Genomic DNA, 57,671 nt, shown 5'->3' on the forward strand with positions numbered 1-57,671 from the left:
AAAATTTTAGTTCTCTATATTTGTAATACAGCAAAGAGATTTAGAACACAATATAGACAATAAAAAAACACAGAATGATTAAGAAAAGTATACTTATATATTGCGGATTGTTTCTTGGACTTTCCACAATGACGATAGCTCAAGAGAGTCCAACGTGGCAAAAATACGTAAAACAAAAGTCCTTAAAGCAAGAGACTGAGCTACCGGATTTTAGCTACGCTGGATACCATAGAGGAGAAAAGGCTATACAGGATGCAGACTACAAGGTGTTTGATGTGACCAAATATGGAGCCAAACCTGATGATAAGCGTTCTGATCGAAAAGCGGTACAGAAGGCAATACGTGCGGCAGAGAAGAATGGTTCTGGTATCATCTTCTTTCCTCCAGGAGAATATAGGCTACAAGAGAAAAAAGACCCTACAACTCCGATAAAAATTAGAGGAAACAAGATCGTATTAAGAGGTAGTGGATCTCATGAAGGGGGAACAAAAATATACTTTGCAAAAGACCTTCCACCATTAGATCCAAATAAACTATGGACATGTCCTTATTTTATTGAGTTCTCGGCAAGAGGAAAAGATACCTATATTTCAAATATTGCAAACGATCTTAAAAGAGGAGACAAAACAGTCGAGCTTGCAAGAACAGAAGGCCTAAAGAAAGACCAATGGGTGTTTATCAATCTTAGCAATAAAGACCCTGAGCTTATTAAGCATGAGATGTGTGGTTGTAAAGTAGATAAAAAGTGGAAATCGATCACAGAGAAGAAAGGTATCTATATTAAAGAGTACCACCAGATCAAAGAGATCAACGGAAACAAAGTCACTTTCTATGAGCCAGTAATGCATCGAGTAGAAGCCAAACATAACTGGAAACTGTATACTTTTGCTTGTAGTTCTGAAGTGGGTGTTGAAGATATTGCTTTCGTAGGTAATTGGCACGAAAATTTCGTTCACCATAAAAATGCTTTCCACGATGGTGGATATTCAGGGGTGAAACTTGGTAGAACTGTGAATAGCTATATGAGAAGATGTTCTTTTAAAGACTTTAACCGTATTGCTCATGTTTCAGGGTCGGCAAACATCTCTGTAGTAAACTGTGTAATTACTGGAACACCTGGACATAGCTCGATAGGCTCCAGCGCCTCTTCACGTGTTTTCTTAGGTAAGATTGATGACCAATCTTCTCAATGGCATGCACCAGGTGTTGCAGGACCAGCAATAGGTACTGTAATCTGGAGAGTTCGTTATACAGACAAGACAAGCTTCGAGTCGCATGCATCGCAACCAAGAGCAACGCTATTTGATTGCGTAGAAGGAGGATTCTTCTTAGGACGTGCAGGTGGCGCAAGACAAAACCTTCCAAACCATATGGAAGATCTTATCTTGTGGAACTTCAAAGAGACAGATACCGCAGACAAAGACTTTGAGTTTTGGTCTTCAAAGACATGGTTCTGGAAACTCCTTCCTCCAACAATCGTTGGATTCCATGGTGCAGGGACTACTTTTAAAAGTTCTCAAGTGAAGATCGATGAATCTCATGGTACTCCTGTAAAACCAGAATCTCTATATGAATCGCAACTGAAACTTCGTTTGGGTGAGCTTCCTGAGTGGTTGGTAGAACTAAAGAAGATTGAATTTCAATAAACTATAGATCTATTCTATAGCCGACAGATATGATGGTTGATTAAATGGGATACATTTAAATCAACCATCTTTTTTTTGATCAAATTGACGCATCATGGTAAAATTGATTCACCACGAAGACGCTGAGACACCAAGATTATTGCCACTGATTGAACAGATTGGAAAGGATGAACACAGATTTTTGTTGGTTGAAGAAACGAATGAAATAATACCACGAAGCCCTTCGATATTTAGGTTACTGAGCTTGTCGAAGTACAGGGCCGTATCGAATACAGTCACCTGACTGAAACAACAGTTCCTAGGTGTTGAAGCAACATTTTGATGATAAAACAAGGATGTAACAACAAATCAATGTAGGAACAGATTGATGCGTCAACTCCTGGGAGATAGGAAGCTCCTGCTCAATGTCATTAAGTTAAGTAATATGTTGATTATCAATGACTTGGTTTGTCATTATGATAAATATTTCGTATATTACACTCATAATCAACAACATAGACATGGTAAAAAAAACACCTGAGTTCATATTGAAAAAGATAATGCAATATATATATTCGAATGAATTACAGAATCAATATAGAATGAACGACAAAGATTTTACAAGAAATAGAAAATTAAAATTCCCGAAAATACTTCTCTTTTTAATGAATAGAATTACCAAGACACTATCTATTGAAATTGATAATATCATTGGTGTATTTAACAAAGACAAAAAACTTAAAACAGATGATCATTTTACCAAGAGTGCATTTGTTCAAAGCAGAAAAAAGATTGATTACAAGGTGTTTGATGTTTTATCAAAGAAACTTACTGATGAATTTTATACTGATAATACTTATAAGAAATGGCATAAGTTTAGAGTCCTTGCAGTAGATGGATCGCTTCTAACTCTACCCAATACCAAAGAGTTAATGGAAGTCTTTGGATCTAATCAACCACATACAAAAGAACCTATTATTCAGGGAAGAGTTTCTTTATTATATGATGTATTAAATGGATTTGTTATTGATTCAACACTTCAGCCACTTTCTAGAACAGAACGAGATTTAGCGATTGATCATATAAAGCATGCAACTCCTGGTGATCTTATTTTATATGACAGAGGCTATCCTTCTTTTGATATGATGTATCAACATAAGAAAAGGGATATTGACTTTCTTTTTCGAGTTCAAACGAACTTTAATAAAGAAACAAAAGAGTTTTTGAATAGTACGGATAAAACAAAGTTGATTGAATTATCTCCAAGTATAACATGTTTAAAAGAAAAAGGTTACACTGGTGATGAAACTATCATTGTACGCATGAATAAAGTTGTGTTGCCAAATGGCACTGTTGAAATTCTTATAAGTTCTCTTCTTGATAAAGATGAGTATAGAAATAACATATTTAAAGACCTGTATTTCAAGAGATGGAATGTGGAGATTTTTTATAATGAATTGAAGAATAAACTGAAGGTTGGAAACTTTTCAGGGAACTCAGAACAAGTGATATTACAAGATTTTTATTCCACCATTTTTGTTAGCAATATCCAAACCTTATTAATCGAAGAGATTAATGATGAATTAAAAGAACAGAAAGGGACTAAAAAATACAATTACAAAGTAAACAATAATGTATCCTATGGAATCTTGAAGAATAGAATCATTGAGATATTCTTTACAGAACAAGAAATGTCCAAAACGATATTTCAGATTAAAGAACTATTAAAAAAACACACAATTCCTATACGACCGAATAGAAAAAATGAGCGAGACACTAGAAAATTTGATAACAGAAAACGTCCAAAAACACTTACGAATCAAAGAGATGCAATATAATTAAAGCTTAACTTAATGACATTGAGCTCCTGCTTCCGTTAGTTACATCAGTATATTGAATAAGATATATATTGCACGAGGTCACGTGCAATCACGAAGCAGGAGCTTCGAGGTTCCCAGGTGCTGTGGCAACATTTCGACGAAACAACAATGATGTAACAACATATTGATGCTTCAACTCCTGGGAGATAGGAAGCTCCTGCTTCCGTTAGTTACATCAGTATATTGAATAAGATATATATTGCACGAGGTCACGTGCAATCACGAAGCGGGAGCTTTGAGATTCCTAGGTGTTGTGGCAACAATCGTGAACGTCAACCAATACGAACACTAGGGTAAAACATTGGACAGACATATCATGGCAAACACTTGGAACTGTCCAAAATATACGACAAAGACACCAAGATTATTGCCACAGATTGGAAGGGATTAACACATATTTTTTTTAATACGAATTGCATCTACTGTAGAGACAACGGCACGACCTTGTATCATATCACACAATAATGTGCCCAATATTGCGATGTCAGAACCATACAACATATTGACACACCATGGTAAACACATGTGTTTGCCCTCATTGGGCACGATAGAATGAATTGTAATGGAATAAGAAGAGTACCATATAACGAGGATGTTACACCCTGTTAATCTACAAAAAGAACGACCACCTCCGAGAAAGGTAAAATAAATATAGATGGAAATCGAACTATTATTAAAGAAGAAGAAAGGCTATAACCTCACTTTAGGAAGCAATGGCATTAAGCATACTTGATCGAGATAGATACCTCTCACACTGAACCTTACGATCGTAGCCCAACATAATCCCTAACATAAAATCCTCTTCAGCACTCAACTCATTCAAGGGTCTTATACAGATCTTTTTCACAATCTCCACACACTCTTTGGCTCCAAAAAAGATATTGCATTTGGTCGCTGTCACGTGTTGTATATAAAAATCAATCTCCCCTTTCTGTAAACGTGCCACTGCCTGTGAAACCATCGAAGTAGACATCGTGTGTAAAACTAAATTTCTAAGCCCCTTCTTATACTCATATACATGATGAACAAATACCTTCATAACGAAATATTTAATAATGAATAGAAGAAGCCATAAAAGAAGATTCTTCAATGGCTTCAACCTGCAAATTCTACTTCAATAACGACAAAAAACTTTCTACCCAAGCAGAGATACGACCCTCTGTTTGATCCTCTTCATTATCTTGATCTAATGGCAATCCAACAAATTTACCATCGACCACTGCTTCCGATTCATCATAAGAGTAACCATCCGCTGCAACACTACCAACAACAGTCGCACCACTATCTTTGATAGCATCATATATCTTTCCCATACCGTCTACAAAAGTATCGGCATAACTATCAGAATCTCCAAGTCCATAAAATGCAACCACTTTTCCTTCGAAAGAGGCCGATGCAATATCATCTAGTTTTTCTTCCCAATCATCCTGAAGATCCCCAGCGCCCCATGTAGAAGTTCCAAGAATTAGATTATCGTAAGAGTCCACATCAGAAGGATCAAAATCACCAACACTTAATACAGTTGCTCCTTCAATTTTTTCAGCAATCAGATCCGCAACACTCTCTGTGTTGCCAGTAGTAGATCCATAAATAATTGCAGTTTTTCCCATGATACTATAGTTTATAGAATTACATAATATAGATCAAAGCACAAGGCTTATCAACTAATTTCAATCCAAAACTAAGGTCTTTAAACGAGGTAATCAATCACTATTTATAGGGATATTATTTGTACTCGATCAAAACAACAACAATACAACCCTGTAGATCAAAACAATAACAATCCCTATTTTAAACACAAAAAAGGAGTTATCCTTCATAAAAAGGGATAACTCCTAAACATATTTATATAAAAAACCAGAAAATAATCTTAGAAATTGTAGTATAAACCGATATGAAGTCTATAATAAGTTCCTGAGTCATAATCTCCAGACTCAAAAGCCATATCAGCAGTTCCTCTAACTTGAGCACCCATATAATCATTTACCTTATACATCAGCCCGATCTCAGGAGCAATTGCAAACTGCCAATACTTATTATCTTCAGAGATACCACCAACACGAGTCTCCATATTATTATAGATCGTACCAATACCAATTCCCACGAAAGGCTTTAGTTTCCCATCCATATTCATATAATAGTGCCCATTAACAAAGATCGGCACACTATAGAGATAGTGATATGTGTGACCATGCAGCGTAGCATCATTCATATAAGTATCCTTGACCCCTTTATCTTCATAGAAACTTTGGAAACCAGTAGTGAAACCAACAGAAAAATTGTCCGACAGCAGATGTCTAAAGTCCATAGAGAAGCCTCTATAACTTGTAGGGTCTACAAAATCGGAGATATTCTTAGAAGGGAATGCAATAGTATAATCAATAAAAAACAGATTCCCAGTATCTTCATTCAAACTATAGGCTTGTGTGTCCGCATAGGTTTGTGCCTGAACCACCCCAATAAAAGAGAAGAGGGACACAACTAGTATAAGAGTTAACTTTTTCATACTTTCATTTTTTTTTATTATATCCCTTAATTGATATCCCCTTTAAGGTAAGGAGACTGATAAAAAGCTTGATCCACATTCTTTTGGATTCGCTGATTTACTTGACTTCCTTCCAGTAGTCCATTAATTGCACCGACCCAAATAACAGGGATCTGTTTCTTGTTTTGGTCAGTTTTTGAAGGATCGGTCATCTCAATAAATACTGTACCTGTGTCATATGTAGTGTAATAGACAGGATATCCAAACCATGGATAATAACCTGGGCCCCATCCCCAATCAGGATAGAAAGGATACCAATCCCAGTAATCCCACCAATCATCATACCAATACTGTTGAACCCAAGTAGCAGTGATTGCTGAGACAGTAACAAACACATCTGGTTCTACAGTACCCAAATCTTCATAAGGCACTTCAGTCCATCCGAGAGCATCTAGGTTACTCTTAACACTTTCCAAGAGAGTCTGATCATAGTTATGATTGACCACTCCGTAATCATCTTTTGAGAGAATAAAAACCACCGAATCTGGCATATGATATGTTTTCACTTTCGAGAAATCCTCTTTGTTGTCATAATTCGTATAGACAACATCATAATCACTGATGGTTTCCGGTCCTCGATCATCACAACTTGCAAAAAGAAGTAGCCCGAAGAGAACTATGAAAGAATAGATACAAATACGTCGTTTCATCATTAATAATTTTTAACCTGTTACAAGACATAGTATGCTTTAAGAGAAACGATAGAATAGACTCTCATGTTTTTCTCATTCATCAAAGTTATTTTCGTTTACTCATTGAACACCTTATCAAACAATATGATTTGCTGCATTGTTCATATGGAAACGATAAATTATTATAACGATGAAACAATCAGCGATAAAAAAACACCCTATAGAGGTTACCTTATACCGCAATGCCACTATGAGAATCAAACATTTTGGTATTCATATCTTAACAGACCCTATGCTTTCAGATAAAGCAACTTTTATGTCTTTTGTGACCCCAGAACAAAACCTGAACCCTACTGTAGATCTTCCGATGCCATTAGATAGGATTATTGAAGGGATAGATATGGTATTGATATCACATCTCCATCCAGATCATTTTGATGCAAAGGCGATGGAGGTATTGCCCAAAACACTCCCAATCGTTTGTAGCAAGGACGATAGTAATGCCATCAAAGAGATGGGATTTATTGAAGTGATAGGCATAGAAGATTCGACCACATGGAGAGGGATTAGATTTACCAAGACAGGAGGAAAACATGGAGTCGACGAGCTAAAGGACCAACTAGGTGAGGTCGTAGGATTTGTTTTGGAAGCACCAGGATATGAAACACTCTATTGGGTAGGCGACTGTATCCTAGACAACCAAATTCGAAAGAATATACACAAATACAATCCTAAAATCATCATTACTCACTCTGGAGGGGCCATATATTTGGGAGAACATCAGATATTAATGAATGGAGACGATACGATAGAGATCGCCAAACAAGTTCCTGATGCCAAAATAATCGCAGTACATCTAGATGCCTTAGACCACTGTTTAGAGAGTCGAACTACGTTAAAGACTAAGGTGAAAGAGCAGGAGGTGAAAAATATATACATACCATTAGATGGACAAAAGCTCACTCTATAAAAAGAAAATAGGGGAATCCTTAAATGGACTCCCCTATTTTGTATATCTAGTTTACCTTCTATTTCGAAGACAACACTTCCACCAACTGTTCAGGAGTGATCTGCTTCTGCTCTCCACTCTCCATGTTTTTCAATGTAACCATTCCTGCTTCCATCTCGCTCTCACCAACCAAGACCACAAATGGGATGCCTTTCGCATTGGCATAAGTCATCTGCTTCTTCATCTTAGCACTAGTACCAAAAATCTCACTAGAAATACCCGCTTTACGAAGCTTCGAGAGAATTGGTAAACAATAGTTCTCTTCCGCCTTACCGAAGTTCACAAAGAAAACTTGAGTTGTAGTGATACTCTCTTTAGGGAAAAGATCCAATGACTCCATCACATCATAGATACGGTCAGCACCAAAAGAGATACCTACCCCTGATACATCTTTCAATCCGAAGATACCAGTAAGGTCATCATAACGACCACCACCTGTAATAGATCCCATAACAGCATCTTTGGCTTTCACTTCGAAAATTGCGCCAGTATAGTAGTTCAGTCCTCTTGCAAGAGTCAAGTCAAGCTCAACCTCTACATCTAAATCAAAATGAGTAAGATAACTAAAGATCTCACGAAGTTCCTCAACTCCTTTCATACCCACTTCCGAAGCAGCAATCACCATCTCTATTTGCGATAACTTCTCCTCATTAGAACCAGAAAGCATTAAAATAGGCTGCAGCTTCTCTACTGCCTCTTCTGCGATCCCCTTCTCTACAAGCTCCTTGTTAACATTCTCAAGACCAATCTTATCTAGCTTATCAATGGCAACAGTAATATCGATTATACGGTCCGCCGCACCAATAGTTTCTGCGATACCAGCAAGCACCTTTCGGTTGTTTAATTTGATAACAGTATTAATCCCAAGACGGTGATATACCTCATCCACAATCTGGATCAACTCCACCTCATTCATTAAAGAGTCACTACCAACCACATCCACATCGCATTGATAGAACTCGCGGTAACGTCCTCTTTGAGGTCTATCCGCACGCCAAACCGGTTGAATTTGAAATCTCTTAAAAGGGAAACTAATCTCATTACGATGTTGCACCACATAACGAGCAAAAGGAACAGTAAGGTCATAACGTAATCCCTTCTCACTAACCTTATTGGTCAACTTAGGGATATGGCGTTGCGAGAAATCCTCATCAGAGACCTTCTTAGTAAAGTCACCAGAGTTCAATACCTTAAACAACAACTTATCTCCCTCTTCGCCATATTTTCCCATCAAAGTGGAAAGATTCTCCATCGCAGGAGTCTCAATAGGTTGAAATCCGTAAAGTTTAAATACCGAACGAATGGTATCAAAAATATAATTTCTCTTGGACATCTGTTCTGGTCCAAAATCTCTTGTTCCTTTTGGAATGGATGGTTTTTGTGCCATTATATATTTATAGAGTTTATTTCATAACTAAAATGATCGCTTCCATGCCGATAATAAAACGCGATTTCATGCTACAAAATTAATCAATTATCCCGTATTATTGGAGAAGAAACAAACTCTTTCCTACGCGAAAGAGCACAAAAAGGTGACATTATACATAAAAAAAAGTGTTTCATAACCATATATTACAAAATAATGGAAAGAACCGATAAATATATTATGTTGGATTTGATATCTTTAGGAAGAAAGAAAATTGCAAAAGAGTTGAATTAATTCCTATTTTATGAACAAAACGATTTCGTAATATATAGGAAAGCATTTTCTTTGTGTCCGTTTGGAAAAAACATGCAAATCAATCAACGTCACAAAGTATTTAATTTATGAAAAGAACATTTCTATTGTTTGCCATCTTACTGCCTATGATTGGGTGGGGGCAAGAAAAACAAACCAAGCCTAAGGTGGCTATCCACGGTTTTATTAGGACAGATTTTATTGGAGATTCAAGACAGTCGGTAACAGCATTAGAGGGGATGTATTCTGTTTTACCAAAAAAACCAGAGCTTGATGCCAACGGGGAGGATATCAATGCGCAAGGATCAGCAAGAGAGTTAAGTCTATTTTCAAGACTTAGTTTTAAGATTACAGGACCAGATGTATTCAATGCAAAGACAAGTGGCCTATTTGAATTTGATGCCATTGGAAGTACAGGTCCTGCAGGAACCAATAACATTCTACGTTTCCGTCACGCATACGTAAAGTTAGACTGGACCAAGAGCTCTCTTCTTGTAGGACGTTCATGGCACCCACTTTTTGTAACCTCTACTTTTCCAGTGGTACTAAACCTGAATACTGGTATTCCTTACCAACCATTTAGTAGAGCACCACAGATTCGTTTCACACAAAACTTAACAGACCACCTTAAGCTACAAGCTACAGCGGTCTATCAAAGCCAATACTCAAGTGTAGGTCCTGATGGAAAGAGTCCAAAATACCAACAGAATGCAGCCATTCCAAACATGAACTTCTTGCTTAAGACAGAAAGCAAAAACTTCAAGGCTGGTCTTGCATATGACCTTTTGGTGCTTCAACCTAACCTATATACAGAATTTAATGGTAACAAATATAAGTCGACAGATCTTATCTACTCCAATAGATTTATGGCTTATGCCGATCTTACCTCAGGAAACTTCGAGATCAAAGCCAAAGCACTATATGGACAAAACATGAGCGACCAGACATTAGGAGGAGGATATGCAGTCTCTTCTGTAGACGAAAACACTGGTAAAATAACCTATACTCAAAGTTATAATGCCAATGGATTCGTAGAGATGTTCTACAACTTCACGCCAAAACTGAAGATGGCACTATTCGGAGGTTATATGAAAAACCTTGAATACGATGACAACATTCTTCAAGGAGAACACCAAGGTGTATATGCAAAATACCAAGATGTGGACTATAGTTATAGAATCTCTCCAGCAGTATACTATCGTGTCAAGAACCTACAGTTGGCTACAGAGTATGAATACACCGTAGCAGCTTATGGAACCTTCGACTATGCAAACAAAGGAAAAGTGCAAAACAGTTCTACTGTAGCAAACAACCGTGTCACACTATCGATGGCATATTTCTTCTAACAAGAAGATCATAATGATTATACTTAAAAAGGCGAAGATTTATGATCCTCGCCTTTTTTTATACCACGAACCATCATTGTGGTATTAATTTGTTAATGCATCAATAGCTACAAACCCATGCGTTTGCCATGAGGTGTCCATCCTTGTTGTTTGATCATCAGATTACGTCAATGATTGTTACTTCAACACCTAGGAGCCGCGAAGCTCCCGCTTCGATATGTTGATACATCATTGTTGATACAACGCAATATTGCTGCATCGAAATGTTGCTTCAACACCTGGGAGCCGCGAAGCTCCCGCTTCGTGATTGCACGAGACTTCGTGCAATATTCACAACGACATTATTTTCCAATATGATGCCCCATCAAACGGAAGCAGGAGCTTCCTAACTCCCAGGTGTTGTCGCTTCGATATGTTGATACAACGAATATTGATACATCATTGTTGATACGACGCAATATTGCTTAAACGAATGTTGCTTCAACACCTGGGAGCCGCGAAGCTCCCGCTTCGTGATTGCACGAGACCTCGTGCAATACTCGTAATATCAGCAATATCCATTAGGTTGAAGTAACCGACGGAAGCAGGAGCTTCCTACCTCCCAGGTGTTGTCACTTCGATATGATCACAATACTAGCCCCCACAGCATCTAATTTATCCACAAACAAAAAAAGATGACTCACGACTGAAGCCATCTTTTAATACTATTTATCTAATAAAAGCAAAATAAATCTACTCGACAAATAAAACGAAACTCTACGTTAAGCCTCAATCACCGATTCAGAATCATTCACTTTTTGTGTTGCAGTAACAATAGGATTACTATCCAAAGCACAATATTGAGAATGGTTCGATTTAAACTCAGGAACCAACAGTTTCATACGAGCTACCAAAGCCATATTAGACTCTAGCTCCAATTGACTAATCATCTCTTTCACTTCATGAGACACATAATCATAAGACACCTCACGAACATCCGCAATCATAATCTTATCATGGTATGTAGGAGTCGTATTCTCCTCATTAGCCAAAAGCTCTTCATAAAGTTTCTCCCCATCACGCAAACCAGTCACTTTGATCTGAATATCTACATCTGGTTCAAAACCACTCAAACGAATCATTTTACGAGCCATACTATAGATCTTCACAGGTTTACCCATATCGAAAAGGAATATCTCTCCACCTTTACCCATAAATCCAGCCTCTAAAACCAACTGACAAGCCTCAGGAATCGTCATAAAATAACGAGTAATATCTTTATGTGTTACCGTCACAGGCCCCCCTGCAGCAATCTGCTTCTTAAACAGAGGTACGACAGAACCATTAGACCCCAGCACATTACCAAAACGTGTAGTGATAAACGACGTTTGATGATCTCCCCTCTTAGCCAAAGCTTGAACATACATCTCACAAATACGTTTCGAAGCACCCATCACATTCGTTGGATTCACTGCTTTATCAGTGGATACCATCACAAACTTCTCCACCTTATGGGTTACCGCCAACTCTGAAAGCACACGACAACCACCGATATTTACACGGATCGCCTCATATGGATTCTCCTCCATGAGAGGGACATGCTTATAAGCTGCTGCATTAAATAACACTTGTGGTTTATTTTCGACGAATATAGCCTTCATTCGAAAAGCATTAGAAACGTCAGCCACAATACAAACCAAATCCAAATCGCTTTTCAGCTGCTTTAGCTCCTGCTGCACATCATACAATGCACTCTCTGCTTGATCAATCAGAACAAGACGTTTCACATCAAAACGAGTCAACTGACGCACAATTTCAGATCCAATAGAACCCGCAGCACCAGTAACCATCACTGTTTTACCAGAAATACCCTCCCCGATTTGATCCATATCCATCTTAATAGAGTTTCTAGATAGAAGGTCTTTAATCTCAATATTTTTAATCTGATTCGGTTTGAAAGTACCATCAATCCACGTCTCCGTCTCTGGAGCGATCTTCACTTGCAGGTTATAGTGCATCATCGCAGAAGAGATCTGTTGCTTCATCTCACGAGAAAGGTTTTTGGAGTTGATTGCCAAGACCACCTCAGTAACACCAAGTTTATTGAGTCTCTCTGCTTGCTCAATGCCACCCAAAACAGGGACATTCTGAACACTTTTATTTTTCAGCGTCAAGTTATCATCCAAGAAACCGATAATCCTATAGTGAGGTTTATATGATCGTTTTAAAACTTCCAAGGTCGTTTGCCCAAATTTACCTGCACCATAAATTACCACATTAGAAACATTTTTCTTAGGGCGCATATCTAAGGCATAAAAAAAGAACAATTTAATAGCCAAACGCCACATAAAAAGAACCAGAAAAGTCAATGTAGCATGCATAAACAGGTGGGTGTTTGTCCACATATAGTGAGACATAGCACCTTTACTAATGAAGTTCACCACTCCTAAAAAGAGACAAGCACAGATAGTAGAGATAAAAACCATCGTGATATCACGGAAAGTACTCTGTCGAACCACTCCACGATAAGGCTTTAGAAGATAGAACATTCCACCATAAGCAGCCATTACGACTGATATTAAGACCAACAAGGAAGAGATAGGCATATTTGTCTTCATTCGCCAAACAAGCAAGAAATGAACAAACAAGAAGGACAAAAGCACCAAAATAAGATCGATCCCAAATATAAGTAATCGGGATACAAAGCGATCTCGCATCAATAAATGCAATTTCTTTTTCATAATCAAGTAGAGGTTAAACAACTTAAAGTTCCCCCATTATTAAGCATTGACAAATGACATAAAGATGTCATCAAAGGGAATATTTTAAAATTAGTAAAATTATCGTAATTATACAACACGGGTCTTTTAAATTATGTCGCAAGTAACAAACAAAAATAAAACAATTAACATAACACGACAACAAATAAGCCTTATTTAACACTTTTCGTACAACTACAGTACAATAATTGCATGAGAAGAAGCCATAGACTAATTTTCGTCAGCTTCGTCGAGAGCCTTTTGTGCCTCTTTATATTCACGTTTAAGTTGACGAGCTTCTTTTCTTTTTTCTCTTTTCACCACTCTTTTTTGCCTTCTTTTCTCGCGCAAACCCTCCCTATCAATCTTTGCATCCAAAGCAAAAGCTTCCAACTCTTGCAATGACTGTTTGGCTTGAAACGACCAACGCAACTGCTGGTAGTTTCCTGTTCCATAATTGGAAGTGATACGATAGTTATAGATCTGTTCATGGAGCCACTCCAACTCCTCGTCCCAGATCTCCTGTTTGTCACCAAAAAGAAGTTTCCATCGAGAATGTTCTCTATAGCGCTTTCTTACTTTACGAGCAGCCACCTCATAATAATTAAATACGGTTTGTTCATATTTCAGAGCCAAACCAATATCCTTCCCTCGACGTTGAATCCAAGACTGGGAAGGATCCATCGTCGCAGCAATATAAGCGTTTAAATTTCTTTTAAACAAAATCGCCCATAAGGTCGTATGATCCTCCACCTGATAATCCCCTTTCGAGATAAATGCAGCCTCTGTCTTAGCAGGAGGAGCACGAAAATCACGAATATTTACATATCGATAAGCATCCCATAAAAGAAGCTCAGGAGGAGCCTCTTCCGACGATTGTGCAAAAACAAAAGAGAAGCCCATCTGCATAAACACCACAAAAGAAAATAAAAAAGTCCGTAAAGACATAAAAAATCAATTCAATAAAACATCATTAGAAACACAGAGACCAACATAGCCTCTAACATCGAAACAATAAACGCAAAAGGATAAAGGATAGTATAAAAAAACAAAATAAGTTTCATATACGATTTATGGAATGTTGCTACAATCTGTTGTATGGCAACTACAAACCCATATGTTTGCCCATATTGTGTCAACCCAAAAAATCTGTATTGATCCTTCAAATCTGTCCAATCTGTGGCAATAATCTTCAAGCGACAAAAACGTTACAACAATCCATGGGATACGTTTTATCAATCAGGTCCCTGAGCCCTGTCGAGGGGCTTCGTGGTATTTTCCCCATCGTTTCTTGAACAAAAAAATCTGTGCCCATCCTTTTAATCTGTGGTCCTTATTGGTTCCTGAGCCTGTCAAAGGGCTTCGCACCTTCGCGACTTAGTGGTAATTTCCCCATCATTTCTTCAATAAAAAAATCTGTGCCCATCATTTTAATCTATGGACCTAATCTTTGTGCCTCCCCGTCTTTGTTTTGTTTTCCATGATACATCAACAACAAAAATCTGTGTCCACCCTTTAATCTGTAGACCTAACCTTTGTGTCTTCCCGTCTTCGTGGTATTTGCCCATCATTTCTTCAACAAAAAAATCTGTCCAAATCCTTTCCAATCCGTTCAATCTGTGGCAATAATCTTCTAGCCTTAGCGTCTTCGTGGTATTTGCCCATCATTTCTTCAACAAAAAAATCTGTCCAAATCCTTTCCAATCCGTTCAATCTGTGGCAATAATCTTCTAGCCTTAGCGTCTTCGTGGTTCCATCCCTTCGTATCTTTGCTACATCATGAAGCCTTTCCTTCACCAACACAATCAATGACATACAAAAAAAAGTTTATCCAACCCCACAAAGGACCAGACAAACTTTTTCCACCAAGCAAACATTCTCATTATAGAAAATTATTCACATCGACAACATCAGTCTAAATTATATTGAACAGTCAGTAAAGCGCCTTTACTATCTCCAACCACTTCACCATGATCCAGACCAAGATCTACACTAAAAACAAAATTAGAATTCATCGAGTAAATCATACGAATACCATAACTCTGTTGCGACTTAGGATAATTAGGATCATTTGCAGAAACATCAGGATTGTCATAATTCCATCCCCAATGTTGCCAATATGCAAAACGAGTCTCCCAAATCAAATTAGACATCAAATGACCTTGCAATCCTAGATAGTATCCCTCCATACGATTAGATGCAAAACCATTTCCACTCTCTCGTGGAACCATAAAGGGAGTCCCGATAGTACGACCATAATAGGTCCAACCAGAGTTATATACTCCATGATTAAAATAGTTATCACGACCTCCGATCTCTTTTTCTTGGTTAAAAACATCCCCAGACTGGTCTTTGGTAGTAAAAAACTCAAATAATGCTCGATCCAACCATGCTTTTTTCTTTCGATGCCAAGTAAGTCCCCAAGTACCATCAGGGAAATTCTTAAAATCTTTTCCAGAACCATCTTCAAAAAGATGCAGATAATATCCCTCCACCTCAAAATCACTATTTTGGTAATTGATACGGAACACATGTTGACCAATATGATTTCCAACCACATTCATCTGATCCGTCATCAATCCGTCACTGCTAGCAGCTCTTCCCATCACGCCATTGAGATAATCCTTAAAGGTTGGTGTCATATCTCCATACTTGGGATTTGCTGAGGTGCCACCCCACATCATATAATCATCCAATCCCACCTCAAGGGAGAGCCCCCATGGAGTCATGACCTTACCATGCAACTTCTTTTGGTGCAGATTTACCCCATCCACAATACGGTCATCATTCAGAAGTCCTTCACCATACTCTGCATACCATGAAAACCACTCCTTCAACCATCCAAAAGGAAGGGAGATATAACCACGGGTAGAACCCATAATCTTAGGATAAGGTCGGGCATTATTACTCATTAACATATCGCCATTAGTAGGTGATAAGCCTCCATATCTAGTCATTGGAGCTTCAGCCCCAATCGAAAGACGCATAAAAAGGTAATCGGCAGAAACAAAATATTGATCCAAAGCAAATTTAGCACCACTATCTTGATACGACATCGCTGTCGAAATCAAACCATGCACTGCAAAAGTACTATCCTGAGAAAAGTGATAATAAGAGCCATCCAAGAAAAGATAGGGAGTCACCGCAGCATCATTTTCCAAAATCGTACCACGCTTACCACTATACAAAAAAAACGGACCTTCTCCATCCCCTTGCACCATCACGGAGCTAGCAGCAGAAAAATCCCATTGTGCCATTGCTGTCAAATGACAAGCCATAGCAACACATAAAACTAAAAAATATCTTCTAAACAAAACCTTCATACCCCTTTAAATCATTTCTAAACCACATACAACCTACTAAAACTAATTAGGTCCCTGTACTTCGACAAACGGTTATTGAGCCCTTCGATAAACTCAGGAACCACTTGTCGAAATGCAGCAACCTAAATATCGAAGGGCTTCGTGGTACCATTTATCTTCGTACCTTCATCAAAATCTGTGCCGATCCCTTAAAATCCGTCTAATCTGTGGCAAAAATCTTCATCCACCAAATCGTTGCTACAACACCTGTGAACCGCGAAGCTCCCGCTTCGTGATTGCACGAGACCTCGTGCAATACATACGTTATTCAAAATGTTGTATGGTAGCTGCAAACCCATGTGTTTGCCATATTATATCAATAAAAAAAATCTGTGCCGATCCCTTCAAATCTGTCCAATCTGTGGCAAAAATCTTAGTGCCTCATCCCCTTCGTCACTTCAATCCAAACTTTGTGCATTAGTGACTTCGCGGTTCAATCCCTTCATCAATCCAATAAAAAAAATCTGTGCTGATCCCTTCAAATCTGTCCAATCTGTGGCTCTAATTGGTTCCTGAGCCTTTCGAAGGGCTTCGTCACTTCAACCCAAACTTAGTGTCTTAGCGTCTTCGTGGTTCAATTCCTTTGTATCTTCAATCTTCTAAAACCTGATCTACAACACCCTGCAGCCTAGCCACAAACTCCTCTACTCCATCATCCCCTTCAGCAGGCGACCAAGGTGCAAAATCATTCGGATCCAAAGGCTCATAGGGACCATGCTTCACTTCAAAGATTACAGTATCCTCTTCTAGCACAAGTAACCCATGCCACTGACCAGCAGGAATATCCACCCCATACTTACCATTCAAAGGGTCCACCACCTTCATATCGGTCATATCTCCTTCATCATCGAAAAAGAAAACGGCCATCTTACCCCTTAACAAAATAAACACCTCATCCTTTTCAGGGGTAAGGTGTCTATGAGGGCGCAGGTAAGTACCTGGTTGCAAAGCATTCAACATACGTTGAAGTTTGGCATCCGAAGAATCATGAAAATTATAATTCATTCGTTTTCGTGGAGACGCCTTCGCCTCCACACAAACTTTATCTAATAATGTTTTATCTATCCACTCCATAATAAATTCATTCTAACAAACACCACAATTCAACAGACATTAGATGTACTATTATGCAAATCTATTTTCAATCAGTGTCAATATTCTTCAAGCGACATTAAACGTTGCAACGACACCTGAGAATCGTTGTTTCAATCAGGTCCCTGCACTTCGACAAGTGGTTCCTGAGTTTATCGAAGGGCTCAGCAACCTAAATGTCGAAGGACATCGTGATTGCACGAGACATCGTGATTGCACGAGACCTCGTGCAATACATCCCATATTCAATACGTTGTCTGGTAGCTGTGAACCTATCTGTTTTGCCCATGATGTGTCAATCAAAAAAAATCTGTGTTGATCCTTTAAATCCGTACAATCTGTGGCTATACTCCTTAGCATCATCGTGGTTTCACTCACTTCGTCACTTCAATCCAAAAAGATCGGTGCCAATCTGTGGTAATAAACCTTCGTATCTCATCACCTTAGCTCTTCAACCTAAACTTCGTGGTACCAACTCCTTCGTACAATCAATCAAAAAGATCTGTGCCAATCTCTTCAAATCTGTCCAATCTGTGGCAATAAATCTACGTGTCTCATCACCTTCGCTTCTTCAATCAAAACTTCGTACCTTCGCGACTTTGTGGTAGCATTCCTTCGCACCTTCAGATACCTTTAAACAAACACCGCTTTCACCACCTCAGCAATCCGTTCTCTCTCTTCATCACTCATATTAGAACCAGAAGGCAAACACAACCCAATCTCAAACAACCTTTCAGAAGTACCATCCCCATAAAAAGAACAATCCGCAAAAACAGGCTGCATATGCATAGGCTTCCATAAAGGGCGACACTCAATATTCTCCTTCTCCATTGCCAATCTTAAAGTCTCTCTTGTCACCCCGTGACACTTCTCTGGATGAATAGTCACACAGCTGAGCCAATGGTTAGAAAAATAGGATTCATCAGGTTCAGTAAACACAGTTACCCCTTCTATTCCATCAAATAGATTCAGATAGAAATCATGATTTGCTCTTCTCAATGCAATATGATCATCCAACACCAACATCTGACCACGACCAATACCTGCCACGATATTACTCATACGGTAATTATATCCAATATGGGTGTGTTGATAATGCGGCGCAGCTTCGCGAGCTTGGGTAGAAAGGAAACGACACTTCGAGATCATCTCAGCATCATCCGAGACCAAAGCACCACCACCAGAAGTCGTAATAATCTTATTTCCATTAAAAGAGTAAACTCCTAGTTTCCCAAAAGTTCCCAACGCTTTACCATTTAGTTTACTTCCTAATGCCTCTGCTGCATCCTCTATAACAGGAATATCATATCGATTGGCAACCTCAAGGATCTCCACGATTTTAGCAGGCATGCCATAAAGGTGAACCACCATAATCGCTTTAGGTCTCTTTCCATTTGCAATACGATCCTTAATAGCTACTTCCAATAGTTCAGGAGACATATTCCATGTATCTATTTCACTATCCACCAAAATAGGAGTAGCTCCAAGATACGTAATAGGGTTTACTGTAGCCGAGAAAGTAAAAGAGGAAGCAATCACCTCATCTCCTTGGCCTACCCCTAGCAATATCATCGCTAAATGTAGGGCAGCAGTACCAGCACTCAGTGCTGCAGCAGACTTTATATGGTTATAATTCTGAAGGTCCTCTTCAAAACCATTTACATTAGGACCAAGAGGTGCAATCCAATTCTTATCAAAGGCATCTTGCACAAATGCCTGCTCTTTTCCTCCCATATGGGGTGAAGAGAGCCATATTTTAGTTTTCATTCGTAATGATTATTTCAATTTCTTCAAAACTATCGACCCATATTTGAGGTTTGTATTCATCACTTACATCAACGTTTTGTGAATGAATATTGTTGCCATCGTCTCTAATACCAATAGTATTCCAACCGAGTCGATTAGGGGTAACAAAATCCTTTCGAATATTATCGCCAACATAAGTAAAGTGATCTTCTGATGTGAATGAACTCTGTACAGAAAGGAAATTATCTTTGTCAGGTTTGCTTGTACCAAGTTCTTCAGAGATAATTAGTTTATCAATGAAAGAGTTAATGCCCAATGCTTTGATTTTATTCCGTTGGGTTTTGGATCTTCCATCTGTAATAATCGCAATCTTGCCTCCGATCTCTTTAATCTTGGCAAAAGAAGACAAAACACCTCTTTTCAATTCTATATCAGGATGATGAAAGCGATACAAAGATAAGAACTGTTCTTTTGTAATCACACATGGGTATTTTGTATCAAGCAGACCCAATACATCTTCGTTTCGCTTATAACACTGAATCATCTCTTGATAAACTTTGTCATTTTTAAACTCTTTAAAATGATTAGATATAACTCTAAAACCAGAACAAAGGAAATCATACTCTGAAAACAACGTATCGTCTAAATCAAAAACCCAAACCGCCATCTTTAACTAATATTTCATCATCATACCGAAGCATTAATAAATTATCCTCCCATTCATCGTAATAGGGAGAGGACAATGATTTGCCGTTTAAATATTCATCTATAATCCATTTAGGATAATTGGCACCGGCGGCATAAGAAAGAGGATATCCTCCACCAAAACGAGGATTAATCTCAATACCAACCACATCATTATTTTTCTCATTATAGAATAACTGTAAAGTAATACAGCCAATCATACCAGGAACTAAAGACATTCTTTCTTTTACATAATCGACAAGAAAGTTTCTTCTAGTAACCCCCTTATTTATTTCACCACTTCTTACTTCAATTCGTTCTCTAGGAACGACACATTTTAGATGAGAATCTTTCGTAAAATACAAATCTAGAGTAAATTCTTTGTATCGTTTCGGATCTATATATTCAAGAAACATTAATTTCTCATTTTCAATCAGACTTTGAGTTAAATCATTTGGTTTCTCGATGAAATATAAATCTTTACTACAACTACCATCAATTGGTTTAATAAAAAGAGGAAATTCAGGAACATCATGAGCAAATTCTTTTGCAAAAGAGATTCCTAAATGAGAAAAGAGTTGGTGAGTCTTTCTTTTATCTCTACATTGACGAATAATATCCACAGATGAAACGATTACATCCACACCAATAGCTTTGAATCGTTCTCTATTATCAGCTAAAATATTCAGCTCTGTATCTATGGTTGGTATCACTATGGATACATTATTATCCTTACATATTTTAAGCAAACTTGCTACGAACTTATCTGAAGTAACTCTAGGAACTTCAAATGACCTATCTGCAACTTGGCAAGCAGAAGAGAACTTTGGATTCATATCTGTAGCGATTACAGCACCACCCAAAGCTTTCATTTCATTCATAAATGCTCGAACAAGAGAAACTCTTCTACCTGCGGAGGATATTAGTATATTCATTTAATTTAATATTTTTTTGTAAAGGTCTAAAGTTTCACGAACCATACGCTCTTTCGTAAAATAATCCAATGCTTTAATCTTTCCCTTCTTAGCAATACTAGTTCTTAAATCTGCATCTAAAATAACCTTCTTTAGAATATTAGAAAGTGCTAAACTGTCTTCATTTTCAAATAATAAACCATCAACACCATCAATTATTTGATCATAAGCTCCCTCTGTATTTGAACGAATAGTACAACATTCAGACATCATAGCTTCAATAGCAACAAGACCAAAAGCCTCCATTCTTGAAGGCATAACACAGATATCAAATGCATCATACAAAATTTTGGGGTCTCTATAAGGAACAAATGTTATATTCTTCTTTAAGTCATTTGCATTGATCTGATCTGTTAACCAAGTTATATCTTCACCATGAATCGTAGACCCCAGAAAAACCACATGAATTCTTGTTTTACATTCATTTGGTAAAAAAGAAATTGCCTGAACTAATATATCGTGACCTTTTCTTGGTTCAATAGTCCCGACGAGTCCTATTAAAATTTTATCTAAAGGAATGCTAAATTTTGATAAAACATTTTCAATCTCATGTGAAGTTGATCTAACACCAAATTTTTCATCAACACCATGTAATATCATTTTAGTATTTTCTAAACAATAATCAAGTTCAGTCAATGCATATTTTTGTGTTTCACGACTAATAGTTATTATACTATTAGCTTGTGGCAAACGAAAGCAGGGTTTCAAAATTGGAATATGCAAAGTTGTTACAAACTTAATTCTAAGGAGTTTAGGAATAAATGACATATAGGGACTGCATGCATGTACCATATCAGGTTTTACTTTTAATAAAAAAAGAGAAATCTGAAGAAAAGAATAGAAATCAATAAATATCTTTAACCATCGTAATCTTGTGATCTTTGATGAATTAACAAAATAATAAATTGGTATTCCTAAATCTTTAAACTTATTTACCAAGTTGTCAATCTCCTTATTTTCATTATACATTGAACCAGAAGTAATAAGAACCACTTGTTCCCCTTCTTTGATTAATCCTCTTGCAAGATCTAAAGTATTAGTTGAAACACCTGATTGACTAATATGACTTAATAGTAAAGCTATTTTCATAAGAATATTATTTAGAATAAAATTTTAGTTTCCGTTAAAAACTTCCATCGTTTTAGATGTCTCTGAACTTATATCTTCCCTATAAAACACTTTCTTTATTGTCAAAAAAAATATCTTCAGATCTATGCTAAAACAACAATGATCAACATACTCCACATCCAATTTAAATTTTTCATTCCAACCAATAGCATTTCGACCATTTACTTGAGCCCAACCAGAAATTCCAGGTTTTACATTATGTCTTCTTGCCTGTTCTTCATTATATAAAGGAAGATACTCCATCAACAAAGGACGAGGACCAATAAAACTCATGTCCCCTTTTAAAACATTTATTAGCTGAGGCAATTCGTCAATACTCAATTTTCGAACAACATGACCTATTTTAGTTAATCGTTCAGCATCAGAAAGCAAATCACCATTAGCCCCTTTCTTATCATTCATTGTCTTAAACTTAATGATAAAAAATGGTTTGCCATGCAGCCCAGGTCTTTTTTGAAGAAAAAATGGTTTGCCATTATTGGCAAAAAACAATGCAATCGTAGCAAATAACAATATTGGACTAGCCAATATCAACCCGATTAATGCCAAAATAAAATCAAAAATTGGCTTAACATTTTTTTGATACATAGAATTATATTAATTATAAATCACTATCATGTTAGCAAATAACAAACGATAATAGCTGAAAAATTAAAAGTATAAAGACTGAATTTGCCTAATTATTTATCTCAAATTGTTCTTCATACATCTTTCGCATTTCACTTCTTACAAAAGTTTGTTCAAATCTTGTTATGATCATTCTTCGCGAATTTGAAGCTAAGTAACTCCTCAAGTTTAAATCATTTATTAATTTATCACAAGCATTAGATAATGCATCAACAGATTTTGCAGGAACAATAACACCATTTTCATTATGAACTATTATTTCATTACATCCATTTATATCAGTGACAATTGAAGGTAAACCCATAGAACCCGCTTGTAATACAGCGTTTGGAAAACCTTCTCGGTAACTTGGTAAAACAAAAATATCACTAATAGCAAGAAAAGGTCTAATATCTTTCTGCCAACCAACCTCAATGATATTAGGACTATTATTAATAGTACTTATCGTAGAAGAAGAAATAGGATCCTCTAATTCTCTAGGCCCCACGAGTAATAATTTAATATTCAAATGTTTCTTAGACAATAGAACAAAAGACTCAACTAACTCGTTAACACCTTTATCACCAACCAAACGTCCAACAAAAACGAGAACGATATCATCATTAGAAATTTTATATCTACATTTCAAACTATTTTTTAAGTCATCCGAAAAAATACAATTTGAAAAAAACTCTGTATCAATACCAGAAACATTACCATTCCCAACTACGCGAAGCTCTTTACTCGTAATATTTGAATTTAACAAATCATTTTTCACTCCATTACCTTCTGGAATTATTTTTGTTGCACACATACAAGTAATTCGATCCATTAAAACAAGAATGCGCCTTTTAAACCCAGTCTGAGTAGGAAAAATCAATCCAGTAAATGTATGAATTCTGATTGGAACTCTAGCAAATTTTCCAGCAACCATTGAAAGTAGACCCGCTTTAGGAGTCATCGAATGAATCATATCTGGTTTTAATCGAACTAATAGAATTATTAATTGAAATAAAGAAATGATATCACCTAACAAATTAATTCTACGATGGAATTTAATATGATACTTTTCGCCGACACTCTTCTTATTTTTAATTGAAGTACAACCTTCAAAGTTCGATACCATAGTAATATCGCAGCTATCTTGTAGAACTTTACAAGCACCATTAAAAAACACTAATGATTGAGATACTGTCGTAACAAAAACAACTTTCTTCATTAAGTAAAACGATAAATTATTGATATATTCATAAAACCAAACATAATAAAACCCTTTGAAAACTCAAGGCTATTATACTTGCTCCTTAAAATGCATATTCCAGCATTCACACTTCTCCCTTTTATCTGCTCTAGACCATAACTTTCCTTCAGATAAAATAAGATATAATCCTTCATAAGAGCATTCATTCTTGATATCCTTACGTTTCTCTCGATCTCCTTTCTTACTCAAAGTATCAGCATATAACGCACAATAATTACCTGTTAGGGGATTCATGTTCCTTTTGATTTCCTAGTTATCACAGATTTATTACTGTCTATACAGCACCTATAATTTGATAACTTGCACCTATAGCATACAACCTTTCTATCTTATACCTTTTCAATATGTTATTGCTCATAACGCACACTATATCTTGATCGGTTAATGTGCTAATAATATGGCAGCAAGCTTAATGTTAAGGAGAAGTTCCTCCTTTATTACACCCCAAACTCTCACTTTTTAACAAACCTTAGATTTAGAATCTAGCGTTGCATTTATGACTTGAATGCAAGAAAAAACTAAGGAGAATAAGATTCCTAAAATACTCTTTTTACAGAATGCGATAAGTCAACAAGAGCCCTATTCTTCTCTTCATCACTTATTCTTCGAGATCTTCTAATAATCAACTTATCCGTTAAATTTAAGCAAGTTAAAATAAAATAAATCAAAATTTTGAAAAACAACTGCATTGAAAAAATGACCTTATTATATAAGGTCAACTTGTCATTTTCTATAATATAATCTTTTTTTTGCAACTGAGTTTTACAATACTTTTTAAATACAGGAACGCCTATTTCACGATAAAATAATAATGGTTCATTTATGATTTCGAAATTAGACATTGAGTATGTCCTTATCCATAATTCATAATCTTCCATACGTGTAAATTTTGGATTATATGGGTTTGCTATAAACCAATTTAATTTACCTAAAACAGTCGGATGTATAAAAATAGAATCCTTAAAGGGATTCTTATTTTTTAAATCAGTATCACCTTCTTTGAATCCAATAATATTATTACTCCTATCTATGGAAAATGCAGAACTTCCGACAACATCAACCTTAGTATTTTGTTCTAAAAAAGATACCTGAAGCGACAAACGATTAATCATCATTATATCATCACTATCCATTCGACAAAAATATTTGCCTTTCGATAATGAGACAAGTTCATTTAGTCGAGAAGGTAACCCTTTATTTATACCATCACTTATAACACTTACACGACTGTCATATAAAAATTTTTTTGCTATTGATAAAGATGCATCACTACTACCATCATCTAATAAAATCAATTCCCAATTCTTAAAACTTTGATTAATTACTGAAAGAATTGCATCTTCAAGAAATTCTTCACAATTAAAAAATGGAATACCAACAGACACAATAGCTTTTATTGACATAAACATATATTTTTGAGGTTATAAATTTCGTGAATTAAATCGATATGCAGATTTCTAAAAAAACAGAAAAACCGTTCATTTTTAAACTTTAGTGTATAGTCGTAATGTGAACGATAATGCTTGTTTAATTTTGTAAATCAAATGTACCTATGATTAGATATAACATTGCGATAAAAATGATAAGTTATTTGACCTGACTTTCTCTTATTTTTAACAGATTATACAATAAAATTAAGACCTTCTAATAATGTCTTTTTGTTTTCTGTATCCAACTTCAAGATATTAAAAGTCATTTTGCAAAGCATATTCATATTTTCACCTTCATGATCTTTCTTTCGCTGCTGTTTAACTTCATTGAAACTTACATCGAGTCTCCAATGAAGATTATTTTCGATTGCCCAGTGTAAACGTATAAGTGTATAAAACTTCTCTGCTGTTGTACCTAGGGGTTGCTGAAAAAACATTAGAAAGCAAATTTTAATTTTAAGGAACTTTTCTGTTCGAAGTGGATAATCACATCCATTTTAGAAAGAAAAGTTCTTTTAAGCAGATCTAATGAGCAAAATATTGTAAAAAGCCAAGAAAACTTCTTTAGAAGCCTTCTAAGGTTAAAAATTAGGCATATCATTCCAATCCAGCTTTCGCTAGTATCTTGTCTTTTTGCCTTTATCTTATTCAGTCCATAACTTCGCTTGCATACTCCAAAGAAAGCCTCGACTTCATTACGCTTACCCATCTCTTTTTGAAGCTTGCGATGTTTATCTTTAACTTCTTTCCGTTTGGGTGGACGTCCCAAAGGTTTACCTATAATTAAAATATGATGCTTCTCTAAGAATTGACGATTTTTTCGATTTAAATAGATCTTGTCAGCATAGATCTTTTTTGGATAGACTTCATAAAGGTCATAATAAGATTTAACCTGTTTTTGAAGATAATTTCCTTCATTGTAAGCATCCCATTTTAATGGCTCTATCCGTGCAAAACCATTTAAGATACTTACGTTAATTTTGGCTCCAAATTCTGTTCTTCTTCCTAATTTACCCCTTACTATTGGACGTATATGATCCTGGTTAAAACTTACGATTCGATTTTTTACTTGCTTTCCTTGTAAAACCAAACACTGCTGATCATAGACTGTTTTAATTCGTTCAATTTTTTCTAAGGTCTTTTCATCTAGCTTACAGTACATCTTCTTTAGTTTTGCATTAAGACGCTGTATTGTACTGATATTACGCTTGATATACTGCAACTGCTTCTTGCATCCCTTTTTACGATTTCCCTTTTTTTTACTCATCGCAAATTTAAGATAGCAAACACGTGCTTCTTTTCTATAAGTACGAGGCTTGATGGGGCCTTTACCTGTTAACAGCCATAATCGATCGATTACAGCTTCTGAACAAACTCGAGCATCATTCAATATGTTTAAATCCCAAGGATAGCGAATATCTGCATCTGAAACGGAGGCATCGACCTTCAAAGTTCCTGCATTGACACTTTTTTTTTAACAAAATCAGTCTCTCCTTTTATCATGGAAACAACGATATTGTCTAGTAAGGACTTACTCAATCTTTTTCTTATTGTAACAAAAAGAGAGGAGTCAAAAATAGGATCCCAAGAAAAAGAGGAAAGTCCAACAAAATACTGCATATAGATATTTTCTTGTATCATTTCAATGGTAGCCTGATCAGATAAATTACACATATGTTTTATGATCAAAGAACCTAATACCAGACGTGCATCTTTACTTGGTGCTCCTCGTTTACGGCTCATCTTTTCATAATAATAGGTGGCAAATAAATCCCAATCTATTGCATTACTCAATAATGGATGTTGGAACTCTTCTATAGATAATTGTTGTAGCAGTATATTGAATCATCAAATGCAAGGCTTTAAAGATAAAACACTAGGACTAAAAGACAACTATAAATTAGATAAATAACTTAAACCCAAAAGAATAAGACTTTTTCAGTATCCCCTAGATAAAGATAATAATATTAATACCCCAAAAAACAAATAAAAAAAGAACGGAAATTAAAAACTTCTTTCTTAAAGGAAAATTGTTAATCGAAAATAAAAGGACAATTGGAATCAAAAACCAACTATAAATACCAAATCTATCTGAATAAATTAAACTATAACACAGAACGAAAAAGGACGATGTTAATACATAAAGTTTGAAGAAGAATTTAAATCCTTTATCCTTTTTATCAGATAAAATATAAGCTAATAATAGAAAGAAAAAATTATAAAGTGTAAAGTCTAAACGAAAACCAGTAGTATAACCAATATCATTATCACCTAAGTAACCAGCTAACCTAGCATTTGACAAATTAGAAATAAGAGGTATAGAACCTAACCCATAACCAAGAATAGAGAAGGTGACACAAGATAAATATATAATAAAACACGATGGAACAGATATTTTGACGAAAAATAAACCTAATGCAATAAGGATAAGTATAATACTAGACATATGAAAAGAAAGCGAAACTATCATGTATATAAACGAAAGCTTATATTCTTTATTAAATAATTTTAAAACGAATAATAGAGAATATGGTAAAGCACAACCATTCCTTATTATATTACAATAAATAGAAGTATATGAAAAAAGTGAAAAATAAAGAAATATAAATACGGGAGCTAGAAGGTGATTCTCAATTTTTTTGCCTAAGTTAAAATTCTTATATAACAAATAAAAACCTAGGCTCGTAATAAAAGAACAAAAAGTCAAAAACCAACTAAAATCTAAGTATTTGCGACAAACATATAAAACGATATAAAATAGGTAATCTCCTTTTAAAGAAGAGAGATAATAATGGATAGGTTTGCTTACATCTATCGAGATAAATGCATTATAATAATTACCAGTATCCGTTCCTACATCGAAGGGTCTTAAACCCCAATAGAAAGAAACAGTGGTAAGAAATAAAATGATTAGAAGTTTATTATCTAGTATTTTATTTTTCTTAAAAAAATTATTACTTATAAAAAACCACAGTAATGCAAAAAACAAAACTAAAAGTTGTCCACCCAAAATATAATCCATCAAACACCTAAATTATTTATCGTATATTGTAGTAATCATTTTGACACTATTGTCAATATTAAAGTCAGATAATTTTTCCAAATAATCTGTATCAATATTCTTACATTTGTTAGTAAATCTATCAAGGACTAATTCAGTCCATTCATTTAGTTTAAGAGAGTTAAAAGAAACGAGCCCCACCCCACGATCCACTTCACTAGAAACATTATCAGAAACTAAAGAATACAAACCTGCAACTTGACTTTCCACTAAAACCACGGGGAAACCTTCATGATAAGATGGCATTAAAAATAAATCTGCTACTTTAAATAACACAGGAATGTCCGTCCTGATCCCTAAAAACTTGATGTTATCTTGAAGTCCCAATTGGTTCACTTTATTTTTTAATTCCGCTTCAAGATGACCACTCCCTACAATTAAAAATTTAAACGCAACCTCTCTTCTCTTAAGTTCAGAGCATACATCAATCGAAAAAGAGAAATTTTTCACCTCAGATAGGCGACCAACTTGAATTAATACATGCTCATTACTTTTAATATCTAAAGATTGACTAAGTTCATCACAAGAAGTTTGAGATATATCAGTAAAAGAATCAAAATTAATAGAATTAGGAATGAATGTCACATGAGACTGGTTAGGAAAAAGATATTCACCAGCTTCTCTACCACAACATATATATTGATTTGCAAACGTATAGACTAATACCTTTGCTGATTTTTCATATAATTTTTGAAATAAATTCGGTTTAATAAAGTTTTGAGTATTATGAGAATGTGCAATTCTTATTTTTACCCCAGCAAGAGATGCTGCAATCATGGAATAACCTATGTTCAATAGAGTATGTGAATGTACAGCAACATATGGCCCATTCTTTCTAATTAATTTATAAATATCGAAAACATTAACAACTAGATTAGAAGCTCTAGCATAAAATACCTTACCGCCTAAAGAGTATATTTCATCATCATAATCACATTTAACTTTAGTGTAATACACAAAATCAAATTGATATTCAGACCTATCAATAGCTCTATAAATATTCATTAACATCGTCTCTGCACCAGCGCGATTCATACCACCTATTACATGAAGAATTTTTTTCATAATATATTAATTGAATATCAACAATATTAAATTTTAGCATAAATTTTTAAGAAAGTACTTATATGCAAAGTATATTAATAAAAAGATTTAATAGCAGAATTAGAAGCACTCTTTCTTAATCAAGATAAGAATTTTTCACTCTGAGCAATAAAACTTTAAACTCTTTACAAGCACCGTAGGATAATCCTTCTCTTGGTTCATCCATTATTACTTGTCTTTTGATGGTTTTAATTTTGTTATTTATCCCTTCTAAGGGACCCGTAGAGATATGGCACTTACACCTATTCAGAACTGATTCTTTTGATTTTTAATTGGTTGCAACAAACTTGACCAGTAGAAATCTGGCACTTACACTTATTCAGAACTTCTGTTTTGTGTTTGATTAATAGTTCAATCATTTTCTTAATTTTCTTAAGCTGTGATATTTCAGTCTCATTTACCTCTTCTATTCATTTTTTAAGGAATTTTGAAGCGTCTCCAATATTATTTAGAATCCATAGCTTCCTCAATTCTTCTTTCGAATAGTATGCGTAAAACAAAGCGGTATTTTTTTCTAGTGCTTTTTCAAGTCTTGGGTCTTCTTCTTTCTGAAGGTTGAGATTCTCTTAATTCATTAATAATAGCCAACGACTTCCTATTAAGTTTTACTTGATAACCTTATTCTTCTCTTTGTTGTATAGATCTCTTCTTATTTTACTTATAGTCTCATTTAGTTTCTTTATTATATGAAATTGGTCAAATACCATAGTAGCTTTAGGTGCATTGGTTTTTACTGAAAGAATAGATGCAGGTGACATATCAATAGCAACAGACTCCATTTGGATTTTATTGATCTTTATTCTTTTCCAAAAAGGAACCAATACCCCAGAAACTTTACCTTTCCCTACATGTAAAACGACTCCTTTATCTAAGTCATATACACAAGTCATAAATACATGTGCCTTCTTCACTGCGAATTCATCGATTGCAATTTATTTCACCCACTTAAGCCTCGGAGAATGATATTTTGATTTTAAGTGAGACTTAATGATCTCTTTTACAATATTCCAGTTAAGCTCTAAAAGTCCTATGATGGATTAAATCGTCATATGAGAAGAGAGAAGTAAAACCATCTTCTCTAAAGAGCGAATATAGAACTTCTGCTCTTTGTCAAAACTTAAATGTTCCTGTCGTACGATCTAGCATTTTTTGCAATAGAGGCGTAGAACATTTATGATAATAACACGATTCTTCTTGCCTATCATTGGCCCCTTAAAACTAGGTGTAACAACTCCGCAACAAATAATGTGCAATCTTTTACAGCGACTACAACGTAATTTATCTTTTTTTGTCTTAACTTTAAGTTGAATAGTATCTCCAACATAAGTTGTGGATGATAATTGCTGGTCTTGTAAACCTAGACAATGATAAATACTACTGGTATTCATGATCTATAGAGTTTTTGGGAAGAAATAACTATAGAATATGTTTACCAGTTTTTTTTGTTCATATACGCAATTCATGGAAGAACTATAATTGTTTTGTAGCAGTATATTAATCATCAAATGCAAGCTTTTAAACACTTTAATGATAAAACACTAGGGATAAAAAAAAACACAACAACCTAAGCAACTTATTTACAGAAGAATACATCTCTTTCAGCAACTCTACTTAAATAAAATATAAGTTCTCCTAACAAATTTATAAAAATAATACAACCATGAAATCTCAATTTTTAAAATGTTGTAATCAGAATAAAATGATAAATCAAAATCTTTTATATTATAACCATTATCTATTAACATATTAAATATAATTCTAATACGTCTTTTGACTGATAATAACAATTTACATTTCATCTTCTCTGAAAATTTATTGTTAGAAAGTAATCTTTCTTGAATGAACAATAAATCTTCAATATGTTTTCTAGAACATGAGTTTGATATTGAATTACCTCTTATATTGTATATATATCCAATTTTAGTTATAACTAAACATTTATTTGCAATAGCTAATACTCTAGGAGTAAATTCAAAATCTTCATAATATATACCTTCATAAAAATATAAATTACTCTTTAAAAGAAATTGCCTATTATAGATGAATCTCCATGCAAAATTTTTATCATTCAAATAATCAATGTATAATTTCTCCCCTGTAACTTCAAAATTACTCTTATTTTGCTCAATATAACATTCATTAGATGTTATATAATCAATCCATAACAAATCATAGCTACCATTTAGAGAGTTATAAATATGAGAAATAATACTAGGTATTATTAGATCATCTGAATCAACAAACCAAATATACTGACCTTTTGAAGCTTTTAAACCACTATTTCTAGCATTACTCAGGCCTCCATTTGTTTGGTTAATCAGTCTTATAAACTCGTAATTTCTCACATAAAATTCACATATAGAAAGTGAACCATCGGTAGATTCATCATTAACTAAAATAATTTCAAAACTACTGGGATCATGATCTTTCAAACCAGACAAACAACTTTTAATACAATTCTCTAGATATAACTCTACATTATATACTGGAATTACTATTGAAATTAAAATCATGCAAAATATTTTTTATTTACGTAAAAGTTAAGTTGATCAAAATAAGGTCTAAAATTCTGCGTTGATTTAACTAACAAATCCTCTGATAAACATAAATTATTAAAATCTTCAAAAGAATAACTTTCAGTATCACAACACCAATCCTTGACAAACATTTCAAGTTTATGGTCATTTGTTTTGATGGCGAAAAAAGGAGTATTGTTAATCAAAGAGAAAATTACACCATGTAATCGGTCTGTAACAACAAATTCCATAGAAGTAATATTATTGAACAATGTATTTAATTCAGATTCCCGATTATTAACATTAAAACTTTTCCCTAAGGGTGTTGTTGTAAACTCTCTTACAAGATTGTTATAATGTTCTATTTTTGTACGAATATCATTTCTTTCTTTTAAAGATAAATTAGATTCAGAATCTTGTCTTAAGCATATTCCTACACCGCTTGGAATTACACTAGTCTGATGTTGTCTCATAAACAACACTGTATCAGGTATAAATTGAACATCCAAAAAACTAAATTTATCCTTAACATATTTAAAAGAGAATGAGTCTCGGCAACATACAACTAAATTATGTCGAGAAAACCAATATACAATTTTCGAAATAAATAATTGTGATTTACATTTGAAATTAACTGAAACTGGCATTTGAAGTTTATTGTATTTTCTAAAAAAAAGATATATAAACCTTCTCGTAAACTCTTCATGAAGGTACAAACTACCCATATTGCCACCTCCAACAACTAATATTAAGTCATTCGAATTATACGAATTTACAATTGACTTATAATATCTATAAATATCAAACATATCATACTCATAAATACGATAATCAGAATAGTATGTTTCAGCATACTTTCTAGCAGCTAATGCCAAAGCATGATCTCCTAAATTATTATGGGATGGTAAAAGAGTTATGATAATTTTCTTATTATTATCTAATTTTATTTTTTTAAAATATGATAAAAACAAAAGAATAAAACTTCTAAATAAAACATAATTCCTAATTAATACTTTTTTCATTTTTAAATAAATATTAGCTTTCTAAGCTGGATAATAAAAAAATTGATTTAAATATCTGAAGCAGATCCCTAAATTCATTATTTAGTCAAATAGTAAAACAAACTATTCAATCAAAATTTATTTTTTTGTGCATAATTAAATTTCATTCTAGAAATCATGTCTATCTGAATACAGGGTATTTTCATAAAAATGTTAAATGACAAAAAGAGAAGCCATCTTTCTAATATCCGATAAGAACTTTTCTCTCTGAGCCTTAATGTTTTTAGGTTTATTTCGTTGTATTAAATTAACTACCGTTGTAATTAATATTGCCATTCCTTTTGCTTGATTTCTATTGGAGCATCGTATATTATCTTCAGAGAATAGAACATCTCTTATATAATTACTCATTTCTATCGTCCAGTGTCCCCTAATAGCTTTCGCATACTTATGTGGATGTATTTCATTACAATCTCGGTTACAAATATAATATGAGGTTTCTATCGACCTTTTATTCGAGTTTACTATTAGGCGATCTCTATCGACTTTTATTAAACTCTTGATTCCACAATGAACCCACTTTTCATCAAGTGCAATATTTCTTATGTCATAAAAAGAGTAAGTTCTTGTTTCTTCTCTTCCATGTCCTTTATTCTCAATTGAAAGGCTCATAAACTCTACACTTGACTATTCGTGATTCCGTGATTCTACATTCAAATTCTTTTGGTTATTCTTTACTTGTGCAATGTAGCTTCCTTTGGCACTTTCACATTTCTCAAGAGTCTCAAACTGTGTATGAAGCGCATCAAATGTTAAGTTCGATGATGCCAAAGATAGATCATTTAAGAGCTCTCTTACCGTCGTTATTTCACTTTCTTTAGCTCCTTCATAAAATGTTGCGGCTGTAGATATTTTATCCTTTTGACTTATGCCGTATACAATATTTAGACCTCGTTTTTGTCCTAGACTCTTAGCTATTGTTCCTCGAAGCTCTTTGCCATCTAAAGAAATCCAGTCATCATCATCTTTTGTGTTTTGCCATCCAAAATAACTTGATTGAACCTCTTGATAATTAGTTAAAGATAAAAAGGATATTATACGACGTAATTGACTATATGATATAGGTTTACATTTTGGCAGTCCAACGATCATGCGTAATATAGAATGATAATTATTTAGAAAACGAGAAATCTCAGACAGCAAGGTATTTCCAGTAATAATTGATAGAGTAATACCTACTAGGACAAACTCTAAATTAGGCTTCTTTCCTCGTGTATATCTAGGATCTACTAAATTTTCTTTCAAATATTCATAGTATTCCTTAACTTCGTTTTTTTAGTCATCTTAAAGGTTTTATATGTTTGTCGTTATTCAAATAAAACACTTTTTGATGACTTTTTTAGTTTTTATGAAAAAGCCCTGTATCTGAATATCCATTATTTAATTTATCGGCGATCTGTTTATGTTCATAAAACTCTCGATCATTGTCTGATGTGATTGTATCTATTAAGTCTTCAAAAGGAATTAAAGCATCTATTGTCTTTTGAGTCAATGCTTTGGCATTTTCACCTTCCAACAACCTTATCCAGCACAAACCAGTACTTCAATCATTAATTGTAAGAATAGCTCCTTTACAATCCTTTCCAAGGATTGTATCTATTTGAAGATCGCCCAAACGTTGCTTTTCTTCTACAATATTTGGACGTAAATCTATACTTACACGACCTTGCGTTTTACCTCTAAACTCCTTTTTAGAGCCTCTTTTAGAATACATTTTAGCTTATGTCTTAACTGTTTACACAACTCTCCTCCTTCTTTTTTTATCCTTCCATATATGGAGATAAATTGACTCATGAGATACACAACTTATTCCTGCATTTGCACTTCTCCCTTTTTTCTGCTCTTGACTATAACCTTCCTTCAGATAAAATAAGTATAATCCTTCATAAGAGCATCCATTTTGATATGTTTACGTTTCTCCCGATCTCTTTTCTTACTCAAAGTATCAGCATACAACCCACAATATTTACCTGTTAGTGGATTCATGTTTCTTTTGATCTCCGTGCTTACCACTGACTTATCTCTGCTTATTAAAGCCCCATCGTTTGATAACTTGCACCTATTGCATACAACCATTCTGTCTTATATCTTTTGCTCCATATTTAGTTGTCCCATAACGCACACTATATCTTAGTCGGTTAATGTGTTAATAATATGGCGGCAAACTTAATGTTAAGGAGAAGTAATCCTCCATTTTTGTACCCCATACTTTCACAATTTAACAAACCTTAGATTTACAATATAGCGTTGCATTTATGACTTAAATGCAGGTTATTTAATAATTTACAAAAGAAGCCATTTATTAATTACTCACTCAAAATATTTTTTTCAAAGTTTTGAATATCATATAGTAGAGTAAGATTACAGAAAAATAATTGAGTATTTAGCGAATAGAATTCTCAATGGAATAGAAAAATTATTTACTAAATTTTATTCTGAGATAATAAACTTTTTAAAAACTTTCTTTCAGTATTACTAATCACAAAGCGATATACTAATATAGTATTGATAAAAACCAACACAAAACTAGTTACATTAGAAATATCATCAAAAACAAGTTTAATTGTAAGCACAATAATAGTGTAAACAGTTGGTATAAACAGCACCTTCTTATAATAATGAAGCATATTAAAACCTAATCTAGAATAGTATATATTAGACAATATTACTCCTATTAAAATTGATGTACACGCCATTGAGACCATTAATTTAATACCACCTGATTTAACTAATAGAATACCTAAAATCATGGTTAAAAGAGTAGGAATTAAAAATAAAACGGAACGTTTCCCATGTTCATTAATTATCTGCAAATAAGTATTAAATGAGGATTGAATCAATAAAACCCCAAGCGAGGCCATTATAAAAAGCGAAAAATTCCACACCATAGGATATTCCCCCTTTAACCAAATCTCAACAAAAACTTGACCAATTAAAATAAAACTTGTTAGAATTAATGTTACAATAAATGCAACATATCTAGAGACTCTTATTACTTCACTCTCAACTCCTTTCAATCCTGAATTGATATAAATCTCATTTATATTAGGAAGTAATAAATTTGAGAAAGATGACGTAAAAGCCCCAATATAACTTCCTAACATGACAGATAAGGAAAAAACTGTCACATCTGCATATAAACCATGAAAACCTAATAACAATTCACCAAATTTCCACCTTAAAAAATTCACCAAAGATATTGCTAAAATACCCAACATAAAATATAAGATTATTTTCAATTCTTTTATTTTAATACAAGAAGAATCAAATACAAGTCTATTTTTTTTAATCAACGGTAAAATTAAAAATATCGAACTCATTAATGATACAAAAAGATCTAAAGAAAAAATAAAAAATAAATTTGAAAAATTTGGTAAAAGAACAAAAATCAAAACAATACGTAAAACAGCAAACAAGATCCTAATAGCTTGGGGATATACATATTCTTTAAAAGCAATATAAATTCCTAAAAAACACTCATTCAAAAGTCTTAATACAACGATAATCGACAAGAATAAGCAGTAATAAGATAAATTTAATTCAGTGACTACTAAAGTCTGTTGTTTTTTAAAATTATAAAACAACAAAATGACAAATATTATAATAAAAAGAACAATTAATAATACTATCGTTAGTAAATTAGTTAAAACCTTAATATATAACTTTTCATCTGTATTATTAACAATAAAACGAGTGAATGTCTGATTAACACAAAGATTGAAAACCGAACAGAGTCCAAAACTTGCACTTAAATAAATATAAACTCCATATTCATTAGCTCCTAAAGTGCTTACTATTAAAGGAGTTATTAATATTCCACTTATAATAGTAATAAAAACACTAAAATATGAAACTAAAATACCTTTTTTAAGACTTCCCATTTTTAAAAATACAAATTTATTTGTTCGATCTCAGCAATTTGAATACTGATTGTATAAAAGTCTTTTTTTCCTCTTTTCCATATCCATATCCGTATCCATATCCGTATCCATACGTACCTTCTTTGGCAGAAACGTCGTTGATTACATATCCAATCTTATGCTCTGGAATATATTTCAACATCTGTTCTCTAACAGACTCTACACCTCCTTGAGGTGTTTTACGGGAGCGGGTCACAAAAGAGACATGGTCTGCACGATTTAACATGTTATAAGTATCAAAAGAGAGCCCTAGAGGTGCAGTATCGATTACGATATAGTCGTACCGCTTGCGAAGCTCTGCTAATAAAACTCCAAAACGTCCATGAGCCAACAAATCCACTGGACTGTGAATCCCTACGACCCCAGAGAAGATTACATCCATAGGGGTGTTACTCTGGTGGTTAATTAAAGCATCAATATCTGAAGTATCCGCACCCAAATATTCTGCCAAACCATTCTCTGTATAGCATTCTAATTCAGACTGCAAACGTGGCTTTCTTAAATCCGCTCCAATCAATATTACCTTCTTCCCTAAACTAGCAAAAGAGAGCGCTGTATTCATAGAAACAAAAGATTTTCCATCCCCCGACAAAGTAGAAGTAAATAAAAACACGGGGCTCTTAACATTCTTGAAGGTGTGTGCCAAACGTACTCGATATGCTCTAAATTGTTCTGAGATCTCTGTATCAGGAGCAGTAAGCACTGGCTTTGATCCTTCATCTGCATGTCCCATCACAGCCAAAGGTGCCACTCCTACCAAATTTTTCAAATCTCTGTTTCCAATGATATAGTCAAAAAAGTATGCTTCAATTGTTACTGCAATAGATGGAACAATCAATCCAAGCAAGATAAAAACAAGATAGTTAATCATAGGCTTCGGACTCACGGGAATATTACTTTCCACTCTAGCCACATCAATCACACTTCCATTTGGTGTATTTGAAGCTTTCGTAATTGCAGACTCCGTTCTGCGTTGCAATAGATAGGTATAGATATTGTCGTTGACTGTAAATTTACGCTTGATATTTAAGAAATCACGTTCGGCTTGTGGCAAGCCTTGCACCTCTTTAGAGATAGCATATATTCGTTGATCTAATCCCCTCTTTTGAATGGTACCATTTTTAATCATTTGGCTCACGTTCTCCTTCAATGTGGCAGTGGCATGTTGCAACTGTGCTTTTACTGTAGCCAAACGTTGAATATTTGGAACGCTGGCTCTTTGCAATACGGTACGCTCATTGAGTAGTTCGTTCATCTCTTGTACCAAAGAGAGCATCAATGGATCTTCCACACCCATACTGGAAGGTGCTAATATTCCCTCTGCTTTTCGCTCGCCTAAATACTCTTTCAAGTAGTTATAGTAACGAAGACGCATCTTCATCTGCTCTTTCTCCGTCTCTAACTCTTGTACCTGGGTAAAAATCAATTCCGCTTGGGTAGAGAGCTGAACCATTTTATTCTTAGATTGAAAATCCTCTAATTGTCCTTCTGCATTAGAAAGTTGCACAGCCAATTCCGAGAGCTGGTCATCAATAAATTTCATGGTGTTGTCTGCGATCTCGTTCTTTTTATCTAAATCGCGAGCAATGACCGTCTCCATCAAGTTATTCAGAAAACACTGTGCTTCCGAACGATTTTCTGAGACCATTGAAAAATCGATAATAGTGGTCTTTTTAGAAGTAGGAGCTACTGTTAATTGACGTTTATAATAATTTACCCACCAATTATAATCCCGCAGGGTAAAAATATAACTCTGCCCGTCTTCCACAGATGAAGCATTTGGATTTAGAACGATATCAAAATCACCATTGGAATTTTTTATATGACATACCCCTTGAAACGATTGATCGACACGTTTTGCTTCAACGGAACCGAACAAATCACGTTTTCCATAAAGATATAATGGAAGTGGTTTGTCCGCATCCAAAGAGACCAATTTCCATTGATTCCCTTTTAACTTTGTCAATTGGTAAGTAAATCCAACCATCTGAGGCACGTCCTCGTTTACCTCAACACTAAAAGGAGCATTACGAAACAATAGTTGGTCTATAGGAGTCCCCTCCTTATATATTACTGCTTCTTGATCCATCTTCAATACCGTCTTCTCCAACACTCCATAAGACTGAACAATGGTCAGTTGGTTATCAAAGTTAGAGCCTCCACCCAGATCAAACCCTTGGGTCATAGATCCCAAAGCCATATCTGCAGCTCCAGATCCTCCTTTGTCATCCTCTACTAGAAATTGAGAAGTAACACGATACGTTGGGGTTTGAAACTGGTTAAAGATCCATCCTCCAGCAATAGCAAGGATCAAAGAGATGATAAACCAACTCTTTCGACGCCAAACAGCATAAAAAATCTTTTTATAATCGATCGTTTGAAGTTCAAACGACTCACTAGGCATATTATTATTTGGAACGTTCTGCATACGTACTATATATTCTATTCTTTATCACTCTTGAATAATTCACACTTTTACTTTAGAAAGGTAGCATATAAGGCTATAAATGTCGAAACAATACTTAAAGCCAAACTAATACTAAAGGATTTCTTTCCATAGACTTTACTTTGTGGTTCCACATACACAATATCACTTGGCTGCACCATCATATTCGCATTGGCAAGTAACTGTTCTTGGGTTAAATCCACTGTCCATACTTTTTGCTCATTTCCCACTTTACGAACAATCTTGACATTCGTACGAGAACCGTAGTCGGTAATATCCCCCGCAAAACCAAGTGCTTCAAATACGGTCATCTGATCTTTAAAAACAGTATAACGTCCAGGAGACCTCACTTCACCAAGAATTGTTATGGAACGATTGACCAATTTAACAACTACCGAAGATTGAGGAGCCACTTTTTTTACTTTTTCCTCCATTTCGGATTGTACCTCTATCAATGTTTTATTCTCGACCTTCACATCCCCAACAAAAGGATATGTTATAGTACCATCCCCAGAGACCTCGTAAGCCACTATATCAATAGAAGTTTCAGATGTCATACTATTGTAACTTTGGGTATTAAAAACCAAGTTAGTTTCAGGATCAATCGAGGTCACTTTAATGTAGAGACGATCCCCCTCTTTAATTCGGTAAGGTGTTAACTCTGGCGCTTTCACTTCCGCAGAAGTAGCGTCTTCATTAACATGTTGGAGGTAAACTAGCTCCTTTTTGGTTGTACAAGATACTACTGAGACGAGTAGTACTAAAAGAAAAAATAGATGTTTTACACAACGGAAACACATGGTATCGTAATTTTATTGACGTTTTATCCCTAGTAATCTAAAAGGAAATCATTAAGTGTTCAATAAGCAATTATTGCCATTAATGCACAGCTTCGCTTCCTCACCCCCATCATCAAAATTTATGATATAGGGCAAGCGAATGTGCGGATAAGAGGTATTGCGCTTAAAAAGCGTCACGAAATTATAGTTTTATTTTACATTGATCAAATGAAACTAAAGTTTTTTTTACAAAAAAAAACAACCTTAACAAAAGCGTAAAATGAACAATGTATAGTATTATGATTAACGTCCTATTACTCAACTATCCTAAAAAGATAAATGTAAAGAATTTAGTTCAAACAGTTGACAAATGATAAAACTATAAAAAGCTATCTAATACAATAAACAACTCTCTTTCAGCTTTAATTATTGTAGCGAATTTAATCCATTTTATGGTAATTGAATTAAAATAGGGTGTTAAGTATCCATAAAATTAATGGATATGCTTTTTTAATAATTTACTTAAACTACTGCTAACAAATGTGATACACATATTATTATATAAATGTATTTATAGAGAAGACTACACTGATTTACAAATGTTATTAGCAGAAAAAAAACAAAGGTACAAAGGTGATAAGTCCTTCGACAAACTCAGGAACCAATTAGGTCCACTGATTGGACAGATTAAAAGGATGGACACAGATTTTTTTGTTGCAAGGAACGAAGAAAATAGACCACGAAGACGGGAAGGCACAAAGGGAAAGAGGGACAAAGCCCTTCGATATTTAGGTCGCTGAGCCCTTCGACAGGCTCAGGAACCACCCTTCGACAAACTCAGGAACCACTTGTCGAAGTGCAGGAACCAATGAGGGCCACAGATTGAACAGTTTGGAAGGGATTGGGACAGAAGTTAGGTCCACAGATTAAAAGGATGGACACAGATTTTTTTGTTGCAAGGAACGAAGAAAATAGACCACGAAGACGGGAAGGCACAAAGGGAAAGAGGGACAAAGCCCTTCGATATTTAGGTTGCTGAGCCCTTCGACAGGCTCAGGAACCACCCTTCGATAAACTCAGGGACCACTTGTCGAAGCAATGGGACCTGGCTGAAACAACAGTTACTGAGGGTGTCGCAACAATTGTTCACGTCAACATATCGATATACAAAATCGTTGATATCAATTCATCAAAATATCAACATTTTGGCAACACTATATTATTCCATCAAAGAAGGGAATGCCCGTCGGACACTCCCTTTATTTTAAGTCTCTATGGATATCTATCATACATCTTTATAAAGATCTTCGACGAGGTATATCTCGATGAATACCTAATTGTACTTCCTTTCAAAAATAATACTGAAAACTTAGATAACCATATAGAGATCTTCTACAAAATATATTCCCCAAAAACCTACTGTTTGATCTTTTTGAGATCTTCGATAAAGGGTAGAAGATGATCTACGGTTACGTGTCCCATCACCACGATCTTATACCATTTTGGATTGTCGTTGTGCGAATCTGGAACGATACCATATTTGTGTGCGATATCTGCTGGGATATGGGCTGCTCTCATGGTCACCAAATTCGATGCAGGATGGCGATAATATTCCACTCCTAATTCATCCAGCTGCTCGCATAGCCAAGAGGTTCGATAGTTTAGAATATGAATCTTTTCGAACCAACCGTGAGGTCCATAAGTCATCAAGATCATCCATATAGAGATAGCATTAGCACCAGAACGGCTACCGATAACGGTAGCATCCATTCCTTCTACATACTGCGCCTCTTCGGTGGTCGCATACTGCATCCACTCTTTGCGAATGATGAAGATACCGGTACCAAAAGGGGCTTGCACCATCTTGTGTGCATCCAATGTCACAGAGTTCACCTCTGGATTGTCTAACAATAAGTCTGATTTATCATCAGAGAAAGGATATACAAAACCACCATAAGCACCATCTACATGCACCTTGTAGTCTAACCCACACTCTTTCAGTGCTTCGGTATAGGTCTCTATACGGTCCACCGACCCAAACATGGTGGTCATCATGTTCACAATCACAATCACATGTTTGACACCATTCTCCTTCGCCTCTTTCAATTGCACCTGAAGCTTCACAGGGTCCACCAATCGGGTATTGTCATCTACTGCAGCCGAGATAAGTGGGATATTGAGGATATTGGCTGCTTTAGGCATCGAATAGTGTGAATCGTCGGAACACAATATGGCCACCTCATCATGCTTGGCACCAAACTCCTTTTTGAAATAGTTTCTATAGATCCACATTGCCTGAATATTGGCTTCGGTACCCCCTGAAGCCACGTATCCATCACACTGGTTGGGTTCGGCTTTCAGGATGTCGACTGCCACAATCTCGATAAGCTCTTTCTCTATCTCTTGTGTTCCTGCAAAGAAAGCCTCCGACTCCCCCATCGTATGGCAACCAATATGGTTTGGATTGTACACCATCGAAGAGAGAAAGGGGGCATCTTCCAAGAATCCCATATCTCTATTAAAGACCTTTTCGTCTAGATGTGAAGCAGGCACTCCCAAGATGGTACGTTCTTTATAATCTACATTTTTCTGTAGTGCAGAGAATATTCTCTCTTTTATTTGATTGGTGGTAAGACTTTTCCAGATATACATAAAAATTAAAATTTAAAGGAAGAAAAAAGTTTCTAGTTCTCAAACTCGCTACGTAATCTGTCAACCATCACATGTATCCTTGAACAAAGAATGCCAAATTGAGGTGATTTCTAAAGATGATCATGAATAATAAACTATTTCTCTATTTCGATGGTAAGAAACTATTTTTTTTGGTATCAATGCATGATAATCGTTGGTTCTCTCTCTCCACTATATCTGTTTTAACGCTTGATATAGCAGTTGAACCGGAAGCCCCATCACATTAAAATAAGAACCTTTAATCTCTTTAATCCCAATATACCCGATCCACTCTTGTATTCCATAGGCACCTGCCTTATCGTAAGGCTTATATTGATCGATATAGAAATCAATCTCTCCCTCTGTCAGTTCACAGAAGGTTACCTCCGTAGTAGATGAGAAAGTATGAATCAAATCTTTTCTCTTGATAGTCACCCCAGTGATCACCTGGTGAGATCTTCCCGAGAGTCCTTGAATCATCTGATACGCTTCCTCTCTATCTTGCGGTTTCCCTAGTACTTCCCCGTTGTTTATCACCACGGTATCAGAGGTGATGACCAAGTCGTTCTCCTGTATCTCATCAAAAGCATTCGCCTTCAATTCCGAAAGATAGCCTGCCACCTCTTCCGGTTTGAGGCTACTAGGAAAAATCTCCTCCACCTCCTTGGTTTGGGTTGTAAAATCGATATTCAATCCCTTCAAAAGCTCCTGTCTACGAGGAGATTTGGAAGCAAGGATTACATTATAACCTTTTAAGTTCTCTAAAATCATCTTGGTTTTATCTTGTTAGAAGCTACTCCACGGAGTATCTTTACTTACAGTCCATTTCTCTTGCACTTTCAACACCTGCTCTATCATATCTCGAACAATCCCTTCTCCCCCTTTGTAGCTAGAGATATGTTTGGATACCGCTTTGATCTCAGGAGCGGCATCTTGAGGACATATCGGTAGTCCTACAAGCTTCATCACATCGTAGTCAGGGATGTCGTCGCCGATAAATAGTACCTGTTCCTTCTCCAAATGATATTTACTCATCCACTCATTTAGGGCAGCCACCTTATCGTTGGCACCTATAAAGATATCTTGCACCCCAAGCGCAGCAAATCGTTTCCGTACCGCTTCTGAACGGCCACCCGTGATAATTGCAACAGGATATCCCATCTTCACTGCTTGTACCAAGGCATAACCATCTTTTATGTTCGTGGTTCTCATAGGTACCCCATTTTCGTCTAATGTCTGTATACTCTTTGAGAGTACACCGTCCACATCAAAAGCAAAACCTCTGATATAAACAAGGTCTTCTTTAAAATATCCCATAATATATAGATCAAATTTCTTGAATGCTTTTTGTTACTTTTTCATAGATCTCGGCAAAGAGAGGCTTGTCTGATAACCGCACCATATGTTCCGCTATCACATTTTGGTCATGACGAATAGCTGGTCCCGATTGCCCCTTCTTGGGCGAGATTCGAAACGCTTTCTCTATCGTCTCCACGACCAAAGGTTTCAGTATATCCAATGGTAGATCCTCTTTCTGAAGAAGATCATCAGCGATCGCAAGCATATGGTTCGAAAAGTTACAAGCAAAGACTGCTGCCAAATGAATCGACTTACGTTGTGCAGAGGAGACCTCTGTCACGTGGGTAGAGATCAATTGGGCCAACTGCTTCAAACGAATGTAATCTATATCCCGATTCGCTTCAATACAAAGCGGTATATTATCAAACGACACACGCACCGCTTTGGTAAAAGTTTGGGTCGGATAGAACACCCCAATACGTGGAGAACAAGAGGAAAGTATATCCATCGGAACACTACCTGCTGTATGCACCACCAAAGTATTTAACCCCTGCAGTCTCGACACCACCTCTGGCATCGCTTTGTCACTAATAGAGATCACCAAGAGGTCGACCTTCGCAGAGATATCCTCCAAATTATCCGTAGCCTCGGCACCTACTTGTGACGCAAGCAATGACGCCGAATCAAGCGTTCGGCTATATATCTGCTGGATCTCATTCTGTTTCTCGAATAGGGTAAGTGCCAATTGGGTTGCAAGATTTCCTGCCCCAATAAAACTCACCGTCTGTATCGCATCTACATTACTTGTCCTCATCCCAAAGTCCTGTTTCAGATAGTATCTGGTTCTTTCTTAGATGGTCTTGAATCTTTTTGATCACATCCTGGGCATCCATCTTTTCGTAGAGCTCCCTATTTTTCTCCAAAAGATCCTGTTTTTCATATCTCTCTTTATAATCGGGTTCCCAATCTCTTAGATGGGTCGAATTATGTTTCTCCATACACTCTAATATACCCCAATTATCTGGATCAATCTGAGGCGCAAAGAAGGTGAATGTAGGAACCGAAAGCGACTTCGCGATATGTGGGTGTCCACAGTCATTCCCAATATATAGGTCCACATGGCTTAAGATCTGCGCTAGTTCTCGTAACGACTTGCCTCCCGATTTCCAAACCACATTGTCTTTGCGATCCAAGGCGTAGTAGAGCTTCTCCGCTTTATCCGCATCATCTTTATAATAGTTAAACAAGATCGTTCCTTCAAAGTTACGGTTTAACTCATTGATCACCTCTTTGACCTGTTCCACGGGATAAGTTTTATTCTCCACACTACCTAAAACCCCAATCATGATGATTGGCTGGTCTATCGAGACCCCAAGGTGCTTCAGTAGTTTGGTACCTTTCTCCCTCTCTTCTGCACTAAGAAAAATCTTAGGTATATAATCGTAATCGAAATCTTCTCCTACCAATTCAGAGATAAGATTGAGTCTACTTGCAATGATTTGTCCATAACTCTCATCTATTTGCGCACTCCTTGTAGGGAATCCTTTCGTATAGATGCCATATCTTTTCTTAAAGGAGAATCTATTTTTAACCCCCGAAAGCGCAGAGATCACCCAGCTATCCATCTTAGAATATGGATCGATGATATAGTCATAATTACGACGACGTATTTTCCATGCAAACTTAAAAAGAGGAATCGCTTTTCTATCGGCATCGTCAAAAAGAATCAACTCATCGATATTAGGATTTCCTAGAGCCACCTCTTTGGTAAAATCAAAGACTAAATAGTCAATGGTCGCATCTGGATACTTCTTGCGCAAATTATTACACAATACCGTACTCACGAGAACATCTCCGATTCTTTTTTGCTGTATGATTAATATCTTCATCTACGATAGTGATTGATGTTTGTTGGTAATTAAAAACAGATCATGTTCACGTTTTGACTCTATGACCCTGTTGATAGAAACAAAAGTAAGATATTTTTCGTTGCTTTTCTCATTTCACCCCACACTCCTCCTTATTGTATAACATATGTTCAGGAATATGTTGTACCCAACAGAACAGAAAGAGAAAAAAACATTTTCTTGTAAATGTTTGTATTATAATAGAATAAGATAATGTGTATATAAATTGTATAGTTGATTATGAGGATATGTAGACATTCTTATCCATAGAATGGGAGTATATTGTGGTCAAAATTTATGAATATTGCACACCTCTTTATTTATGGGGAGTGTAAACAGAAAAACACACATTTAAAATAACCATTAATTAAGCAAAGACGATGAGAAAACTAATTCTATTTGTAGCGCTACTATCTCTATTATCGTGCTCGAACCAATCTAAAGAGACAGAGAAAAACATCTTTCCTCTCTTTTCAGCTTGGGCTAGAGCAGGTATTTTTAAAGACAAATCAGACCATCAAATTCTACAATACCTTCAACATCTTAAAAGTTCTCATATCGATGCGATCTATTTGGATGCTCCAAATAAGGTGTATGAGCGTGTATCTCCTATCTTCCAAGAGGCAGGAATGGTGCTTCATGCTTGGAGACCAACCATGATTAATAACAACAAAGAGTATATCAAAAATCATAAAGATTGGTATGCTGTCAGCAGAGAGGGTAAAAGTGTCGTAGATGCTCCTCCATATGTAGGATACTACCATTTTATGTGTCCTCGCAATCCAGAGGTAAAGCAATACCTTATCGATGAATATATGAAGATTGCGAAGATCCCTGGCATCGCAAGTATTCATTTCGATTATATACGTTATTGCGATGTATTCCTTCCAGATGCATTACAACCACATTATGGTTTGGTGCAAGACCATGAAATGGCACCTTATGATTATTGCTATTGTGACCGTTGTCGCAAAGCTTTCGAGAAAGAGTACGGAAGAGATCCTATCAAAGAAGAGGATCCATCTAAAGATAAAGAGTGGGCAGCTTTCCGTCTTAAACCTATTGTAGATATTGTGAACACTATCGCTACAAAGGTTAAAAAAGAGACTGGTGTTGCTGCTACTGCAGCCGTTTTCCCTACCCCTGAAATGGCAAGAACACATGTGCGTCAAGATTGGAGTAAATTCAAGATTGATGCTGTGTGTCCAATGATCTATAACGGTTTCTACAACGAGCCGATCTCTTGGATCGGTAAGTGTGTAAAAGAAGATGTGGAGACGATGGAAGTGAAAAAACCAGTGATGGCTGGGGTATATGTTCCAGATATGAAAGATCCTAAGAAGATGGATGAGGCTATCTCTCAAGCGCTAGACAACGGTGCAAAAGGAGTGGTGTTCTTCAATATCCCTGACCTTTCAGAAGAGCATCTTGCTTTGATCAAATCACGCTACGAAGCGTTGCAAAATAAGAAATAAAAATAAATCCAATATTTGTCGTAAAAATTTGGTTTATCACGAAAGGGGGTGTCATCTATTGACACTCCCTTTTTTTTGTGTAAATCCGATGCTTTGGCATAAATAGGAAAGAAGAAAGCCGATATGCACTACGCAAAAATGAGGGTAACAGAGTGAGTAATGATCCACAAGAAAAAAAAGAACCAAAGAGGAGGTAATTTGAAATAATCTTTATGAATTGAATAGGGATTGAATAGGGATTGATCCGTACTTTGTTCATGGTTTGTTCATGGTTTGTTCATGGTTTGTTCATCGATTCTCCATCGATTCGGTGGTTGAAACATGAATATACCATGAACATTGGGTAGATAAAGTAAGGGACAATTAGGGGGTATATTTGTTGGATATGATGGATATCACGAAGATGCAAAGCCCTTCGACAAGCTCAGGGACCACTTGTCGAAGTACAAGGATCTGACTAAAATTACGACTCCCAAGGGTTGTAACAACAATTATTCATATCAACATATCGATGCCTCAACTCCTGGGAGATAGGAAGCTCCTGCTTCCGTTTGTTGATTCAATTTTTAAACATACTGTTATTACGAGTATTGCACGAGGTCTCGTGCAATCACGAAGCGGGAGCTTCGCGGCTCCCAGCTGTTGAAGCAACATTTCGCTGCAGCAACATGGATATTTCGACATATCGATGCGACAACTCCTGGGAGATAGGAAGCTCCTGCTTCCGTTCGTTGCTACAATTTTTAAACATACTGTTGTTGCGAGTATTGCACGAAGTCTCGTGCAATCACGAAGCGGGAGCTTCGCGGCTCCCAGCTGTTGAAGCAACATTTCGCTGCAGCAACATGGATATTTCGACATATCGATGCGACAACTCCTGGGAGATAGGAAGCTCCTGCTTCCGTTCGTTGCTACAATACGATACATAATACTGATATTATGGCCATTACACAAAATTTCATGCAATCACGAAGCGGGAGCTTCGCGGCTCCCAGCTGTTGAAGCAATATTTCGCTGCAGCAACATGGATATTTCAACATATCGATGCGTCAACTCCTGGGAGATAGGAAGCTCCTGCTTCCGTTTGTTGCTACAATACGATACATAATACTGATATTATGGCCATTACACAAAATTTCATGCAATCACGAAGCCCTTCGACAAGCTCAGGGACCACTTGTCGAAGTACAGGGATCTGACTAAAATTACGACTCCCAAGGATTGTAACAATATATTGCCACAACACACATAATGCAACATATTACCACAACATAAATAATACAATATATTGCCTCAACATAAACCATGCAACATATTACCACAACATAAATAATACAATATATTGCCTCAACATAAACCATGCAACATATTGTGACAACATAAATAATACAACATATTGCCTCAACATAAACCACGCAACATATTGTGACAACACAAATCATACAATATATTACCTCAACATAAACCATGCAACATATTGTGACAACACAAATCATACAATATATTGCTACATCATATTCTTTGACTTCAACCTACCATGCATCCATAAATTTTAGAATCCATATGGTAATTGATGGATCAAACTTTGAAGGTATTTACCGTAGTCGTTATTTTTCATCGGTTCGGCCAACTGTAGTAGCTGTTCATCGTTGATAAACCCTTTTCGCCATGCAATCTCTTCGATACAGGAAACTTTTTGTCCCTGTCTCTTTTCTATGGCTTGAACAAACTGGGTGGCATTAGCCATGGCATCATGAGTACCTGTATCTAACCATGCAAAGCCTCTTCCTAGAAGGTTTACCTTGAGATCTCCTCGATCTAAAAAGGTCTGGTTGACAGTGGTGATCTCTAATTCTCCACGAGCAGAAGGTTTCACCTGTTTGGCCACTTCGATCACATCGTTGGTGTAGAAATAGAGTCCTACAACGGCATAGTTGGATTTCGGTTTGGAAGGTTTTTCTTCAATTGAGATAACATTTCCTGATGGATCAAATTCGGCCACCCCATATCGTTCTGGATCATTGACATAGTAGCCATAGATGATTGACTTGCGTTCGTTCTTCACGATCTCTTTGGCTTCCAATACTGAGTGGTGTAATCCAGCACCATAAAAGATGTTGTCTCCTAGCACCAAACAGACATCGTCTTGACCAATAAAATCTTCACCCAATATAAACGCTTGTGCCAAACCATCTGGACTTGGTTGAACGATATATTCAAATCGCATCCCAAGTTGTGTACCATCTCCCAAAAGTTCTCTATACAGAGGCAAATCTTGTGGGGTAGAGATAATCAACACCTCTTGTATCCCTGCTAACATCAAGATAGAGAGTGGGTAGTAGATCATCGGTTTGTCGTAGATGGGCAACAACTGCTTCGAAACGACACGAGTTAAGGGATACAATCTGGTTCCAGAACCTCCAGCTAATATTATACCTTTCATAATATATACGGATTAACGGTTTTTATACATTTTATCATAATACTCTTGGTAGGCACCACTCGTCACCTCTTCCATCCATGCCGTGTTGCTTAGATACCAGTCGATAGTTTTGGATAGTCCCTCTTGAAACTGTAGCGATGGTTTCCACCCCAACTCCCTATTTAGTTTGGTAGCATCTATCGCATAACGGAGGTCATGTCCTGCACGGTCTGTCACATAGGTGATCAATGCTTCAGAACTTCCGATATCACGTCCTAATTTCTCGTCGGTAAGTTGACACATCAATCGAATCAAATCGATATTAGTCCATTCGTTAAAACCTCCAATATTATAGGTCTCACCACACTTGCCTTGGTGGAATATAAGGTCGATGGCTGTAGCATGATCCTCCACATAGAGCCAATCACGTATATTCTCTCCCTTACCATACACAGGTAGCGGTTTATTGTTTACAATATTGTGGATGAAGAGAGGGATCAGCTTCTCAGGAAACTGGTTTGGACCATAGTTATTGGAGCAGTTACTAATCACAATTGGCATGCCATAGGTGTCGTGATAAGAACGAACGAGATGGTCGGAACTAGCTTTAGAAGCCGAGTATGGACTGTGAGGCATATAAGCAGTCTCTTCAGTAAAGAACCCCTCCTCCCCTAACGAACCATACACCTCATCAGTAGAGATATGGTAGAAAAGCTTCTTTTGGTAATCTCCATTCCAATGTTTCTTGGCAGCATTCAAAAGGTTCACAGTTCCAAGGATATTGGTCTTAACAAAAGAGAGAGGATCTTCGATAGAACGATCTACATGAGACTCTGCAGCAAGATGAATCACCCCATCAAAACGATAAGTCGTAAAGAGATGGTCTAATAACTTCTCATCAAGGATATCCCCCTTTACAAAAGTGTAGTTGGGTGCCTCTTCGACATCCTTTAGGTTTGCCAAATTGCCAGCATAGGTCAGTGCATCTAAATTCACGATCTGGTAATCGGTATATTTGTTTACGAACAAACGAACTAGGTGAGAACCGATAAACCCAGCACCCCCTGTTACTAGTAGCTTTTTTTTCATGTTATTACGTTAGTGAGAAAATGAAAACTGCAGAGATATTACAACCGTCCCTCTACAGACAAAATTTAACCGTATTCGAAGAGATTCCAATAGGAGTCCCATCTCGTCTCTCATATTATTCGAAAAAATACAAACATTTGATTCATCAAACAAGACAAAGCATCCCCAAAGATCTAAAAAAGATGACTATTATAAAATTTGAAAGGGAATTTGAAAGGTATAATGAGGTATGGGGTGGGTAAAAATTGGATGGAGAAGGGAGGAGGGTTGATACAACCACGAAGTTTTATTTGACGAAAGCTCGTCAAATCACGAAGCGGGAGCTTCCGTTCGTTGCTACAATTTTTAAACATACTGTTGTTGCGAGTATTGCACGAAGTCTCGTGCAATCACGAAGCGGGAGCTTCGCGGCTCCCAGCTGTTGAAGCAACATTTCGCTGAAGCAACATGGATATTTCGACATATCGATGCGACAATTCCTGGGAGATAGGAAGCTCCTGTTTCCGTTTGTTGATTCAATTTTTAAATATACTGTTGTTGCGATTATTGCACGAGGTCTCGTGCAATCACGAAGCGGGAGCTTCGAGGCTCCCAGCTGTTGAAGCAACATTTCGCTGAAGCAACATTAATGTATCATCATATTGATGCGACAACATGGATATTTCAACATATCGATGCGTCAACTCCTGGGAGATAGGAAGCTACTGCTTCCGTTTGTTGATTCAATTTTTAAATATACTGTTGTTGCAAATATTGCACGAGGTCTCGTGCAATCACGAAGCGGGAGCTTCGCGGCTCCCAGCTGTTGAAGCAACATTTCGCTGAAGCAACAATGATGTATCTTCATATTGATGAGACAACATGGATATTTCAACATATCGATGCGTCAACTCCTGGGAGATAGGAAGCTACTGCTTCCGTTTGTTGTTTCAATTTTTAAATATACTGTTGTTGCGAGTATTGCACGAAGTCTCGTGCAATCACGAAGCGGGAGCTTCGCGGCTCCCAGCTGTTGAAGCAACATTTCGCTGCAGCAACATGGATATTTCGACATATCGATGCGTCAACTCCTGGGAGATAGGAAGCTACTGCTTCCGTTTGTTGATTCAATTTTTAAATATACTGTTGTTGCAAATATTGCACGAGGTCTCGTGCAATCACGAAGCGGGAGCTTCGCGGCTCCCAGCTGTTGAAGCAACATTTCGCTGAAGCAACAATGATGTATCTTCATATTGATGAGACAACATGGATATTTCAACATATCGATGCGTCAACTCCTGGGAGATAGGAAGCTACTGCTTCCGTTTGTTGTTTCAATACGATGCATGACACTGATAATATGGCTATTACACATTCTTTAAATGAATGACTTCTTCCGTTTGTTGTACAATACTCTCAATACGTTAACATTTAGACTCATCAATACAATAAAAACACCAATATTAGAGGTTGCATCCAGTAAAAAGATATGCAGGCGACTTTAAATCTAAGTGGGCATCATATGGATTATTTAAAATATATCGTACCGTATTATCAAAATGCTCTTCATTCCTTATGAAGCGATCCCAATACTCAGGCATCCAAAGATGTTTTACCCCCGAAGGCAAACCTAGATGGTATCTATGTTGGTTCTTAAAAGCCCATTTAGAAATAAATGATTTCCATGACCAAATTATACGGTCGATATTTTCATTATTTCTTATTAATACGTGAACGTGATTCGGCATAATACTCCAAGCAAGTAAGTCATATCTTTTTCCATGATGATATTTTAACACATCAAAAACAATACTAGCCATCTCAAAATGCTTCATTGCACAACAACCATAACATACATTGAGATAAGATTCATATTTCTTTCGTTTGTCAATTTCATGATATTCTGAAGAGTTATTCTTAAAAATTAAAAGCATCTTCTCCACCACATATTGAGGTAAGCTATCAGAAAGTCGTAAAGTTAATGATTGAACTAAATGTTTTTTATTACGATGGGGAATATTACCAACCTTCCATTCTTGAGGAAGACCATAATTCTCTGTAAAACTCTCTGAATAATTTTTCACCCTATCAATATATCCCAATCTGTCTTTTTGTGGTTCCAAAATTTAATGTCTTAAAGTTCTTTCAATTCAACTTCAAAACAATCTCATCACCTAATTGTTGTTTTTATCTTTATGAATACCAACACATTGATTAAAAATAACTAAGAGATAGTAAGCTCAGACTATCATTAGTTGATTAAATACGAAAGATACAGTTATTACAAGTATTGCACGAAGTCTCGTGCAAATCGATGCGACAACACCTGGGAGATAGGAAGCTCCTGTTTCCGTTTGTTAATTCAATTTTTAAATATACTGTTGTTGCGATTATTGCACGAGGTCTCGTGCAATCACGAAGCGGGAGCTTCGCGGTTCCCAGGTGTTGAAGCAACATTTCGATGCAGCAACATGGATGTTTCGACAAATCGATGCGACAATTCCTGGGAGATAGGAAGCTCCTGTTTCCGTTTGTTGATTCAATTTTTAAATATACTGTTGTTACAAATATTGCACGAGGTCTCGTGCAATCACGAAGCGGGAGCTTCGCGGCTCCCAGCTGTTGAAGCAACATTTCGATGCATCAACATGGATATTTCGACAAATCGATGCGACAATTCCTGGGAGATAGGAAGCTCCTGTTTCCGTTTGTTGATTCAATTTTTAAATATACTGTTGTTGCGAGTATTGCACGAGGTCTCGTGCAATCACGAAGCGGGAGCTTCGCGGCTCCCAGGTGTTGAAGCAACATTTCGATGCAGCAACATGGATGTTTCGACAAATCGATGCGACAATACGCTTTTACAACAACAATGATTGACACATCATGGGCAAACACATGGCTTTGCAGCTATCCACAATATATATCGACAAAAAAAATGGTATCCATTAATTAATGGACACCATTTTTATATCGTTTATCGTAATCATTTACGAAATAGGGTAATCATTCATAACATCGGTTAATACTTCGAACCCTGTTTCTGTTACGAGGATAGTATGCTCAAATTGCGCAGATAGTTTTCCATCGATAGTTGTTGCTGTCCAGCCATCTTCTTCATCGATCACAACTTTAGGACGTCCCTCATTCAACATTGGTTCGATGGTGAAAGTCATTCCTGGTCTAATCTTTGGGCCTGAATTTTTACGTGCAGCATGATCTACCTGAAGGTTTTCATGGAAAACCATTCCTATACCATGTCCACAGAACTCATAAACAACACCATATCCTTTAGTACGAGCAAAACGTGAGATCGCGAAACCTATATTTCCAAGATAGTTTCCTGGTTTTACCTGTTGGATTCCAAGATTTAGTGCATGTAAAGTATCGTCGATCAATTTTTGGGCTTTCGGAGAGATCTCTCCTACTGTGTACATACGACTTGTGTCACCAAAATAACCGTCAAGGATACATGTTACATCAATATTAAGAATATCTCCATTTTTCAATACTGTCTCCTTAGATGGAATTCCGTGACACACCACATTGTTTAGAGAGATACAAGATGATTTTGGATATCCATTATAACCTAATGTAGCAGGAATTGCACCATGATCTTCCATAAACTTACGAATTAAATCATCAAGATATTCGGTATGAACACCCTCTTTCACAAAAGGTTCGATATATTGTAGAACTTGACCTGCCAATTTAGAACTTTTTCTAATTCCTTCGATCTGTTCTGGAGTCTTTATTACTATACTCATGAAATTTATTTTTAGAGTACAAAAATTATCATTTTATAGTAACAATACAAAGAAACGAACAAAATGTTTTGTCCAAATTACGCTACGATGGCTTTTTGAGTATCCATATTCTGATTCCAGAGATACAAAACCACGCTCCCATTAGGGCAGAGATAAACCAAAGTAACTTTAGACCATTGCCTCCTATTTTTCCCATATGGAGATATACAATGGTAGAGGTATATTTCTGTAAACCGGAGGTTTTTTGTGAATTTCGTTCTGAAATCACAAAACCTTTCTGGGCATCGATAGAGTATCGTATTCTTTTAGGTAGTCCATAGTGGTCGTGGTAGTTTTCGTAACTTAAGAATATAGGGCGACCACTCTCTACATTTCGCATCATAAAAGCGGCGCTATATTCTGCAGGCAATGTCTCTTTCTTCTCTTTCATCCAATGCCATACGGTAGCAATAGAGGGAGCATTTTTAGGATTATATTCGTCACTTGTTGGGGTTGGTTCCGGCAGTTTCTCCTCTTTAGGTGGCTCTGATTGAAACAATTTATAGATTCCGATATAAGGGTCGGAGTAGGTGAAGAAGTTTCCTGTAATCCCTAAAACAAAAAGTGGGATGATAAAGAAAAAGCCAAGCACACGATGAGAGGTATAGAAGAATGCTTTACGTCGTATCTTAAATGTATTGGAGCGAAAGCGTCCCTTCTTAGGCCAGAAGAGCCAGATGCCAGATATCAGTATCACCAACCAAAAGAAAAATGTAATAGCACCTACCACCTCATGTCCTGCGCCACGAATAAAGAAAGTTCGATGCAAGATCATGATCTCTTGAAAAATACCACGTAGGTTGTGCATCTTCGCTTGAAACTCTCCCGACTTGCTATTGTAGAAATAGTAGTTGTCTTCGTCGGCATACATCACAGCAATGGTCTCTCGATCGTTGTTAGGCAAGAAGAGTCTATTGACTTCTCTTGTACTATCCAAAGAGCATACAATATCATCCATAGAACGCGCAATAGTAGTAGGATGGTTGACATAGTGGTTTGGGTACGCCAAACGATAGAAGGGGCCTTGAAAGGCTAAGAGTGCGCCAGTGATACAGATAATCAATAGAGGCAAAGAGAGCAAGAGTCCAAAATAGAGATGAACTTTTGCAGCGAATTTACGTCTTTTAAAAGCTTTGGTTATTTTATGCATCCGATAGAATCTCATTATAAATAAAAAGGAAAGACACCGAAGTATCTTTCCAAAAATATCATTTAATTGGCATATTCTATATCATCAATTGCGATATATTGCCATACACGGTCTTGAAAGTTCATTTCGCCCTCTCCTGAGAGTTGGAAACGGCGCTCATCTAGCATACGCTGTCCATACCACGAAAGGAAGACACGACGATAGTGGATTAGGTTCTCTTTGGTCATCGAAACAGATGTTACCTCAGAAGCACCTGTTTTATCGTAGTAACGATTTACACGATTGAGTGTTTCGGTAAAATCTCCACTTATCTCGCCATCTAAGATCAGTTCTGCCCTCAACATCTCGGCCTCCACATAAGAGACAATCACTTGGGGACTATATTGACCAAAACGAGTTTGAATAATCGCACCATTGGCAGTGTTTATTGCCGTTGGGTTATGGTTTGTCTCGGCAAGAGAAGCGAGTGCATCCACAAAAGTTTGGTTCACCATGGCATCTCTACTATTCTCACCCATCGCAGAGAAGAAGGTATTATCCTGTAGTTCATGGCTCACTGTTATATCGAGATCATTGGCGATCATCATATTGTCAGCATAAATAGCCACCCCATCTTTTAGTCCAGACATTACCATCACACGAACCAAAGCGGTATTAGAGATTCTCTTTTGGGTGGCATCGGCATATTTCAATGATGCTTTCAGCGCATCGATTGCTTGTTGATAGATCGCCGAGTTCGCCACTTTTTCGCCACTCATATAGATATAAGGAGCTTTTGTTTTATCTACTTCCGCATTAAAATAGGCAGCCAGATTGTATAGCGCCATCCCCTTATAAAAGTTACAATACCAGAAAGCGTTATTTTTTACCATTTCGTCACTACTACTCCAATCTGTTTGATTGGCATAACCAAGCATGAGGTTCGACATGCTGTAAAGACTCTGAGCAGAGGTCCATATTCCTCTTAAAGAACCATCATGAACATTTAAATTATCTTGCGACAGATCACGATAGATTAAACTATTTGGAGAACTCGGTGCAGAGATCTCATCACTCATAGCCCCCACATACATATAGAGCGGAGAATAGAGATCGATGGCTTTATTCAATATTGAGGAGATATTAGGTCCAAAAACAAAAGTTCCGTTGTCGTTGGTTCCAAAATACTCTGGTTTGTTCATATCCCCCTCTGAGATCACATTGGGAGAGGTCACTGCGTCATTGATCCACGATTCACAAGAGCTAAACGAC

The 57,671-nt window shown here is 36.2% G+C and carries 51 protein-coding genes (1 of these 51 only partly in view); 6 read left to right on the forward strand and 45 right to left on the reverse strand.

Going from position 1 to position 57,671, the window contains the following annotated elements; genetic code table 11:
* The first annotated feature begins 74 nt into the window (after positions 1-74).
* The gene (locus K4L44_09685; protein ID QZE12858.1) at positions 75-1,646 is read left to right on the forward strand and encodes a DUF4955 domain-containing protein; all 1,572 of its coding nucleotides are present in this window, start codon (positions 75-77) and stop codon (positions 1,644-1,646) included.
* Between the two features lie 539 nt (positions 1,647-2,185).
* Positions 2,186-3,463: an IS4 family transposase gene (locus K4L44_09690; GenBank protein QZE12859.1), complete on the forward strand. Its 1,278-nt coding sequence runs from the start codon at positions 2,186-2,188 to the stop codon at positions 3,461-3,463.
* Between the two features lie 745 nt (positions 3,464-4,208).
* On the opposite strand, the gene K4L44_09695 is transcribed toward K4L44_09690, so the two are convergent.
* The 4 genes from K4L44_09695 to K4L44_09710 all read right to left on the reverse strand — a co-directional run bounded on the left by K4L44_09695 (position 4,209) and on the right by K4L44_09710 (position 6,700).
* Positions 4,209-4,544: a DUF2023 family protein gene (locus K4L44_09695; protein ID QZE12860.1), complete on the reverse strand. Its 336-nt coding sequence runs from the start codon at positions 4,542-4,544 to the stop codon at positions 4,209-4,211.
* Positions 4,545-4,614: 70 nt separating this feature from the next.
* Positions 4,615-5,115, reverse strand: coding sequence for a flavodoxin FldA (fldA, locus tag K4L44_09700; protein QZE12861.1), 501 nt, complete (start codon positions 5,113-5,115; stop codon positions 4,615-4,617).
* Positions 5,116-5,375: 260 nt separating this feature from the next.
* Positions 5,376-6,011 (reverse strand): hypothetical protein, encoded by a 636-nt coding sequence (locus K4L44_09705; protein ID QZE12862.1) that lies wholly within the window; start codon positions 6,009-6,011, stop codon positions 5,376-5,378.
* Between the two features lie 26 nt (positions 6,012-6,037).
* Positions 6,038-6,700, reverse strand: a complete 663-nt coding sequence (locus tag K4L44_09710) for a DUF4136 domain-containing protein (protein ID QZE12863.1) — start codon at positions 6,698-6,700, stop codon at positions 6,038-6,040.
* A gap of 172 nt (positions 6,701-6,872) precedes the next feature.
* Here K4L44_09710 and K4L44_09715 point away from each other — a divergent pair, with 172 nt between their 5' ends.
* Positions 6,873-7,652, forward strand: a complete 780-nt coding sequence (locus K4L44_09715) for an MBL fold metallo-hydrolase (GenBank protein ID QZE12864.1) — start codon at positions 6,873-6,875, stop codon at positions 7,650-7,652.
* Between the two features lie 58 nt (positions 7,653-7,710).
* On the opposite strand, the gene hisS is transcribed toward K4L44_09715, so the two are convergent.
* A complete protein-coding gene (gene hisS, locus K4L44_09720; protein QZE12865.1) occupies positions 7,711-9,078 on the reverse strand; it encodes a histidine--tRNA ligase in 1,368 nt (455 codons plus the stop codon).
* Between the two features lie 380 nt (positions 9,079-9,458).
* Between hisS and K4L44_09725 the strand changes: the two genes are divergently transcribed.
* Positions 9,459-10,715 (forward strand): hypothetical protein, encoded by a 1,257-nt coding sequence (locus K4L44_09725; GenBank protein QZE12866.1) that lies wholly within the window; start codon positions 9,459-9,461, stop codon positions 10,713-10,715.
* A gap of 761 nt (positions 10,716-11,476) precedes the next feature.
* On the opposite strand, the gene K4L44_09730 is transcribed toward K4L44_09725, so the two are convergent.
* The 4 genes from K4L44_09730 to K4L44_09745 form a co-directional block, all read right to left on the reverse strand.
* Complete coding sequence (locus K4L44_09730; GenBank protein QZE12867.1) at positions 11,477-13,435, reverse strand: polysaccharide biosynthesis protein; 1,959 nt, start codon at positions 13,433-13,435, stop codon at positions 11,477-11,479.
* Positions 13,436-13,684: 249 nt separating this feature from the next.
* Positions 13,685-14,401 (reverse strand): hypothetical protein, encoded by a 717-nt coding sequence (locus K4L44_09735; GenBank protein QZE12868.1) that lies wholly within the window; start codon positions 14,399-14,401, stop codon positions 13,685-13,687.
* Positions 14,402-15,363: 962 nt separating this feature from the next.
* Complete coding sequence (locus K4L44_09740; GenBank protein ID QZE12869.1) at positions 15,364-16,731, reverse strand: capsule assembly Wzi family protein; 1,368 nt, start codon at positions 16,729-16,731, stop codon at positions 15,364-15,366.
* A gap of 675 nt (positions 16,732-17,406) precedes the next feature.
* Positions 17,407-17,889, reverse strand: a complete 483-nt coding sequence (locus K4L44_09745; protein QZE12870.1) for a WbuC family cupin fold metalloprotein — start codon at positions 17,887-17,889, stop codon at positions 17,407-17,409.
* Between the two features lie 43 nt (positions 17,890-17,932).
* On the opposite strand from K4L44_09745, the gene K4L44_09750 reads away from it, so the two are divergent.
* The gene (locus K4L44_09750) at positions 17,933-18,226 is read left to right on the forward strand and encodes a hypothetical protein (GenBank protein QZE12871.1); all 294 of its coding nucleotides are present in this window, start codon (positions 17,933-17,935) and stop codon (positions 18,224-18,226) included.
* Between the two features lie 314 nt (positions 18,227-18,540).
* On the opposite strand, the gene K4L44_09755 is transcribed toward K4L44_09750, so the two are convergent.
* From K4L44_09755 to K4L44_09900, 30 genes are all read right to left on the reverse strand, one after another.
* Complete coding sequence (locus K4L44_09755; protein QZE12872.1) at positions 18,541-19,674, reverse strand: DegT/DnrJ/EryC1/StrS family aminotransferase; 1,134 nt, start codon at positions 19,672-19,674, stop codon at positions 18,541-18,543.
* The gene (locus tag K4L44_09760; GenBank protein QZE12873.1) at positions 19,664-20,320 is read right to left on the reverse strand and encodes an HAD family hydrolase; all 657 of its coding nucleotides are present in this window, start codon (positions 20,318-20,320) and stop codon (positions 19,664-19,666) included. Before K4L44_09760 ends, K4L44_09755 begins: the two co-directional genes overlap by 11 nt.
* On the reverse strand, positions 20,301-21,272 hold the full coding sequence (locus tag K4L44_09765) for an ATP-grasp domain-containing protein (GenBank protein ID QZE12874.1): 972 nt from the start codon (positions 21,270-21,272) through the stop codon (positions 20,301-20,303). Before K4L44_09765 ends, K4L44_09760 begins: the two co-directional genes overlap by 20 nt.
* Positions 21,273-22,400, reverse strand: coding sequence for a glycosyltransferase family 4 protein (locus K4L44_09770; GenBank protein ID QZE12875.1), 1,128 nt, complete (start codon positions 22,398-22,400; stop codon positions 21,273-21,275).
* A 24-nt stretch (positions 22,401-22,424) separates the two neighbouring features.
* Positions 22,425-23,027 (reverse strand): sugar transferase, encoded by a 603-nt coding sequence (locus tag K4L44_09775; protein ID QZE12876.1) that lies wholly within the window; start codon positions 23,025-23,027, stop codon positions 22,425-22,427.
* A gap of 88 nt (positions 23,028-23,115) precedes the next feature.
* Complete coding sequence (locus tag K4L44_09780) at positions 23,116-24,264, reverse strand: glycosyltransferase family 4 protein (GenBank protein QZE12877.1); 1,149 nt, start codon at positions 24,262-24,264, stop codon at positions 23,116-23,118.
* A gap of 72 nt (positions 24,265-24,336) precedes the next feature.
* Positions 24,337-24,540, reverse strand: coding sequence for a hypothetical protein (locus K4L44_09785; GenBank protein QZE12878.1), 204 nt, complete (start codon positions 24,538-24,540; stop codon positions 24,337-24,339).
* A 302-nt stretch (positions 24,541-24,842) separates the two neighbouring features.
* Positions 24,843-25,709: a glycosyltransferase gene (locus K4L44_09790; GenBank protein QZE12879.1), complete on the reverse strand. Its 867-nt coding sequence runs from the start codon at positions 25,707-25,709 to the stop codon at positions 24,843-24,845.
* 218 nt (positions 25,710-25,927) lie between these two features.
* Positions 25,928-26,173: a hypothetical protein gene (locus K4L44_09795; protein QZE12880.1), complete on the reverse strand. Its 246-nt coding sequence runs from the start codon at positions 26,171-26,173 to the stop codon at positions 25,928-25,930.
* Positions 26,173-27,186: a transposase gene (locus K4L44_09800; protein QZE12881.1), complete on the reverse strand. Its 1,014-nt coding sequence runs from the start codon at positions 27,184-27,186 to the stop codon at positions 26,173-26,175. Before K4L44_09800 ends, K4L44_09795 begins: the two co-directional genes overlap by 1 nt.
* Entirely contained in the window at positions 27,183-27,479 is a 297-nt protein-coding gene (locus K4L44_09805; protein QZE12882.1) for a transposase, read from the reverse strand. The genes K4L44_09800 and K4L44_09805 overlap by 4 nt, the downstream gene beginning before the upstream one ends.
* 205 nt (positions 27,480-27,684) lie before the next feature.
* Positions 27,685-28,761 carry an EpsG family protein gene (locus tag K4L44_09810; GenBank protein QZE12883.1) on the reverse strand — a complete coding sequence of 359 codons (1,077 nt, stop codon included), beginning with the start codon at positions 28,759-28,761 and terminating at the stop codon, positions 27,685-27,687.
* A gap of 9 nt (positions 28,762-28,770) precedes the next feature.
* The gene (locus K4L44_09815; protein ID QZE12884.1) at positions 28,771-29,862 is read right to left on the reverse strand and encodes a glycosyltransferase; all 1,092 of its coding nucleotides are present in this window, start codon (positions 29,860-29,862) and stop codon (positions 28,771-28,773) included.
* Between the two features lie 115 nt (positions 29,863-29,977).
* Complete coding sequence (locus K4L44_09820; GenBank protein QZE15992.1) at positions 29,978-30,151, reverse strand: transposase; 174 nt, start codon at positions 30,149-30,151, stop codon at positions 29,978-29,980.
* Between the two features lie 355 nt (positions 30,152-30,506).
* Positions 30,507-30,791 (reverse strand): transposase, encoded by a 285-nt coding sequence (locus K4L44_09825; GenBank protein ID QZE12885.1) that lies wholly within the window; start codon positions 30,789-30,791, stop codon positions 30,507-30,509.
* 249 nt (positions 30,792-31,040) lie between these two features.
* The gene (locus tag K4L44_09830; protein ID QZE12886.1) at positions 31,041-31,289 is read right to left on the reverse strand and encodes a hypothetical protein; all 249 of its coding nucleotides are present in this window, start codon (positions 31,287-31,289) and stop codon (positions 31,041-31,043) included.
* A 219-nt stretch (positions 31,290-31,508) separates the two neighbouring features.
* A complete protein-coding gene (locus K4L44_09835) occupies positions 31,509-32,414 on the reverse strand; it encodes a glycosyltransferase (protein QZE12887.1) in 906 nt (301 codons plus the stop codon).
* The gene (locus K4L44_09840; GenBank protein QZE12888.1) at positions 32,411-33,439 is read right to left on the reverse strand and encodes a polysaccharide pyruvyl transferase family protein; all 1,029 of its coding nucleotides are present in this window, start codon (positions 33,437-33,439) and stop codon (positions 32,411-32,413) included. Before K4L44_09840 ends, K4L44_09835 begins: the two co-directional genes overlap by 4 nt.
* A 192-nt stretch (positions 33,440-33,631) precedes the next feature.
* Complete coding sequence (locus K4L44_09845) at positions 33,632-34,090, reverse strand: ISAs1 family transposase (protein QZE12889.1); 459 nt, start codon at positions 34,088-34,090, stop codon at positions 33,632-33,634.
* Between the two features lie 15 nt (positions 34,091-34,105).
* The gene (locus K4L44_09850; GenBank protein ID QZE12890.1) at positions 34,106-34,723 is read right to left on the reverse strand and encodes an ISAs1 family transposase; all 618 of its coding nucleotides are present in this window, start codon (positions 34,721-34,723) and stop codon (positions 34,106-34,108) included.
* Positions 34,724-34,817: 94 nt separating this feature from the next.
* Positions 34,818-34,994 (reverse strand): hypothetical protein, encoded by a 177-nt coding sequence (locus K4L44_09855; protein ID QZE12891.1) that lies wholly within the window; start codon positions 34,992-34,994, stop codon positions 34,818-34,820.
* Between the two features lie 27 nt (positions 34,995-35,021).
* Positions 35,022-35,192, reverse strand: a complete 171-nt coding sequence (locus K4L44_09860) for a hypothetical protein (protein ID QZE12892.1) — start codon at positions 35,190-35,192, stop codon at positions 35,022-35,024.
* Positions 35,193-35,901: 709 nt separating this feature from the next.
* Positions 35,902-37,359: a hypothetical protein gene (locus tag K4L44_09865; protein ID QZE12893.1), complete on the reverse strand. Its 1,458-nt coding sequence runs from the start codon at positions 37,357-37,359 to the stop codon at positions 35,902-35,904.
* 16 nt (positions 37,360-37,375) lie between these two features.
* Positions 37,376-39,826 carry a polysaccharide biosynthesis tyrosine autokinase gene (locus K4L44_09870; GenBank protein QZE12894.1) on the reverse strand — a complete coding sequence of 817 codons (2,451 nt, stop codon included), beginning with the start codon at positions 39,824-39,826 and terminating at the stop codon, positions 37,376-37,378.
* 47 nt (positions 39,827-39,873) lie between these two features.
* On the reverse strand, positions 39,874-40,644 hold the full coding sequence (locus K4L44_09875; GenBank protein ID QZE12895.1) for a polysaccharide export protein: 771 nt from the start codon (positions 40,642-40,644) through the stop codon (positions 39,874-39,876).
* A gap of 1,395 nt (positions 40,645-42,039) precedes the next feature.
* Entirely contained in the window at positions 42,040-43,275 is a 1,236-nt protein-coding gene (locus K4L44_09880) for an aminotransferase class I/II-fold pyridoxal phosphate-dependent enzyme (protein ID QZE12896.1), read from the reverse strand.
* Between the two features lie 210 nt (positions 43,276-43,485).
* On the reverse strand, positions 43,486-44,064 hold the full coding sequence (locus tag K4L44_09885; protein QZE12897.1) for a Maf family nucleotide pyrophosphatase: 579 nt from the start codon (positions 44,062-44,064) through the stop codon (positions 43,486-43,488).
* A 15-nt stretch (positions 44,065-44,079) separates the two neighbouring features.
* Positions 44,080-44,610, reverse strand: a complete 531-nt coding sequence (locus K4L44_09890) for an HAD-IIIA family hydrolase (GenBank protein QZE12898.1) — start codon at positions 44,608-44,610, stop codon at positions 44,080-44,082.
* 10 nt (positions 44,611-44,620) lie between these two features.
* Positions 44,621-45,406, reverse strand: coding sequence for a DUF2520 domain-containing protein (locus K4L44_09895; GenBank protein ID QZE12899.1), 786 nt, complete (start codon positions 45,404-45,406; stop codon positions 44,621-44,623).
* Positions 45,393-46,481 carry a glycosyltransferase family 9 protein gene (locus tag K4L44_09900; protein QZE12900.1) on the reverse strand — a complete coding sequence of 363 codons (1,089 nt, stop codon included), beginning with the start codon at positions 46,479-46,481 and terminating at the stop codon, positions 45,393-45,395. Before K4L44_09900 ends, K4L44_09895 begins: the two co-directional genes overlap by 14 nt.
* A gap of 398 nt (positions 46,482-46,879) precedes the next feature.
* Here K4L44_09900 and K4L44_09905 point away from each other — a divergent pair, with 398 nt between their 5' ends.
* Positions 46,880-47,974: a hypothetical protein gene (locus K4L44_09905; GenBank protein ID QZE12901.1), complete on the forward strand. Its 1,095-nt coding sequence runs from the start codon at positions 46,880-46,882 to the stop codon at positions 47,972-47,974.
* Positions 47,975-49,526: 1,552 nt separating this feature from the next.
* Here K4L44_09905 and rfbA read toward each other — a convergent pair.
* The 6 genes from rfbA to K4L44_09935 all read right to left on the reverse strand — a co-directional run.
* Complete coding sequence (gene rfbA, locus K4L44_09910; GenBank protein ID QZE12902.1) at positions 49,527-50,417, reverse strand: glucose-1-phosphate thymidylyltransferase RfbA; 891 nt, start codon at positions 50,415-50,417, stop codon at positions 49,527-49,529.
* A 12-nt stretch (positions 50,418-50,429) separates the two neighbouring features.
* Positions 50,430-51,485: a dTDP-glucose 4,6-dehydratase gene (rfbB, locus tag K4L44_09915; GenBank protein QZE12903.1), complete on the reverse strand. Its 1,056-nt coding sequence runs from the start codon at positions 51,483-51,485 to the stop codon at positions 50,430-50,432.
* 1,442 nt (positions 51,486-52,927) lie between these two features.
* Positions 52,928-53,587 (reverse strand): transposase, encoded by a 660-nt coding sequence (locus K4L44_09920; GenBank protein ID QZE12904.1) that lies wholly within the window; start codon positions 53,585-53,587, stop codon positions 52,928-52,930.
* Between the two features lie 867 nt (positions 53,588-54,454).
* Complete coding sequence (gene map / locus K4L44_09925) at positions 54,455-55,231, reverse strand: type I methionyl aminopeptidase (GenBank protein QZE12905.1); 777 nt, start codon at positions 55,229-55,231, stop codon at positions 54,455-54,457.
* Between the two features lie 82 nt (positions 55,232-55,313).
* On the reverse strand, positions 55,314-56,420 hold the full coding sequence (locus tag K4L44_09930) for a PepSY domain-containing protein (GenBank protein ID QZE12906.1): 1,107 nt from the start codon (positions 56,418-56,420) through the stop codon (positions 55,314-55,316).
* 62 nt (positions 56,421-56,482) lie between these two features.
* Positions 56,483-57,671: the 3' portion of a hypothetical protein gene (locus tag K4L44_09935; GenBank protein QZE12907.1), read on the reverse strand. The gene runs 47 nt beyond the window's last position; the window shows 1,189 of its 1,236 coding nt (coding positions 48-1,236); its start codon lies beyond the right edge, outside the window — the gene reads right to left on this strand; the stop codon is at positions 56,483-56,485.

The organism is Prolixibacteraceae bacterium, from assembly GCA_019720755.1.
Lineage (GTDB): Bacteria > Bacteroidota > Bacteroidia > Bacteroidales > Prolixibacteraceae > Halosquirtibacter > Halosquirtibacter laminarini.

What these genes read in the sequence shown, in the direction of transcription:
- K4L44_09685 (QZE12858.1), top strand. Translation starts at nt 75, where the DNA reads ATGATTAAGAAAAGTATACTTATATATTGCGGATTGTTTCTTGGACTT.
- K4L44_09690 (QZE12859.1), top strand. Translation starts at nt 2,186, where the DNA reads ATGCAATATATATATTCGAATGAATTACAGAATCAATATAGAATGAAC.
- K4L44_09695 (QZE12860.1), bottom strand. Translation starts at nt 4,544, where the DNA reads ATGAAGGTATTTGTTCATCATGTATATGAGTATAAGAAGGGGCTTAGA.
- fldA (QZE12861.1), bottom strand. Translation starts at nt 5,115, where the DNA reads ATGGGAAAAACTGCAATTATTTATGGATCTACTACTGGCAACACAGAG.
- K4L44_09705 (QZE12862.1), bottom strand. Translation starts at nt 6,011, where the DNA reads ATGAAAAAGTTAACTCTTATACTAGTTGTGTCCCTCTTCTCTTTTATT.
- K4L44_09710 (QZE12863.1), bottom strand. Translation starts at nt 6,700, where the DNA reads ATGAAACGACGTATTTGTATCTATTCTTTCATAGTTCTCTTCGGGCTA.
- K4L44_09715 (QZE12864.1), top strand. Translation starts at nt 6,873, where the DNA reads ATGAAACAATCAGCGATAAAAAAACACCCTATAGAGGTTACCTTATAC.
- hisS (QZE12865.1), bottom strand. Translation starts at nt 9,078, where the DNA reads ATGGCACAAAAACCATCCATTCCAAAAGGAACAAGAGATTTTGGACCA.
- K4L44_09725 (QZE12866.1), top strand. Translation starts at nt 9,459, where the DNA reads ATGAAAAGAACATTTCTATTGTTTGCCATCTTACTGCCTATGATTGGG.
- K4L44_09730 (QZE12867.1), bottom strand. Translation starts at nt 13,435, where the DNA reads ATGAAAAAGAAATTGCATTTATTGATGCGAGATCGCTTTGTATCCCGA.
- K4L44_09735 (QZE12868.1), bottom strand. Translation starts at nt 14,401, where the DNA reads ATGTCTTTACGGACTTTTTTATTTTCTTTTGTGGTGTTTATGCAGATG.
- K4L44_09740 (QZE12869.1), bottom strand. Translation starts at nt 16,731, where the DNA reads ATGGCTTGTCATTTGACAGCAATGGCACAATGGGATTTTTCTGCTGCT.
- K4L44_09745 (QZE12870.1), bottom strand. Translation starts at nt 17,889, where the DNA reads ATGGAGTGGATAGATAAAACATTATTAGATAAAGTTTGTGTGGAGGCG.
- K4L44_09750 (QZE12871.1), top strand. Translation starts at nt 17,933, where the DNA reads ATGTACTATTATGCAAATCTATTTTCAATCAGTGTCAATATTCTTCAA.
- K4L44_09755 (QZE12872.1), bottom strand. Translation starts at nt 19,674, where the DNA reads ATGAAAACTAAAATATGGCTCTCTTCACCCCATATGGGAGGAAAAGAG.
- K4L44_09760 (QZE12873.1), bottom strand. Translation starts at nt 20,320, where the DNA reads ATGGCGGTTTGGGTTTTTGATTTAGACGATACGTTGTTTTCAGAGTAT.
- K4L44_09765 (QZE12874.1), bottom strand. Translation starts at nt 21,272, where the DNA reads ATGAATATACTAATATCCTCCGCAGGTAGAAGAGTTTCTCTTGTTCGA.
- K4L44_09770 (QZE12875.1), bottom strand. Translation starts at nt 22,400, where the DNA reads ATGAAAATAGCTTTACTATTAAGTCATATTAGTCAATCAGGTGTTTCA.
- K4L44_09775 (QZE12876.1), bottom strand. Translation starts at nt 23,027, where the DNA reads ATGTATCAAAAAAATGTTAAGCCAATTTTTGATTTTATTTTGGCATTA.
- K4L44_09780 (QZE12877.1), bottom strand. Translation starts at nt 24,264, where the DNA reads ATGAAGAAAGTTGTTTTTGTTACGACAGTATCTCAATCATTAGTGTTT.
- K4L44_09785 (QZE12878.1), bottom strand. Translation starts at nt 24,540, where the DNA reads ATGAATCCCCTAACAGGTAATTATTGTGCGTTATATGCTGATACTTTG.
- K4L44_09790 (QZE12879.1), bottom strand. Translation starts at nt 25,709, where the DNA reads ATGTCAATAAAAGCTATTGTGTCTGTTGGTATTCCATTTTTTAATTGT.
- K4L44_09795 (QZE12880.1), bottom strand. Translation starts at nt 26,173, where the DNA reads ATGTTTTTTCAGCAACCCCTAGGTACAACAGCAGAGAAGTTTTATACA.
- K4L44_09805 (QZE12882.1), bottom strand. Translation starts at nt 27,479, where the DNA reads ATGAGCCGTAAACGAGGAGCACCAAGTAAAGATGCACGTCTGGTATTA.
- K4L44_09815 (QZE12884.1), bottom strand. Translation starts at nt 29,862, where the DNA reads ATGAAAAAAATTCTTCATGTAATAGGTGGTATGAATCGCGCTGGTGCA.
- K4L44_09825 (QZE12885.1), bottom strand. Translation starts at nt 30,791, where the DNA reads ATGACTTGTGTATATGACTTAGATAAAGGAGTCGTTTTACATGTAGGG.
- K4L44_09830 (QZE12886.1), bottom strand. Translation starts at nt 31,289, where the DNA reads ATGAATACCAGTAGTATTTATCATTGTCTAGGTTTACAAGACCAGCAA.
- K4L44_09835 (QZE12887.1), bottom strand. Translation starts at nt 32,414, where the DNA reads ATGATTTTAATTTCAATAGTAATTCCAGTATATAATGTAGAGTTATAT.
- K4L44_09840 (QZE12888.1), bottom strand. Translation starts at nt 33,439, where the DNA reads ATGAAAAAAGTATTAATTAGGAATTATGTTTTATTTAGAAGTTTTATT.
- K4L44_09845 (QZE12889.1), bottom strand. Translation starts at nt 34,090, where the DNA reads ATGAGCCTTTCAATTGAGAATAAAGGACATGGAAGAGAAGAAACAAGA.
- K4L44_09860 (QZE12892.1), bottom strand. Translation starts at nt 35,192, where the DNA reads ATGTATTCTAAAAGAGGCTCTAAAAAGGAGTTTAGAGGTAAAACGCAA.
- K4L44_09865 (QZE12893.1), bottom strand. Translation starts at nt 37,359, where the DNA reads ATGGGAAGTCTTAAAAAAGGTATTTTAGTTTCATATTTTAGTGTTTTT.
- K4L44_09870 (QZE12894.1), bottom strand. Translation starts at nt 39,826, where the DNA reads ATGCAGAACGTTCCAAATAATAATATGCCTAGTGAGTCGTTTGAACTT.
- K4L44_09875 (QZE12895.1), bottom strand. Translation starts at nt 40,644, where the DNA reads ATGTGTTTCCGTTGTGTAAAACATCTATTTTTTCTTTTAGTACTACTC.
- K4L44_09880 (QZE12896.1), bottom strand. Translation starts at nt 43,275, where the DNA reads ATGTATATCTGGAAAAGTCTTACCACCAATCAAATAAAAGAGAGAATA.
- K4L44_09885 (QZE12897.1), bottom strand. Translation starts at nt 44,064, where the DNA reads ATGATTTTAGAGAACTTAAAAGGTTATAATGTAATCCTTGCTTCCAAA.
- K4L44_09890 (QZE12898.1), bottom strand. Translation starts at nt 44,610, where the DNA reads ATGGGATATTTTAAAGAAGACCTTGTTTATATCAGAGGTTTTGCTTTT.
- K4L44_09895 (QZE12899.1), bottom strand. Translation starts at nt 45,406, where the DNA reads ATGAGGACAAGTAATGTAGATGCGATACAGACGGTGAGTTTTATTGGG.
- K4L44_09900 (QZE12900.1), bottom strand. Translation starts at nt 46,481, where the DNA reads ATGAAGATATTAATCATACAGCAAAAAAGAATCGGAGATGTTCTCGTG.
- K4L44_09905 (QZE12901.1), top strand. Translation starts at nt 46,880, where the DNA reads ATGAGAAAACTAATTCTATTTGTAGCGCTACTATCTCTATTATCGTGC.
- rfbA (QZE12902.1), bottom strand. Translation starts at nt 50,417, where the DNA reads ATGAAAGGTATAATATTAGCTGGAGGTTCTGGAACCAGATTGTATCCC.
- rfbB (QZE12903.1), bottom strand. Translation starts at nt 51,485, where the DNA reads ATGAAAAAAAAGCTACTAGTAACAGGGGGTGCTGGGTTTATCGGTTCT.
- map (QZE12905.1), bottom strand. Translation starts at nt 55,231, where the DNA reads ATGAGTATAGTAATAAAGACTCCAGAACAGATCGAAGGAATTAGAAAA.
- K4L44_09930 (QZE12906.1), bottom strand. Translation starts at nt 56,420, where the DNA reads ATGCATAAAATAACCAAAGCTTTTAAAAGACGTAAATTCGCTGCAAAA.